Below are 57,671 nucleotides of genomic sequence, written 5' to 3'. Positions count from 1 at the left end.
TGCGCTCTTGCCCTCAATGTTCAGCATGCTCTTTGGCACGCCTATCAGGCGAGAGATGTGGTTCATGCGGTCGACAACGCCCTTGAGTTCAAGGTTGTGTGCAATATGGTTGCGCAGGCTATTGAGCTTTCTTGCTGCCTCCCATACGTTTGGATGCAGACCTTCGCTGCAGAGGGCTTCTGCAAGACAGATGGCTTGATGGCACTCAAGTTTTGCCAAACCAAGAGCTTCCTTGTTCTGAAGTCGCTCATCCACAAAGGCACGGACTTGCTCCTCGACTAGCAAATGAAGCTTGAGGATCAACAAAGACAGATCATTCCCTCTTGGAAGCAGCGTATAAAACTTCCGAAAGGAAGCTATCGCATGCGCGTCTGGATCTGGAATGGTCATGAAAAGCCTAACAAGTAATTAAGTAGTTTCCGTATATCATCCAGAAAACGAGGATATACGTTCGTGCCTTAGTCTAACAATAATTTTCCTGCACCAAAGCAACTTTCCCGTCTCCGACAGACGGATCACTGTCAAACAGAATAAATCGACAACAATCTGGCCCTTCACCCGTAGTGGCTTTAACTCTATCTCCTTGCTCATTTACGGTTAAAATAACATCCTAGTTTTCAACCCAAGCCCATCCAACACAGAACATGGAAAAAACCTATTCCCCGCACGCTATCGAACAACGCTGGTATCAACTTTGGGAAGAGAGCGGTTATTTCGCCACCAAAAGCGAGGGCGACTTGGCTAAAGCGCGAAGCGAATCGTATTGCATCATGATTCCGCCACCGAATGTCACCGGCAGTTTGCATATGGGGCATGCGTTTCAGGACACTATCATGGATGCGCTGACGCGGTATCACCGCATGAAGGGCTACAACACCTTGTGGCAACCGGGCACAGATCATGCCGGTATCGCCACGCAAATGGTAGTGGAGCGCATCATCAACGCCGACGGCAAAACTCGCCATGACTTGGGCCGTGAGGCGTTCATCGAGAAAGTCTGGGAATGGAAGGAAGAGTCCGGCGGCACCATCACCCGGCAATTGCGACGCATGGGTTCGTCGCTGGATTGGGAAAAAGAACGCTTCACCATGGACGACGGCATGTCGGACGCGGTACAGGAAGTATTCATCAAACTCTATGAAGAAGGCCTGATCTATCGCGGCAAACGTCTGGTGAACTGGGACCCTGTTTTACACACCGCCGTTTCAGACCTGGAAGTGCTATCGGAGGAAGAAAACGGTTCGATGTGGTACATGCGTTATCCGTTGACCAACGGCACCGGCCATTTGTTAGTGGCAACCACCCGCCCGGAAACCTTGCTCGGCGACGCGGCGGTGGCGATCCATCCCGACGATGAACGCTATAAACATCTGCTCGGCGAATTCGTCGAATTGCCGCTAACTGGCCGCCGTATTCCTATCATCGCCGACGAATACGTCGATCCTGAGTTCGGTACTGGTTGTGTGAAAATCACCCCTGCACACGACTTCAACGACTACGAAGTCTGGTCGCGGCATAAACATGTTTCGGCTATCGCCGATCTCCCGCATGGCGGTTTGATCAATATCTTTACCGTCGATGCAGCGATACGTAGCAACAACGACGAATATACTCTAATCCCGGAAGCCTATATCGGTCTGGACCGCTTCGAAGCGCGCAAACATATCGTCGCCGATCTGGACGCGCAAGGCCTGCTGGAAAAAATAGCCTACCATAAATTGATGGTACCGCGCGGCGACCGCACCGGCGCGGTGATCGAGCCTTTCTTGACCAATCAGTGGTACGTCAAAATCGCGCCGCTGGCTAAACCCGCCATCGAAGCGGTGGAAACCGGAGCGATCAAATTCGTGCCCGACAACTGGAAAAACACCTATTTCGAGTGGATGCGCAACATCCAGGATTGGTGTATCTCCCGGCAAATCTGGTGGGGTCACCGCATCCCGGCGTGGTACGACGATCAAGGCAATACCTATGTCGGCCATTCCGAAGCGAAAATCCGCACCACGCATGGCCTGGCCGCCGATTACCCGCTGAAACAGGACGAAGACGTACTGGACACCTGGTTCTCGTCGGCTTTATGGCCGTTCTCGACTTTAGGCTGGCCGGAACAGACTCCGGAATTGGCCGCACATTACCCGACCAGCGTATTGGTCACAGGCTTCGACATCATTTTCTTCTGGGTGGCGCGGATGATCATGATGGGCTTGAAATTCCAGGGCGAGGTGCCGTTCAAGGAAGTGTATATTCACGGCCTGGTCCGCGACGCGGAAGGCCAAAAAATGTCCAAGTCCAAGGGTAACGTGCTCGATCCAATCGACATCATCGACGGCATAGCTCTGGAAGACTTGGTAGCCAAACGCGTGTCCGGCATGATGCAGCCGCATCTGGCCAAGAAAATCGAACAAGCCACCCGCAAGCAATTCCCGGACGGTATTCAATCCTTCGGCACCGACGCCTTGCGCTTTACCTTTGCTTCGCTGGCATCGACCGGCCGCGACATTCGCTTTGACTTGCAGCGTACCGAAGGCTACCGCAATTTCTGCAACAAATTGTGGAACGCGGCGCGTTACGTGCTGATGAACACCGAGGATCAGGATAACGGCATCGATTGCGCCGAGTGCACTTACAGCCAGGCCGACTTGTGGATCTTGTCGCGATTAAACCAAACCATTGCATCAACCAACGACGCGATCAAAAGCTACCGCTTCGACTTGGCCGCGCAAGCGATCTACGAATTTACCTGGAACGAATACTGCGACTGGTATCTGGAACTGGCGAAAATATCGCTGCAAAGCGACGACGAAACCCTGCAACGCGGCACCCGCCAAACTCTGTTACGCGCGCTGGAAACCGTGCTGCGTTTGGCGCATCCGATAATGCCCTTCATTACCGAAGAAATCTGGCAGCGGGTTAGTCCGCTGGCCGGCGTAACTGCTGCGACCATCATGTTGCAGCCTTATCCGGAAAGCGACAGCGCGGCGATCAACCCCGATGCCGAAACTCAAGTCCAATGGGCGATGGACTTTATCCTCGGCATCCGCAGAATACGCGGCGAGATGAATATAGCCCCCGGCAAGCCGTTGAACGTACTATTACAAAACGGCAGTGCCGCGGACCAGGCTTACCTGAAAGAAGGCGAAAGTTATCTACTGAAACTAGGCAGACTGGAAAGCATCACCTGGCTGGCGGCGGACGACAACACGCCGGAATCGGCAATAGCGCTGGTCGGCAATATGAAAATCCTGATTCCGATGGCCGGCCTGATCGACAAAGATGCCGAATTGGCTAGACTGGAAAAAGAAATCCAGCGCATCGAAAAAGAACTGCCGCGCATCGAAGGTAAGCTCGGCAATGCCGCGTTTGTGGATAAAGCACCACCGGAAGTCATCGAGAAAGAGCGCGAGAAACTGGCGGGCTTGCAATCGTCCTTAAAAAACCTGAACGAGCAATTCGCCAAAATCAAAGCCTTATAATTCAATGACCCCAACCGCTGCCGCGCAGAAGCCACCGCAAACTCTGGACGAATGGACGGAGCTGCTGCGCGTACAGGAAATGCCGATTTTCTCCAACACCGCGCACAACATTTACGCGGCGTTGGATGACAGGCACAAAGGGGCAATTGAGCTGGCAACGGTGATTTTGCAAGACCCCAATCTCACCGCCAAACTGCTTAAGGTGGGCAGCAGCCCTTACTACAATCCGTCCAAACAGAAAATGAGCACCGTGTCGCGGGCCATTGTCGTGCTGGGCGCGGAAGTGATTCGGGAACTGACCTTAACTTGTTCGTTTTTCGAAGCGATTCTGTCTTCAACCAATAAGGACAGAGCCAATCGGGAAATAGCCCTGGCTTTGCATGCCGCCGTGCAGGCCAAGGATTTGGCATTAACCATGGGCGACAGTTCGCCGGAGGAAGTGTTTGTAGCCGCATTACTGCACAACATCGGCCATATTGCTTTCTGGTGTTCCGGCAATCCGCAATCCCTCAAGGTCCATGAACAAATCGAAAAAAGCGGCCTGAACAATCGCGAAGCCGAGAAAAAAATACTCGGTTTTACCTTGCAGGAACTCGGCAAAAAGCTCAGCAAATCCTGGTGTCTGAGCGGCTTGATAGAAGACGCCATCGCCAAGCCGGATTCGGCCGAGAAGCGGATACAAATGGTGCAATTGGGCCATCAAATCTGCGCCGCGCTCAAAGCCGGCCGGGACTCCGACGCGATGCGGGCTTGCCTGCAAAAAATCGCCGCCTTCTCCGGATTGTCCCCGGAAACGCTGAAGGCTAAGATCGACAAAAACACTGCCGAAGCAGTGCATATCGCCCGCCAGTTCGGCGCCAACGACGCCTCAAAATTTATCAGCACCGAAGCCATCATCGCCAAGTTCGAAGACGCCGAGGACGAAAAAACCGACAAAAAGCAGCTGCAATTTCAAATTCTGCAAGACATCAGCAGCCACATCAGCGGCCATATCGATCTGAACGGCCTGTTTGAGATGGTACTGGAAGGCATACATCGCGGCGTGGAAATGGACAGAACGCTGTTCATGTTGCTGAGCCCGGACAAACAGACGCTGAACGAAAAGTTTTCCTTGGGCTGGCAGAAAGCGGCGCTCGAGCAAAAAATCCGGATTCACAACTCCGAACCCTCCGCGAATTTGCTGTTTCACGCCTTACAACAGCTGGACGGCGTCTGGCTGTTTCCGGAACAACATCACGGCCTATACTCCCCGCAAATCCGCCAATATATAGGCGAATACGAGTGCTTCGTTTTCCCGGTATATGCGGAGAATAAGACGATAGGCCTTATTTATTGCGACCATTCCGTTCATGGACTACCCTTAACTCGCGAGGACTTCATTGCCGCGAAACACTTTGCCAAACAAGCGCATATCGGTTTAACCCTATACTGCATGAAAAAACATTAGCCCATGACTGATCATCAGCTTGCCAACCTTCAGGTTGTTCTTGTCGAGCCGTCGCACACTCAACAGCAAATTATTTCGCATTTTTTGCATGACTGTGAAATCACCGATATTACCTGCGTGAATACTGGCGCCGAGTTGTTCGAGCGCTTACAGCATTCCCGTCCGGACTTAATTGTCAGCGCGATGTATTTGCCGGACATGACCGGCGTCGAGCTGGTGCATGCCTTGCGTAGGGACGAGGCTTCGTATGAAATGGCGTTTTTGTTGATTTCCAGCGAAACCAATATCAAATATCTGGAGCCTATCCGCCAGGCCGGCGCTATCGCGATCTTGCCCAAACCGTTTACCGGTCAGGCCTTACGCACGGCTTTACACTCCACACTGGAATATGTCAGGCCGGAGAAGCTCAACCTGACGCACCTGGACATAGAAGACCTGCGGGTACTATTGGTGGACGACAGCGAATTTTCGCTGAAATATCTGACCAAGGTTTTCGAGAACATCGGTATCGATCAAATCGTCACCGCCCGCGACGGCAAACAGGGCTTGCATATATTCAATCAGCAGTATTTCGACCTGGTCGTTACCGACTACAACATGCCGGAGATGGACGGCCTGCAATTGATCGACCATATCCGTAATCATCCTGAGCGCGGCTCGGTTCCCATTCTGATGGTCACCAGCGAACAAAACCAGAGCCGGCTGGCCGCAATCGAAAAATCCGAAGTTTCCGCAATACTCGACAAACCATTCGAAGCCACATCCATCAAACGTCTCCTGATTAATCTGCTCAATTGAGCTAATCTTGTTATCAGGAAATATTCCTAACCCAGGACTGCAACGACAGCCTTCTTTTGCCTTACGCTGTGACCAAGCTCACGAAACCCCATGTAGCTTTCGCAGAAAAGAACATAGAATAGCAAACCAATACCCCTACTAAAGGTGCGGATTATGAAGCCGACTATCACGCCGAATAATAATGAAAAGAAACTTGCGGACGACGACTTTATCGTTTCAAAAACGGACACGTCAGGACGAATCACTTATGCCAACCGGATCTTCATGGAAATTGCCGGTTACCCGGAACATCAACTGCTGGGCGTACAGCACAATATCATCAGACACCCGGAAATGCCGCGCGGCGTATTTAGATTTATGTGGAACACCCTAAAAGCCGGCGACGAATTTTTCGGCTTTGCCAAAAACCTCTGCGCGGATGGCGGCTTTTATTGGGTGTTTGCCAACATCACGCCAGACTACGATAAAAACGGCAAACTGCAGGGTTACTATTCGGTGCGCCGCAATCCTCCCCGCACCGCACTGGAAGTGATAACGCCGATTTATCGGGAAATGCTGGCCATAGAAAAACGCCACTCGATTAAGGATGCGCCAGATAAATCGCTGGAGTATTTATTCGACGTGGTCAAGCAGACCGGCGCCAAAAGCTACAATAGTCTGGTTTTGAGTCTCTATAAACCCAACGGAGTATAAGCCATGAACTCGAACGCCAATATTCCGTTCCTAAAAACCAAACTGAATTACGCGGTTGCTGCGATTCTGATTTCATCGTGCGCAATTTTTACTTACATCTTGCTGCAAAAAGACCTGCATTGGTTGGCATTGGTCCTTCTAATCCCCTTGCCGATTGTCGCATTCTATATCCGGCAAACCGGCAAACAAGCCCTAGACGTATTGGAACGCGTGGAATGCGTGTTAAAGAATACTAACCGCGGCGAGCTCTATCACCGCATCACCCAAACTCGAGGAATGGGTGAAATTGGCAAGGTAGCCTGGGAGTTAAATGAAATGCTGGACATCATGGAGTCTTACTTCAAGGAAATTAACACCTGCTTTCAACACGCCTCCGAGGGCAATCACGAACGTTATGCGTTAGTGGACGGCTTTCCCGGTTTGTTAAAACAATCGGCCAAAAACATGAACGCGTCCATTAGGCACATGGATGAAAACGACAAATTGATGATTAGGCGGCGTTTATCGGCGGGCCTGCACGCGCTCAACACTACCAACCTGCTTAATAACCTGAAAGGCAATCAGGCCGACTTGCTGAACATTACCGAGCAAATGCAGAAAGTCGAGGATATCGCGACTGAAACCGGGCAGAATGCCGAAGCCAGCCTGTCGACAGTAGAAATCATCAGCAACTCCCTCTCCGACATTAACGCCAATGTGCATTCCGTGTCTGAAGTAATCGCCGCCTTAATCAACGACAGCAAAAAAATCACCGAATCCTTGTCGATGATTACCGGCATTGCCGATCAAACCAATCTGCTGGCACTGAACGCCTCGATCGAAGCCGCCAGAGCCGGCGAACATGGGCGCGGCTTCGCGGTCGTGGCTGACGAGGTGAAAAATCTCTCCGAACACACTAAGGATGCGGCGCTGGAAGTATCGAAAACGCTGAAAGCGTTCAATAGGCGCGTCGAGCAAATGCATACCGAAGCGGATAACTCGGCTACACTGTCCGAAGAAATCCTGGAGCAAGTTAACTCGTTTCGCCAGCAGTTTTCCAATTTATCCCAATCCGCGAAAATCTCGGTCGATTACATCACCTACGCTAAAGACAAATCATTCGGGGTTCTCGCCAAACTCGATCATATTGTTTACAAACAAAACGGCTATGTCGCGATCGAAACCACCAGCGACTGCCCGCAACACAACGCCATCATGGTGGACAACCACAGTTGCCGCTTGGGCAAGTGGTATTACGAAGGTCTGGGTTACGAAAAATTCAGGACCACCACCGCCTACGCCAAGTTGAACCATCCTCATGCGGAAGTCCACAAAACCACTCAATATGCCTACGAAATTTCTCGCCGGCAATGGACGGAAAACCCGACCTTGCTCGACGAAATAATCCGGCAGATGCAACTGGCGGAAGAAGCCAGCGCCGATGTCATGCAACACATCGACGAAATGGTTGAGGAGAAACACAAGGGCTGAGCGCAATAACAAATTATTCGGCATCACGCATAACGATTCCTCCGCAACGCGGGGAGCAGTTGCCGAGAGGGTTGGGGGTGAGGAGAATCCGAAAAGAAAATACCCTTTCATCCTAACCTTCTCCGTTATGCCCTGAGCGTAATTAAAAGGAAGGGACTATCTATCTCAGCTTAAGCCCATTACCCCCCGCCTATTCCGGCTTGACCGGTGCAACCGCCGCCGTTTTCCATACCCCGTTTCGGGAGAAGCAGTCCCATCCCCAGCGCAGCCAGCTCAAAAGCGCGGCCGCCATCCATAAAGACCAGGCCAGCATCGAAATCCGGTATGCCGGCAAAGGCAAGCTCAGCACCGTGGCGGTAGCCAGTTGCGGGCCGTTGCGGTCCTGATACCAATTCAACATCGTGGCCGTGGATTGATTGCCTGTAATCTGCATATCCGGCTCACCCAGCAAACCTTGCTCCACCGCTATGCCGATTAGCAGTAAGGACAGCAGCGTCAAACCCGCCAAGCCGATTTGCGCCAGATTAAACCAGCGCCGCCGTGCCGGCGCATGGCCGGCATGCCAGCCCAGTGCCAATAACCAACCGACTACCAAAAACGCGGCGGCGATATGCAACTGGCTCAAACCGATCAACAATAAGAACCATTGCCACTGCCGTAACGGCGTGATGTCGATTCGGCCCAAGCCGAAAGCCAATAGCGCCAGCACGATCAGCAAACCCCAAATCAGCGTGGCCGGTCCGAATTTTGGCCCCAAGGTCCACAGCAGCCAGCGCTCTTGCGGCATCAGCAATTGAATTCGGCTATTAACGCTGACCACGCCCAAATCGACAGCCGGCGTCCTCAACAGAAATCCCGGCTCTTTGGCTGTTTGCCAATTCAACACGATTTGCTGGGCACCGGGGTGTATCGGCAAGCTTACCGTTGCGCCTTGTTGGCGAATCGGCTGGCTGATGCCGTCTATCGTCACGCTTTGCAATTCGGCCTGCTCCGGCAGTTTTACGCCATGTTGTCCGCCTTTGGAACTGCGGATACTCAAGCTCAACTCTACCGTTTCGCTACGCTGTCCGGGTTTCACCATCATTTCGCTGCTATCGATGGTCAGGGTGGCGCCGACCACTGCTTGCGGACGACTGATAGCGAGATTAACCCGCTCGCCCGGCCAGGGCCGCCACTCCGGCAGCCATTGTCCCTGCCCATCCTGATGCTGCACCACCGCAATGCCGTCGGCTTGCAAATGCCAAATCGGACTGACATCGGCCCGCCAAACTTCGTGCCATTGCGGCGTATCGGCAGCCTGCAATACCAATTGCTCGGTTTTCGCCAGCGCCGACTCCCATTCCAGAGTCGGTTGGCCGGCCGCCATGTTCACTAATACTTTGCCGTCCTTGACCCGCACTTGCGGGCTGGTCACGGCTTCACCCGGCAACAAAGGCAATTCCAGCAACACCGGGCTAAGCGCGCCGGCCAATTGCTCGACTCGGGTGGTCACCCGCCAGTCCAGGCCCAAATGCAGGGTTCTTTCCACCCGCACAAAGGCCGGCAAAGCGGTTTGCTGCAACTTGTTTTTCGGTCCGGTATCGAGTTGCAAACGGCTGAACTCCAGCTGCGGACCGACCTTGCCGTCTTCGTACCAGCCATCCACCCGCCAGCCGTCGGCATTGACACTGGCGTGTTGCGGCGGCAACGGCAACGGTAAACTGAATTTATCCGACGCAGCATAGCGGCCTTGCATCACTACCTTATGTACGCCTTGCGTCACCACCAACCACAAGCTGCCGTCATCCTGCCGGATCAAGGCTTGCGCCTCGCCGCCATCGACGCTGACCAGCTCCGGAAACCATTGCTCAAGCTGAGCCGGCAGCGGTACCGCCAAATCCTGCTGCGCATGCAATTGCAGTTCGATCCGCAGCGACTCCGGCTTAACCGATAATTGCATGTCGGCGATCTGCGCGCAGTTGGGGAGACACTGTGGCGCTTGCAGCAAGCGGGTTTTCAGTTGCTCCAGCATTTGCGCATCGGGCAAATCGGCGTAGGCCTTATTGCTCGGCGCAATCAACAGCGGTAGCAGCAACAGACAGCTTAAACCCGGCAAGGACAAGCGCCAGTTGGCGGCGATGGCGCCAAGCATTTTCAAAACCAATACCGCCACCAGTAGGGCCTGGAGAAAATGCAGCAACATCATGACGCCCGGCGATAAATACCACAAACCAATTTGCTGAGCGCTATCGACCGCGCCATTCCAGCTCAAATGCACGCTATGCCACTCCCAATGGGGCAGGCCGGGGCCGGTTTGCAGATTGGCGTCCGGATCGATACGTTGCAGGCTGCCGGCAGCGCTGCCACCGTATAGCGAAGACATCTTGGGCTTGGCCAAATACTCGCGTTTTGTTTCGGCCCGCTCGCTCTGCTCGGGCTCCGCTGCCATATCCGTCATCGGCTCCGCTTGCATCGCCATCGGCGCTGCCGCACTCATTACCGAATGCAGGCGTTGAATAGGTTGCGCCGGCAATTCCAATTGCGGATAAATACCGACACGGATCTGATCTATCATGAACGGGATCGTCAACATCAATAACACCAGCCAACTGCCGTTGCGATACCATTTCAGCCAGTGCCGAAATCGATTGTCCGGCAATACTTGCAGTAAAGCCAATACCGCCAGGACATTCAACCAAATCAAACGCGGCGCCTCGGCTTCATGCCAAATCAGCGTCAAGCTGAGCAGGGCAAACACCCCCCACTGCGGCGACCACAAGCGCCCCACAGCCAGCGCCGCGATCAGTACCAAAAACAAGTCCAGCAAGGTCCAATTGCTTAACCAGCTATCCGGCACATTATCCACTCCGCTGACCGCCAGCAAACGCCAACCGGGCGGAATATTGAGTTCGGCCTGCACCTGTTGAAAACGCTGTTGCCAACCGCTGGCGCTGAGTCTGCCCAAATCGGCTTCGATACGGCTATCCGCATTCAGCTGAATCGCGCCGCGCCGCACTTCGACACCCTGGCTGCGATCCGGCAATTGCGTGATCAACTGGCTCTGGCCGTCCAGCTGAACCTGCCCCAAACTCAATTGGGGCAATGCATTCAAACGCCAATCCCGGCTCATGCTGCCGGTAATGTTGTCGCTGACGGTATAACCGCCGCCCTCGAAATCCAGCCACAGCGTACGCGTCAGTTTAAGCTGATTCGGCTGCGGCTCCGGATCGCCGCGGCGTATTACCTTAAACGCCATACTCTCACCCTGTTTTAATTGGTATGTCGGCAAATGCTGCCATTCCGCGGGCAGATTGGTTTGACTGCCGTCTATTGCGGTCAGATTGGCGATTTCCACCAGGCGTAAGGCCGGCACCGCTTGAAATGCCCACAGCTCTTCCGCCGGCCAATTTCCGTCCTTGACGGCCAAATCCAGTTGCGTTAAAGCTTGCGGATGGCGGCCGTGAATATCGATACTCCAGCGCCCCGGCCGCACCTGCACCAATAAGCGGCCGTTGCCGTCCAGGCGGGCCGGCAAAGGACTGTTGAGGGTCACCGGGATAAAGTCAGGCAACAAGGCATACGGCAACTCTATCTCCCGCGTCTTGCCGGATACTTCCAAATCCAGACGCGTGATGACTTGCAGCGGCACCTCGTCCAACACTTGCCGGAACACCTGCAACTCCAGCCTATCTTGTTGCTTATCCGCCGTCTCATCGTTATCGGCGTGCAACCAAAGTGCGCCCTGCTTGATTTGCGGATAAGTGACCGGCTTATCGTCAACGCTAAGTTGAATCAGGCCGCTAGCCTCGGGCAAGGCCAATTGTTCCGGCAAGCGCTCCCAGAGAAATTCGCCGCTAATTTGATAATGCCCGGCGGGCAGTTGCAGTGCCGGTCTGCCGTCTTTTTCCACCACCGGCATTGCTTGCTTGTTGACCGTGACGGTTTGCGGCCAATGCTGGTTGTCGCCCGGCAACATAATCCAATCCTTGCGGTATACGGTCCAGTCGGCGACAAAGCTTCCGCGTTTAGCTTGTAAATTCAAGCGCAGTACGCCCGGCCAGGCACAGCGTTTTAGTTGAAAGTCGTCGAAGACAAACGGACAGCGGTACTGGCTTTCATCCGCCAACACCCAGTTAACCCAAGGCTTGAGCGGCTCAGGGAGTTCTTGAACATCCAACGCCCTTGCCGTCTGCAACGACGCCTGCCCCAGCAATAGCACCAGCCATAAAACAAACCGTCCCATAATATCCTCCAGTTGTAGGGTGTTCTTTTTCCCACCCCCTTGAGCCGCTTGGCAACGAGGGCGAAAAGCGCCCTCTCCTCGCGGAAGAGGGCTAGGTGAATTGATTATCATACCCTCATCCTAACCTTCTCCTTTATGCCCTGGGAGGGAGACGGAATAATTTTTCTCGTTCCCACACGGCGCGTCACTGCCATTAAGTTAAGTGCGGATACTCCTCCTTAGGGGAGGGTGATAAACAAGCAAAAATCTCATTTTGATCCCCTCATCCCAACCTTCTCCCAAAGGGAGAAGGGGCTTTTTCCTTAACATAATGGCAGTGACATGCACACAGGAACAAGGGCAAGGCCCTTACTATTCCTTCTTCCTCTAGAGACCGTCATAAAGCCCCCTCTCCTCGCGGGAGAGGGGATCGTGTTTCGACTTTTACGACAATCCCCGGCGGGAAATGGAATTATTAGAGCGTCCTATCACTGTAATCCCCTGTATCGAAACCAAATTGTAAACAATCCCTATCTTAAGCTGTGTTTATTCGCTATTTGCAATAGAATAGGGGCCATCCCCTTCTCAACAGCTAGCTCTCCGGAGAATTTGACATGACTGATAAAAAAGTGACGTTAAAACAGGATGACCCAGACCGCACTATCGAATTACCGGTCACGCCCGGCACCATGGGGCCGTCCGTCATCGACATTCGGTCTTTGTATGCGCAGACCGGTCATTTTACTTACGACCCCGGCTTTACCTCCACCGCCAGCTGTACTTCAAAAATCACGTTTATCGACGGCGATGCCGGCATCCTGTTGTATCGGGGCTATCCCATCGAACAACTGGCGGAAAAATGCGATTTTCTGGAAGTCTGTTATTTGTTGCTGAACGGCGATCTGCCGAACGGCTCGGAGATGAAAGGCTTCGTCACCACTATCAGCCAGCATGTCATGGTACACGAACAGCTGATTAAATTTTACAGCGGATTCCGCCGCGACGCGCATCCGATGGCGGTTCTGGTCGGGGTCGTCGGCGCCCTGTCGGCGTTCTACCACGAAGTCATGGACATCACCTGTAAGGAGGACCGTTACATCTCGGCCATCCGCCTGATCGCAAAAATGCCGACCATGGTGGCGATGTGCTACAAATACAGCATCGGCATGCCTTTTATCTATCCCAAGCGTAAACTGGGCTATGCGGAAAACTTCATGCGCATGATGCACGGCGACCCCGGAGAAGATTATCTGGCCAACCCGGTTTTGGTCAGAGCGCTGGATAGAATCCTGATCCTGCACGCCGACCACGAACAAAATGCTTCCACTTCTACCGTAAGACTGGCCGGCTCCAGCGGCGCCAACCCCTATGCCTGCGTAGCGGCCGGCATCGCCTGCCTGTGGGGCGCAGCGCATGGCGGCGCCAACGAAGCAGTACTGAACATGCTGGAAGAAATCGGCGACGTGTCGAAAATCGGCGAATACGTTGCCAGAGCCAAAGACAAAAACGATCCGTTCCGCTTGATGGGCTTTGGTCACCGCGTCTACAAAAATTACGATCCGCGCGCCAAACTGATGCGGCAAACCTGCCACGAAGTGTTGGACGAATTGAATCTGAACAACGACCGCCTGTTTAAACTGGCGATGGAACTGGAGCGGATTGCGCTGGAAGACCCGTACTTCGTCGAGAAAAAGCTCTACCCCAACGTCGATTTTTATTCCGGCATCGTGTTGCGGGCGCTCGGCATCCCGACCGAAATGTTCACCGCCATTTTTGCCTTGGCCCGTTCGGTGGGTTGGATCGCTCAATGGGACGAAATGATTTCCGATCCCGAGCTGAAAATAGGCCGCCCGCGCCAGTTGTATAAGGGCGTAACGACAAGAGACGTGAAATCCATTTCCAATCGTTCATAACGCAAATAAATTAAGCCCCCTCTCCTGATGGAGAGGGCCGGGGTGAGGAGAATCCAATAAGGAAACACCTTTTTGATTGCCCTCCTCCTAACCCTCTCCTTTAAACCCTTTGTGTACGCATAGAGAAGGAATCAACAGCATTCCCCCCAATCCTCCCTGTAGCTTCGCAGGAAAGGAAAACTATATACTGGGCTTTTACGCCCCACCGATACAAAAAAACATTTTCAAGAAACGGCTGCCGAGCGCTTCAACAATCTAACCAGCAAAAAATCCCTGGCAAAGCGCAGCAGAAAAATCGGGTTGGTGGAAAAATATCGCTTAATCAGGCGCCGATCTTTCAACATCCGATAACACCATTCCAATCCGCTTTTTTGCATCCATAACGGTGCGCGCTTGATATGGCCTGAGTGAAAATCAAACGCCGCGCCAACGCCCAATTGCACTGGCACATGCACCCTCTCAAGATGAGAGGCTATCCATTTTTCCTGCTTAGGCGCACCCAATCCCACCCACAAAAAATCCGGCTGGGCATCATTGATTAAATCCACCAGCTGCTAATCTTCTTGCTCGGACAGGGGCCGAAACGGCGGCGAATGCCAACCGACCAAATTCGCTTGCGGATAACGGTTGCGGGTGTTGGCAACCAAATCCGTCAACACATCGTCTTTTCCTCCCAAGAAAAAATGCCGCCAGCCCTGCTGCTGCCCATAATCCAAGCATTTCAGCATCAAATCCGGACCGCACACACGGGTTTTAATCTCGGCCTGATGCACCAGCTTGGCGTACCAAACCAAGGGCAAGCCATCCATGGTAAATAAAGACCTGTTGGAAATGTCGCGCAATTCGTGATCCGTGAGACAGGCCACTGTCGTATGCACGTTGGCAATCCAAACTTGATGGGCTTGCCTGCCATCGATCCAGCTTTGAAATAAATTTAAAGTGTCTTCGTAATTGAGGATAGGGAACTGTATCCCGAAAATATTCACTGTTTTAAATGGTTATATTCCCTGCTCCGGAAGACTTTGAGGATATCGATATAAGCAAGGATATTTGAATGTGTCATGGCTGTAGCATCTCTATATTTTTGCCGAGTGTCAATTGACACTTACCCCATTTAACAGATTACCGGCAAATATTTCTCATATTCCAAACCAAAAAATATAATTAGACACCTTACTATACGTCTTGGAATCAAGGCGCGCAATTAACCACCAATTCGTCGCTATACAAACCCGTTTCAATGTCTTTGACCACATAAACGGCCGTATAGCGCCGCAACTCCGGTTTACCCGGCACCAACAACGGGCGATTGTCGACATAACGTGGTGCCGTGTCGCGGGCCAGAAAGACAAAGTCCGGCTCACCCTCGCGCTGGCAATAGATGTTGATACCGTCGCTCTTGGATTTAATAAAGGACAGCACGACCACCCCACCGGTATGATCCACGCCATTAAGCACCGGCTTGGCCGATGAGAGATCGGTTGTATTTTCCGCACCCACTATACCGAGCAAATTACCCAAGGCCTCTGAATAAGTGGGATGCGCCTTTATGCGCCGCACTAAAGCCCGCACCTTATTTTCGATACTGGCTCGACTGGCGGCTTTATCCGCCGTGGCATGTTTAGCCGCAGCAGCCGCTGCATTCGCTTCGGTGATCTTGGCATGCAGCTCCAGATTGTCGTGATCGACGGTGGCAATATCTTCGGCCGTTAAATTAAGCTCCGCTTGCCGAGCAGCTAAATTGACTTTGAAACGATCATGCCAGACCAATAACTCGCTATCGGGACGAGGAAAATAGTCGGATTTAGCCATGTTTAACACTCCTATGGGAATTAATCGCAACGCCCAACCGCTTGCCGGCCGGACAAATAGATACTGCAGTGCCGCCAGAGCCATCCAAATCAGCACTAACGGATTAAATGATTCTACTGAAATAATTTAGCCCATCACAAGCCTTATGTTGTGCGGCTAATTGTCGCGCACGCCTTTCCGAAAGTCTTGGGGGCACTACCCGAGACCGCGAGCGCATACTCAAAACCCTGGAAGGCATATCCGGACACCCGGAACGCATACCCCAGGGCCGCGGACACGCATCCCACAACCACGAACGCGTACCCGAAACCCAAGAAGGCACATACAGATGCCTTTAACGCGCGTTCGAAACTCAGAGCTATGCAGCACTAAGTTTTCTATATGCATTCCCAAGGTTCTTTGGCACCAACATAGGCACCGGAAAAGCCAATAATTTCATCAGCGACGCAGCTTATGGGCAATCCGGGTTAGCCCCGGCAACCCTGCAAACCAGCGATAGGTGAGTTGGTGAGCATAAAACGACCTCTAACAATTCTCCCCACCTCAAAGACAGAGCAAGCACGAGAATGTAAGCAACCGATTTAATCTCCAAATTCCAACATTGTCCTTTATGCCCTTAGGCACGGAGCGAGCAGGAAATTCCATTAATTTTGCGCGGTTGCCATAAGCTAACCGGAATGAGCCATAACCAACCATTTCGATAACACCCAAGCTGTGCGCATATCATCAACCGCTTTCATTAATTACAAATTTTTGCAAGTGATTATTCTAGAGTCATGCTAACATCATGATGTAGTTGGCTACGGGATTACCAAGGATGACTCGTAGCAGACTTATTTTTGTCACAATTTCGCTATATCGTCACAGCCATGGACAGGTAGTCTTACTCCCCAAGATATTTGTCCCTACGAATTGGCTCTGGTAGATGATGCCTAGACCTTATGGGCAATAGGTCAATTTAGAGGTTTGCTTTAGCATCCTGAGACGATTTTTTAACTGGTGGTACTCATGGCACACAAATTAACTTTATTCCTCGCGTCATTCTTTTTTTGCTCCACGGCAATGGCGCTAGACATTTACGTTTCCCCTACTGGTAGTGATACCAAATTGGATGGCTCATCCGCCACCATTAATGCTGCCGCCAAAACCGGGCCGTTTAAAAGCCTAGCCAAAGCGCAGCAATTCATCCGGGATTTAAAAACCGCTGGTAAATTCACCCAGCCGATTACCGTACACGTCGGGAAAGGAACTTATCAATTAAAAGCGGCTTTAGAATTTAACGACAGCGATTCCGGCGAATCTGGTAAAGAAATTCTCTGGCAAGGCGAGAAAGGTACAACTTTAATTACCGGCGGTGTGCAACTAGCGGGTTGCCAAGCCTATGACGCAGCTAATCCAGAACAAATTTTAAGTTGCCCACTTGACCCAACATTGGCGACGGCCATTAAAGGCGAAACGGATGAACGCGTAAAAGGCAACGCACCAGCATTTGAAGTATTTCTAAATGATTATCGCCTACACCCCGCCAGATGGCCAGACTACGATTGGGCTCATATAAGGACTGAACTTACGCCCAAAATAAAATTCAGTGTATATGAAAAAATGCCTACACTCACCGGCGACTTGAGTGATGCACAAGTGCATATATTTCCAGGAAATGATTACTTAGACCAATATATTGGTATATCGTTACTGGATCAAACCAACAATCAAATCAGTTTAGCTAATCCAACGGCTACCGCCATAGCAGACGGCAGACGTTTTTACCTGCAAAATATCCAATCTGCACTCAACAGTCAAGGAGAATGGTTTTATGACCAAACAAATAGTCAACTCTTATTTATCCCACCCTACGACACTATTCCTAAGAGCATTGTCATATCGACGGTCCAAAACTTAATTAAGTTAGACTCAGCCAGCCACATAGAAATTAGTAATCTAACTTTCCGGCACAGCTCCGGCCACGCAATTACTATATCTAAATCCGACGCAATCTCATTGGATAACTTAGAGATTAACAATGTTGGTGGACAAGCGATATACGCAAGAAATAACACAAACACTAGTATTTCAAACAGCAAACTTCATGATAGCGGACAAGGAGGAATCTATTTATCCGGTGGTAATAGACCAACCTTACAAGCATCTGGAAATTCTATATACAACAATACTATTTACGACTATGACACCAATTTATTAATGGCACCAGCTGTCGATTTAGATGGTGTCGCTATCAATGTCCTCCATAATTTAATTGCCTTAGGACAAGGCGGAGGCATTAGGTTTAACGGTAACGACCATATATTTGAAAAAAATGAAATATATTCTGTTTGCCAAAACAGTAATGATTGTGGAGCGATCTATTCCGGCCGGGATTGGACGTATCGCGGCAATGTTATTCAATATAACTATATACATGATATGTATGGTTACGGATTAGCTCAAGTCGACATATCTAAAAACCTTATTCAGTATACATATGAAGGCGCACGTGGAATTTATTTAGATGATGGAATCAGCGGCACTAACGTTATTGGGAATATATTAGTAAATGCAGGAACCAATTCCATTCAATTGGGCAATGGCCGAGATACCCGGATTGAAAACAACATCATTAAAACCAATAAAAAAGCATTGTGGGTAGCGATGTATAGCCCATATTACAATTGGGACTGGAATCGAGCATCACTAACGACCATGCCGATTACCAACTCGTTGTGGCAATCAAAGTACCCGGCACTTGCAAAACCGATGAGTCATGATACTTGGCCGGAAGGGAACACCATTCAAAGGAACGTGATTATCTCTACAGCATATTTGGGTTACTCCCTACGTTATCAATTACCTAAGGAAAGTAACCTTGTCGGCAATAACATAGTCTGGCATGCAAGTAGTGCCATAAGGACCGACTATAGAATCCCGGACACAACAGCTACAAAAGGCGGCGCTCTTTGGAGCGACTGGGTTAACCAGGGAATCGAGACCACCAGCATCAATGCCGACCCTTGCATTAGTATCACCGGCAGTAAAGTCAAATTGACTTGCGCTAACTCCCCAATAAATCAATTAGGCATTAAGGGTATTCCTGCAGATATCGGGCTTATTAAATAGCCATCACCCACCAATCGTCCGTGAATGTAATCATTTAATTCGCGGACGTGTGAGTATTTCTGGCTCACACAGACTGAGTTATATCAATAACCACACATAACAGGAACACTTCCTTAGAACTTATATATCTTATAAATAATGTCATCAAGCACATTAAATAGCAGACTTTTTTACCCGCCATTCAGTACAGGAATTCTATAAGGCCAGACATTCCAAAAAGGCTAAAAATCTATTAATAGGCGAAACCTTATGAACCATTTGATTAAAATTTTTCTAGCCGTATTACTCTGTTGTACGACTGAGACCATGGCCCAGAATTATTACGTCAACCCCGATGGAAATGATTTATGGTCGGGCACTGCCAAAACCCCCAACCCGCAACTCAATACAGGCCCATTTAAAACAATCGAAAGGGCTAAACAAGCAATTCGGCAACTAAAGCAAGAACATGCTTTCAACGAAAAAGTTACAGTAAATATTGCAGGCGGAATTTATTATTTAAATCATCCCTTAAACTTCAATCTAATTGATTCCGGCTTTGCAGACCGCGAAATAATCTGGCAAGGGGAACCGGGTTCAAACGTGACGATTAGTGGCGGCATTCCAATTAATTGTGAACATCAAGACACCCAGCTCTGGCGTTGCCCAATTACCACCCCCCCTATTAACACAGAATTTTTTGATACCGGTCGGATAAAAGGTAATGCGCCAAAATTTCAGCTGTATGTAAACAATCAAAAAATGGTGTTAGCCCGTTGGCCTGACCGTGACTGGGCCCATATCAAAGCCCCTTTCGATGAAAAAAGCCACTTTTCAAGTATGGAGGAAATTCCACCATTTACCGGAGAAGCTGATAATGGGCAAGTACATATATTTCCGGGAAATGACTGGTTCGATCAAATTATAGGGATTGACTCAATCACCGCACAAGAGAGCGCGATTAAATTGGCTACTCCGGCACTTTATAAACTTGAAAGCGGACGACGATTTTACATCCAGAACTTACCATCTTTCTTGGATACACCAAGCGAATGGTATTACGATAACTCAACTAAGCTAATTAACTTTATACCCACTGATTCAAGCGCTCCCGAAACGATTATTCTTTCGTCACTACCGAGTATTTTGAGCTTAGACGGCACTAGCTATTTAAGTTTCAGGAATATCAAGTTTCAGCATAGCACAGCCACCGCCGTAACCTCGAAAAACTCCGAAAATGTCACGCTGGACAACTTAGAAATCAGCAATATAGACGGCAAAGGAATAGAAATAAAAGGAGGTCATTACGTAAAGTTAATTAACAGCAGCATACATCATACAGGCGCACACGGGGTAGTAGTTTCCGGAGGCGACAGAAATAGTTTAAACAGTGCCGAGCATTTAATTCATAACAATCATATCCACCATATGGGCACTACTATTCTTACCTACTCTTCCGGCATAGAAGCAAACGGTGTAGGTATTCGAATTACTCATAACTTGCTTGAACAAGGTGCTGGTAGTGCAATTTTAATAACAGGCAACGACCACTTAATTGAGAAAAACGAAATCCATCACTTTTGTTTACAAGCTGCGGACTGTGGCGCCATATACACAGGTTGAGACTGGTCCGCTCGGGGCAATATCATTAGAAATAACTATATTCATGACATTATCGGCTATGGCATGAAGAGTGTCGATTTAGCCAGGAATCAAGCCATTTATCAATCACCGAATTACGCGATGGGGGTTTATCTGGATGATGGCGCGAGCGGATTTACTGTTAACGACAATATTTTTGAAAATGCCGGCGCAGTATCTCTACACATTCATGGTGGCCGAGATAATAAAATTTACAACAATTACTTCAAAACTAATGGCGCTGCAATATGGGTTTCTCAGTTTGCTCCCACATACGACTTGAACCAAAATCAAACTAAACTTGAATCCTCTGCTTACAAAACACCGTTATGGAAACAAAAATATCCAGAGCTCGCCATCCCGATGCAGAACAAGGCTTGGCCGGAAGGTAATCTGATAGAACGTAATATTATTGTCACAGGTAAATCAGACGGTCCTTCATTTCGCTATTTTTTACCTAAAACATCGTCAATTATTAGAAAAAATCTAATCTGGTCAACTAACGGTCCATTGGCCGTTGACTACAACATCAGCGAACAAAACCAAAAAACGCCCGGAGCAACTTGGCCTGACTGGGTAGCGCAAGGTATAGACAAAGACAGTATCATTGCCGATCCATGCTTAGCCATCGTTAACAAGAGATTAGTAGCCTGCGCCGGATCGCCGATCAAAGACATTGGCTTTGAAACTATACCGTCGGATATAGGCATCGTTCAATAGCAAGGGTTTGCTGATAGGACGCTAGAGAGGGAAAAGCGGTGAAAAATAGAATTAGAGAAAGGACGAAGGGGATAAAAGGCATTTTCCTCGTTAGATTCTCCTCGCACCAGCCCTCTCCGGATGAAGAGGGCGCCTTGGCTTGGCATTCGTATCGCAGAAGACGAACCTCTTCACCTCACTTAAAGACTATCGGGATAACTACCATTATTTACGCAGTTTCCTTTTGCCAATACCGATCAACCAATTCCCGAGTCGACCGGATATTGCCGCGACTGGAGGCTCCGAAAACAATCGACTCGATATTCGGCTGATCGCAAACCCATTCGATGGCTTCCTGGGGAGCAATTGCGCCGGAGGCAAACACGGACATGGCTATCGCCCGAAATTTTTTCGCTTTCAGCGCTTGCTCATAAGCCTCGAAACCGCCGCACATTCTAAAGCCGACTTTATTGATATTTGCGCAAACAATCGGATTTTCTATGCCTAACTCTTCCAGAACATCCAGCAACTTAGGCATGTTCATTGTAATAAATCCGGGTTCGGCGCCGTAACGCGCTTTAACGTGATTGGCAAATATCCGAAAAGCCTCGTTAAACCCCAGCCCCAATAAAAAGTCCACAACCACATTTTGTAGAAAAATCACCGGTGTTTTCAGTCCGGCAAACATCTTCATTTCGGCATCTATCAACAAAGTAGTAATACCTTCAATGTCCTTTTTCGCTAAAGACATGCCGCCGCGCATTGCAGAATCGATGAAACCTTCTTCCGGCAGAAAGTTTTTGATTGCACCCAATAAGCCGTAGTCGGTCATCGCATTTGCATATTTGTGTGCATAAGGCATACAGGGGAAAAATTGATAGTCCGCGTAACGCCCGGGATTGGCGCGCATGTGATCGCAAACCAAGGCAATTCGTTCGTGAGTGGTGCACATAAAGGTCTTAATACCTTCATCGTAAGCGTTATCCAATACTTCTATAACGGTATTGATATCCTGAAACCGCATTGCTTGAGCGCGCGCCTTTTCTTCGGACATATGATTAACACCGAAGAATTGATTATCGCCAAAAAGTAATTTATCCATTAAAAAATCTCCAAACCTCTAAGGGTCGCCAATTGTTTGTTAACGTTGCATGCGGAGCCTATTTTTTCCGCTGAACTTGATAGATCAAGATTGCAGAAACGAAAAAATACCGCGCTTCTTGGCAGGTGCAACTGGCAACACTTGATCGTTACTGACAGACGCGCCTTTTTGAGCATCGGCAATCATCATCGCGATGACCTTGTCGGTCTCAGCCGCACTGGTAAATGAATTAACGTTTTCCGTCCGCTTATCCGCAATACACTTAACGAAATAATCGAGCTGCGCCGAATATTCCTCACCTCTGACATAAAACCAAACTTCATCGGTCAATTCAGTCGTATTACGAACATTCCACCCTAGCTGATAACCATCGGGCACCTTTGCCGTATCTCTCAGATATACCTGGATTTCCTGGCGATCAGCGACAATTCGTCCCGCAGCACCCCAGATACTTATCTTGGTGCTCATTTTCCGATAAGACTCGTCGCTCCAATTTACTGAGATTTGCGCACTTTTGCCTTCATCGAAATACAAGGTGCCGAACACCTCGTCGTCGGTTTCTTTGGAAAACACGCTGTTTAAAACGCTGCCGCCCACCCCGTGAGGCATACCTAAATACCAGTTCAGTAAATTAAGTGGATGTGCGGCGTAATCGTAAAGGCAACCGCCACCGGCCGTCCGCTGAGTGCGCCATGAACTGCCCTTTGGCCGCATCACGACAGGGCCGTAAGCTTCTGCGAGTACGTGCGATATGTTACCGATGACAGCCAAGTCGAGAAGACGTTTAACTTCCTGAAAGGCACCGACAAAACGGTAGTGATAGCCCACCTGATTGACTACGCCTTTTGCAACAGCCTCCTCGGCCAACACCTTAGCTTCATCGCTATCGACGCTGAATGGCTTTTCACAAAAAACATGCAAGCCCTTATCGAGAGCCTTGCGCACCATAGGCCCATGCATGCTAGATGGAGTAGCAATAACTACTGCATCCAACTCCGCATCGCGCAGCATCTCGTCGTAATCGGTAAACGTTCGCACTCCGGTATATTTATTAAGTACATCCAGAACATATCCGGTTGCATCGCAAACTGCCGCGACTTCTACATCGGGATGCGCCCTGATAATTGCAAGATGCGATAACCCCATTTTTCCTAAACCAACAACAGCTACACGAACCACAGCACTACTCCTTAAGAATTAACTTTTACGCCCTGAAACCGTCGCATCATTCCGGCTACCGCCGCCTCAGCAACAAACACAAACGACCACCAATAACGTTTAGCGCGTAGTTTGGGCTGAATGATCAATCGAAAAACCCACTCCAGCCCAAGCGCGCGAATCCAGAGCGGGGCCCAAGGAACCGCCCCGGAGTGATAGTCGAAAGACGCTCCGACACCAACCATCCAAGAAGCCTTTATGCGATGCAAGTGTCTTGCTATCCATGCCTCCTGTTTGACCAAGCCCAGCCCAACCCAAACGATATCCGGTTGACATTCGTTTATCATACGGACCACTTCTTCGTCCTCCTCCGCCGACAATTCGCGGAATGGTGGGCAATATGTACCCACCACTTTTAATTGTGGGAATTGGGCTTTAAGTTTCTCGGCCATCAAGTCCGCAACCCCTTCCTTACCGCCATAGAAAAAATGACGCCACCCCCTTGCTTGACCATATTCACTGCAATCCAGCTGCAGGATAGGGCCGTTGTAACGACTAATTTTTTGTTCCCAGAAATACCCGGCTGCAATCACGCCAACACCATCGCACAAGGAAAAGTTAGAACCTTGAATGAACTTTAAGTGGTCGGGCCGGCGCAATGCATGGTACATCGACTCGGTATTGGTAATGGAAATATAGCCGCCAACCTCACCGGCCGAGATAGCTCTTTCCATCTCCGCCAGTACCGCAGCAGGGGGACCTGAATAAACCGGTATATCCATAATCCGCTGAATTGAAGCTGTCACTTTTACTTCCTCATTAAGTTTAGATTTAATAATTACTTCGGCTTGAGCATCAATTTCAAACCGCTAACCTTTCCGCTTCATCGCCAGACACTGCACTATTCCATCGGTAAAGTGCTCCACCATGTTCTGCAAGGTATAGCGCCGGGCGTCGGCTAGGGCGTTCGTTTGCAATCGGGTATATAGCTCACGATGTTGCAATAAGCCAACGATAGCATCGGCATACACGTCGGCATCCCCTCGCACAATCAATCCGTTCTCGCCGTCTTTAAGATAAGCAATCTCCGGGCTATGCCGAGCGTCGGAAGTAGTGACCATCGGTACACCGGCGCAGAACGAATCCAAGACATGCAAACCGACTAAGCCCGGATTTAACACCACGTCAGCTAATCGAAAATACGCCGCTTTTTCTATGCCTTTCCTTACACCCAGCTGATGCAACCACGGCCGACTTGCGGCGGCAACCCGTATTTCGGCCGCGCTCGGCCCATCACCAATGATCAGCAAATGAAAATCGGGCAATGACGAACGTATTCTGTCAGCCGCCGCCACCATATAATCCAAACGCTTGTCCGGATATAGCGAACCGCAATACAAACCTATTTGAGCGTTTTCCGAAATACCAAGCTCACTACGCAAATCCGTAAGGTACGCAGCAGAAATTGCTGTCAAATCAGCCATAAAGCTTTCATTGTCAATAGCATTATCCAATACCGTGATGCGTTCAGCCGGATAGCCGTCCAATAATAGAATGTCTTTGGTCAAATCCGTGTAAGCAAACCACCAATCCACTCGGCCCACTAAAAATTGCTTCCATTTTTCGCGTAAACCGGCTGGACGAGTGGTTTGAAAATTACGTCCATGACCCCAGTACGCTGTTTTGACTTTATGAACGTCGCGAAAAAGCAGCCAGGGATAATTGGATAAAAGGCGATTTTCTTGCATAACAACCACCAGATCGGCGTCACGATGCCTTTCCGGAAAAGGTTGCCAAAGAATATCTTTTCCACCAATAGAGACATAGCGATTTACGACCACATCCGCCCAGGGTAGTGTCCCGACATCCCGTTTTTTTTCTTCGCGTAGCGTCGGTTGACCATGAACTAAATGCAGTGCGATTCCCTTTTCTTCACAGGCCTTATGTAATCCAGCAAAAAACCCCAATCGATAGTGCAACAAACGATGCTGCAAAATTACAACCTTTTTCATAGTGCCCCTATTAGTCGTTTAAAACACCACACTCTGCGCCCGGTTTAACAAGCCAATACTCGTAACCGCGTTCTGAGGAGACAAAATTTCCAGAGTTTATTGCTGCTTCGTGCTTTTGTATCGTCTCTACATCTTTGAATCGCATACTAATCTTCCGAGCCGGATTGCCTGCCACAATTTCATAAGCGCCAACGTCGCGAGTTACCACGGCACCGGCAGCAACAATTGCCCCACGACCAATTCTTACCCCTGACAGAACGATGGCGCCGTAACCAAGCCATACATCGGACTCAATAATTACTTTTTCTTCTCGAAATAGGCTTGGCGGGGAAAAGGCCCCTACCCACGGCGAGAAACGGACAGGAAAACCAATCTTACGGAAATCGTGGTCGTGCCGCCCAACCAAAGCAACCCGATTGGCAATCAGCACATAATCGCCAATTTCAGCATTGCACTCGACCAACACATCTTTACCAATATATACCCCGTTGCCGATAGATATCGATTCCGGCGCCCAAAAATGGCTACGCGCACCAATATGTAAATCTTTACCGACGCGACAAATTTTTTTTGACTTTATTACTTTCAGCCGAGTTTGTAGGCGTCGAGCAATGGCTAATAAGATATTCAACATTTGTTAATTTTTAAGGAAGGGCAAGTAAAGAAATATTATGAATTAACTTACAACCGTATTTTAAATACGGCGCTCAAGCAGGTGCCCATATTTATTCCTACGCATATGGTTCTTATGCATTTGCTATAACATTAACCTTTTTAGGCTTATATTGCTTCTGGCGACTGATAGCGCTCATCGAACAAAAGCCCTCAATAAAAAATGCCTGAAATACCCGCCAATAAGTCGTATTACATCCAGGACAATATAACTTGGGAAAAGCAACTTCGGACAATTATTCCAACCATACCACCATCGCGCTTTCAGATTGGCTGGCGATTTAATATTAGTTAAAAAGCCGATAAAACTTTTTAGGGAAAAACGATCACGAACTGTCGTCATCCCGGTGGCCGCGACGTAGGAAAATACCCGGCAAGTCTTGCACACATAAATTGAATAGCCGGCTCGCTGGGCTTTGTGACTATAGTCATAATCGGCGAAATAATGCGGCAAATGTCTTTCATCATATAAACCGACTTTACGAAATACCTCTATAGGAAATAGAGTACCTCGACCGGACACCAATGTAACCGCAATGACATTCTCGTCTCCAGGCAAATGGTGCTTTTCAAATGTTACAGCTCGATCCTTAGCGCCTAACCAGCTTTGGCGATAACCCTCTTTTACCCGCTCACCGGTTTCAATATCATGAATAACAGAGGTCAACACAGCGTGCGGGTATTTAATGCTTTGAGCAGTCAATTCGGCCAAATAATCCAGCGGCAATTCCGTATCGTTGTTGAGCGTCAGTAAAAAATCTTGTTCAGCAGCATGTTGCAAAACATATTCGACACAGCGATTCATCGCACCGGTCCACCACAAACTGCTATCAGCGTTTAGTACAACCACGTCAGGAAAAGCCTTGCGGATATGATCCGTGGAGCGATCGGTAGAGCCATGATCGCAAATAACAACAGTGAAATTTTGAAAGGTTTGTGCATTGAGGGTTGCCAAACACTTCAAGGTGTATTCGATGCGATTAAATACAGGAATACAAATCCATATTTTCATAAACTAACAGTTGTTGTTAAGGTTTGATTTAATTAATTTCAATCCAGATGTCTAGAGCATACACTTTACTATGAAAACATTAGACTTCTGAATAAACTACTTCTAAGGTAGAGTTTTTTGGAAAACCATTACTCAATCGGATTTTTATCTGCTTTTCACTATGAATGGTAACCTTCATTTTGCTTCCGCTCCAATGCCAATCTATTGAGGCATCATTGGTTTTCAGGTTGCGAACATCGATCTCCTTTGAGAGCCACTCTACGGGTATTCCCGCACCTATGACGAGTGTTGGTTCGTCGCCACCCTCGTCAATATAACCAAGCATATCGAACTGTAGTAAGGCCATTTCTGCGGCCGTCCAGTAATGGGGAGTTACATTAGGTGGGTTGACCCAGCCGCGCACGCTTTCCCATTTCCTGAAGGAGTTTTCTTCGCCTTGACCTTCCCACCACGAATACAGCCCTGGCGAACTTTGGTTATTCCAAAACCAGCGAACTGTTGACCAAGTTCGTTCGGGATGCCCAAGAAAAAGCCATTGATGTGCCTCAGCCACGTCAAAATATGTCCACAATGGCGAAGTCTTAAAAGTGTTTGAAGCGTCGTGCTGGACTAACCATCTCTGTTCCAGATAGTTTTGCAGGCTTTCGCGTTTATCGCTTGCTATCCAGCTAGGCCATAACGCGCTGATATAAGTGCGAGCATTATCGGATAACGGCGGTTTAAACCCTGCCCCCCATGCTTCTTTGATTTTTTCGGCCGTCGCCTTCCAGCGTTTTGCTTCGTCAAACTTTTTAAGGCGCTCGGCTAGCCGGGACGCCTCCATCATCCCGCGATAACTAACGGCGTTAATGAAAAGGACCGGGCGTGTGTAATCCATTTTGCCGACGATTAAACCGTCTTGAGCGGGTTCAGCCAGCAAAGTGTTCTGCGCATCGATGGTGTGCTTAGGCACAATAGGGCCGGTAATTTTTTGAGTAATTTTCGAGCGCGTCGTTAGCATCTTTTCGATGAACGCCACCTTGCGATTTGCATGCGGCCATAGCCACCAATCGTAGCTTTCGCTTTTTAGTTGCGATGCAAGTGTTCCTAGCGCCCATAAGGATAATCCGGGGGCATCGGCCTCCGGTCCAAAACCGCCAAAAAAGTCGCGCTTTGCGAACTCTTTTGAAAGCAATTTTGCCGTGTCGAGCTTGCCTGCTCTCGCCAGGGCAACCAATATATAGGCGCCATCGCGTTGCCACTCCAACGGATAGTTCATCGGATCGCCTGGGCGAGTCTCCCCGTCGACAGTACTCATCATTAAATGGCCAATTTGAGCATTCAGGCAGTTGGAAAAGCCCTCATCCGGCACATTAAGAACTAGATCATGCAATGCCGATTCGTTGCTCGATACCGGTTCTACCAGCGGATGTTCGTCTTGTATGTTGGCTAACCATTCCTTGGTACTGCCGCCGTCAAGCTCTATGCGGGCAAAGCCCCAGCCGGTTTCACTAGTGATAGTCGTTTGTTGGTTTTTTAGGGTTTTCCAGTCCGATGAGTTTTCATCTCCCAAATAAACGGCTTTTGGAGCCGGATGAATGGACATCGACCACAATTTATTAATATGTAAAGACTCGCCGTCCCAACTAAGTTCGTGAATTGGCCCTCCTGATGGCCCTACTCCACGAATAAGCAAAGAAGGAATTGAATTTGTGGTTTCGGGAGTCGCCAGCTTAAGCTGCCATGCCCCCCAGCCATTACTCGTCCAGGCCGTACGGTAGTATTCGGTTTCCGTTCGGATGCCAGGTAACTTATGTCCGATATCGCTCCAATCAAAAGACTGCGTTATCTGCTTTTGACCGATGGTGTCGCTTGTAGTCAATAACTTCCCGTCCGGGGCGTTCACCCAGACCGATACCCCGAATGAACCGGCTCCGGGACTAAAACCGCCACCCGGCTCGTGATAGGCTTTTTTCCTTTCTTGACTGCCCGGCATAGCCAACAGCACGTGTCCCTGGCTTCGCGGCCAAGGGTCTTGCGGGCGCAGTTGCATTTGATTTATGACTTGGTTGCGCGGTGAGGTGGCAATGACATCCGCCGCCTTAAGCTGGGACCAATTGTTTATTACAACGATCGGAATCAATGCAATAAGTAAGCAAATGGCTGGCAATCGCAAAGCACCGAGTGTTATTAAGGCAACCAAGGTTAATAAGAGGGGGGCAAAATGCAGCGAATATAAAAATGTTTCTTCGCCATACAAAATATGAAGAGCAAACTGTCCAATAAATGAAAACCCAAGAACGATGCGCAAAGCAAGATGCTTTTTTAATGTAAATAAAGACCATAGCCCCAAGCCAAACAGAACTAACCAGATGATGGTTCCGATGAAATTTAGAACTCCATTGGAGCCGGGCAATGAATTTTGGATACTCAGCATGGGCCAACCAAAATCGTTATCATTAATCACATTCAAACTAGGCGAAAGTATCGAATGAAAAACAAATACGCCCCCAACAGAAAGAATGCGCTTTAAACCCGGACTAAACATATATGATGCTTCTTCTTTATCGCCGATAAAAAAAACAGCGTGAGGAAATAAATATTTTTCAACCCCCCATATCATAGCGACAATCGAAAAAGCAATAATCGATATTAAAATCGCTCTCCTCCAAGTTTTTTCCACTATTACGCTCAGAGTACCTATCATCCAATTCGTGGTAGTTACGCTTAAACTGAAAGAACTAACTGCCACATAAATCCAATCAGGTAACCTTTTCTGGTTTGCTATAGCAACCAGCGCTAAACACGAAATAATGCTTATTGAACCAATGGCATAGGACTCTGGAACAGATAGCCAGAACAAAGCAGCGGCACTAGATGCTCCTAATATCGAAATGACCAATGCGTCAAATAATCGACATCCTAAAAACCTAAACAATACATATAAAGAAAGTGTCCAAAAAGATGCTACAAATGTAGTGAAAATTTGAACCGCCACATACTGTCCCAACCCTGCCCTAACAAGTAACGTCACTGGCGGATATGTCAGAATAGAGAAAAGAGGATGCACCTTAAGTCGGTAGTGCCCCTCAGAAAGCTGATTTGTCATATTCTCAAAAACACGTGACAGATCGGCTTGAAACCAAACGTTATCTACCGTAACAAGACTCCTATCATGAAACCCATATAACTTATAAAATACATAAACAGAAATTAGCGTTAATAAAACGACTATAACTATTTCTTTTGCATCGCATAAATTCGGTAATTTTTTCAAGAGGCGCGTCATTAGCAAATACCTTTTTAAGTTTTTTACTCTTTCTATTAAAATAAAAAATCCGTCATTTTTAACGCAGATAGCTCAGAAAATAACCTTCCCAAACCACACCCAGACAAACACAATTAATTACCATCAAAAAATTCGATTAATTGTATACCTTCTAACAAGTAGGAGAAAACGAATGCGCAGTCTTCAACTTCTTGGGGAGCCGTTATTACTGAGCACCATAGACTAATTTTTTTAACTAAAATAAAGGTAAATCCAGGACCAATAAAGAGCATCCGCTAACTTACCAACCTTCCCATAAATAAATTATCAACATATATACCCGAAAGAGGAAGGCGCACTCAAAACCATATCAATTTCGCACCTTATCGCCGATAGACCTTCTGAACACAATAGCAGATAGATAACGCCGCACAGGGCGGTCGTAAAACCGATCAAGGAACAAACATACTACAAACAATATAACGATAAGGATGAATCCACCATAAGGCGCAAACTGTTTAACATTCATTCCAACAAGCATCAGCATTTTAGCAATCCCGGCGCCTACAGAATCATGCAAAAGATATAGTGGATAGCTAACAATGCCAAGAACCTCAAAAACATATAACAACTTATTTTTTGGGATGAAAATAGCCCCTAAAAACACAAATACCGGAAAAGCAAAAAGAATACTAAAACAATCGACAAACCCATTCAATGCATTTATATTTTGGAAACCAAGAAAAAAACTCGCCAACAATACTATCAAAAAGCTTTTTATTGTTGATGTTTTTGCCATTCCATATTTCAAAAAAAGCCTATGCAATAGTAATCCGAAGAAAAAACCATATATCGTTCTTGCACTTCCTATAAGTATCGACTGCAAATCCCAAAGATAGCCAAAATCTAAGCCTCCCACATAAATAGCGACCCCCCCCAGATATAACCCAGTCACAATTACAACAAACACTAAAATTTTTATTGAAAGAAAAGGTCGAAATAATACATAAAAAAAATTAATTAATAGCTCAAAAAATAAAGACCATGACACCCCATTAATATAAAAAAGCGACCCACTACCATCGACTTTATATGGAAAATAAAACAAAGAAAAAAATAATGACACTAAGAAATCATACCCAATGCCTGTATCACCAGAAAAAAAATTTTTTTTTGGAAAAAAAACTAACGCACTAGTAATGAGCGCCAACAAATATAACGGATAAAGCCGTATCAGCCGAGTAAGAACAAACCCACTCAATTTCATATCATAGGCGATTAGTCTCTTATCATATGCATGACTAATCACAAAACCACTTAACATGAAAAACAAATCTACAGCTAAATACGCATGATGAAAACTCATCTCCCCCCAATATAAAGACGTGTGCCTTGTTAAGACCAGAATTGCCGCAACCCCTCTTAACGCATCTAATGTTACAAATTTATGCTGATTTGGCATCATGTCTTTTGTTTGAAGTTGCATTTAAAAAATACTTGGCATTTCTCTCTTTATTTCCACCCCCCTCAGCAATGCCCCTAATTACAAGGCTTGCTGCAATTCCAAGAAGAATGCCATGTTGGGGCTGCGGTGAATACGGTATGTAAAAAGCTATTTGCGCCACAATCAACATAAAGAACTGCGAAGGATAAAGTCGATCATTTTTATTCATTAAAATATACAAAAATAACTTAACCAATAAAATTGAATAAAAAAGAAGATATATAAATGTTCCAAACGCCCCCGCACGCAAAAGCGAATGAAAAAACATATTATGTGGAGCAGTTACATTTCCCGCATAGCCTGAGCCAAATGGCTCTCCCAAAAACTGCTCCCAAAAAGCTAACTTGTTCCAATAAATAATTATACGTTCCCAATATTGCACACGACTACCAAAAGTTCCTGCTCCCAAATTAGTTGCACGCTCTGCGGAACCCGTTATTGAATCGATAAAACTATCAGCATACCCATAAAATACCAATGGAATCATTAAAATCATGCCAATAACACCAAGAGCTGCTAGTTTGCCTATTATTTTATGCATTTTAATACCGGGCAACAAAAACATAGTAGCTATTGCAAGTATTGTTGCCCCCCAAACGGAGCGATGCTGTAACACAATAACAGCCAACAGAAATGCTACAGTCAAAACTCGGGAAGGCGGTTCTATAGTTGGAATAACAAAACGCAAAAAAAACATAATCACTACCGCGCTTAATAAATATGCCTGCCCAGAGTCGGTAACACGAAACCTTACACCTGTGGAATCTGCAGCTTTCCATGTTGCAGATATGGGCAAATGCAGAAAATCAGCAACAAATCGAAAATAAACAATCAACAACAGTAATGAGCAAATCAGCACCCAATGCCTATAGAACCTATCTAACATCTCTTTCGAATAGGCAAAACTCATGAAGTATAAAGTACCAACCCAATAACAAAAGAAATTGCGAAAATCTACCCCCGCATAAGTTCCGTAAATTTTTAATCCGGCAAATAAGCCGTAAAATATAATGAGCCCATACAAGGCCCAAAGTATGGAAATGAAACGCCACTCTCCTAGAAAAATAATTCGAAATAGTGCGCTAAGAAAAAGCGGAACGAAAACTAGGTCATAGAGGTAAACATGTATCCCTAACATAGCGGATGGAGGCTCAATAAACCAAGTATTTATAACACTGACTAATAAAATAATGATTACAGCCAAATGAGGATTCTTCACAAAACTAAACACTGCGTAAAGGAAGAAAATAAAAATTGGTAAGAGCAAAAATTCCATAGCTTGCCCTATTCAGTTTTTATAAAAATCAATATATTTTGATAACCCACGTTCGATACCATAGAGTTTCTCAGCAATATTTGAATTTTCTATCGCTCGCTGGTTTATAGCCTCGCGACTGGAAATAATAATGTCAGGTAATACTTTAGCAATAGCTTCCTCATTTGGTTCACAGTAAAACAAATCACTAAAGATTGGTTTAAAATCAATAAGACCAGAAACTTCCGCAAGTAATGCCGGCAGACCAGTCGCAATGGCCTCAATCGCAGCTATGCCGAAACCCTCGTAGATAGAAGGCATCACAAAAAGGTCTGCCGCTTGTAAAAAAGGCAGGATATCGGATTGCAATCCATAAAAACGGATTTTCTCGGCAATACCCAACTGCTCTGCCAAATAACGCTCACTGCAATCTTTTTCTATTCCAACATGAAGATAGACCCAAGAGAGTTGCTCCAAACTAGCTAATGCCTTAATAAGAGCAATATGATTTTTTACTGATGAGCAATTACCTATTGTTAAAAAAACAAAATCATCCCCAGTTAAATTTAAATCGGCCCTAGCTTTAATACGCTGATGTTGAGTTGTAAGCTTGAAACGTTCGCTGTTGTACCAATTCTGAATTATCGGAGTCTGCAACTTATAATGCTTAGATTCTGTATCATGCACAGACTGAGAGATTGAAATATGTGTCAGCCCTAGCCTATCCAGCAATTGCCTTTGCCATTTTCGAGTCCAACCTAAAAAACCGGTAAAAGGAAATGTATTGTGAATAGTTCTTACGCAACGACTGCCACTTAACAACGCTAATATACCCAACCAAAAATTAGCTCGCTCAGTATGAAGATGAATAGTGTCGTAGGAATTTATTCTAAGGTGCTTAAAATACTTCCAAAAAAACAATGGGCTTTTTCTGAAGGCAATATGATGAATGCTGTAACCGGCATTTACCAATTCATCTGAGTAAGGCCCGAGCTGTATCCCTGTAGACAATATTTCACAGTCTATATTAAACTTTTTCAAGGAAGTTCCTGCCGCACATAGCATTGTTTCCGCACCGGAAGGATTTAACTCCCCTAATACGTGTAATACCTTCATTTCCATAACCCTGTCAAAATATCGTTATAGGCCTGTAAATAGGCGTCGGTAACGACACCGATATGAAAGCGCTGTTTGGCCAAAGCTAATCCAGCGAGTCCAACTCGTAAGCGCTCAGCATTATTATTTGCCAAACTCAACATAGCATCAGCTATTTGCTGTGGTTGAGTAATATCTACTAATACGCCAGCATCACCATTACCTAAAGTCCAAGGAACTCCACCACTACTTTGCCCAGCAATCACAGGAATACCCATCGCCATTGGCTCAATAAGGGCCATCGGCTGCGCCTCTTCCAAAGCGGGATGCACCAGAATATCAACCTCGTCACGTATCCGTTGAATTAATTTCTCGTAAGGATGTTGACCGACAAACTCTATTCCCTCTTGAAACCCCCTACTTTTTGCCCACAACTCGGCCTCTTCGTTAATTCCGTGTCCTGAACCAAACATAATTAAGCGACAATTTGGCAAATGTTTACGCGTTAAGGCAAAGGCTTCAATAGCGGCTTCGCCATTTTTTCTACCGGACCACCCAACTAGGATAGTAGCAAAGGTAAGAGGAGCATCGGTCGATTTGACGGATTTTGGCCTATTGAAAATGCCATCGGGCATCCCATTGGGGATGACTCTTATCGTTCTTCGATAAAACAATTGGCGCTTTAGATTCTCTGCAACATAAGGAGCGACGGCCGATAAATATCGAGTTTTCCAGATTGCCTTACAACCCATCAGTGTTCGAATAATACGATACGGGCTATGATCAAGTTTTAAGATATTAAACGGCACATCGTGCGAGGTAACCAAATGTGGCAACTTAGTGGCTTGTGCGGCCAGCGCAAATTCATAAGTCCAATGGGCATGAAGAAAATCCGGTGGATTTTTTAATATAGCTTGTGCCAAATATTTAATTTCCGCCGCAAAAAAGTCTAAAGCCCTTCTTCTTCTGTATGGCCCAAAATGAATAGTTAGACGCTCTCCTTTGATCGTTACCTCGGTTTTTACCTCTCGGTCTAACGAGTACAGAATTAAGTTATAACCGCGACTATAAAGCTCTCGGGCCATCAGATTAACCGGACTTCCACCCAAACCTTTTGGGTAAGGCTGTCCACCCGGCGAGGATAAAATATCCTGGAATGATGCTGTTTCAATAGGGCCCACTAGGCCGATAGTTTTAATGTCCATGCTTTCCTTTGGCACCTTGGGTATTGAAAAATTAAGTACTGCTTATTTCTGTCAGCCAAGTATTAGCGAGTACATGTTCCGAAAAATGTGTTTCAAACTGAACTCTGGCTCCTTCCGACAGTTTTTCGCATAGATCGTTATTCTCAAGAATCATGCAAAGTTTATCGACTGCTAAATCCACGTTATCTAAGGACCAAAAATAGCCTTGCTCTCCATCGGTAAAAACCTCGGGAATACCTCCGACAGGGGGCGCTAATATCGGTAATCCGTAAGATAAGGCCTCTAGGAGCGTAATCGGCAAATTCTCCATTAGTGCTGCATGAACATATACTCTGTGACCCGCCATATATCCTGAGGCATTCGCTTGGAATCCTAAGAATGTAATACTGTCTGTAAGCTTAAGCTCGTTGGCTAAACTTTCCAGCCGCAATCGGTCCGGGCCATTTCCTATTATTGTTAATTTATACCTGTGACCACGAGCATGGGCTTCGGCTAATACTCTCAATATGAAAGCCTGATTTTTCCGCTTTTCGAGTGAGCCGATGGTTATTAAATCATTCCGCAATTGCGGGACTCCCTGTCGGTCAGGATCGTGAATGAAGTTGGAGATAACTGCCTGAGGCACTAGATGAATCGATGGTAACCTTTCATTGACCAGTTTCTGCATAAAAGCCGATACGAAAATAATCTTATCAACACGGGGCAGGGTGTACGCTTCATTTTCCTGAAAATGTTTGTATAAACACCCACCTTCAACAGTTAATCCCTTTGTCAAAACCTCATAAGATTCCGAAATATTAAAATGCGCAACAGTTACCACTCGATTACCAGGCTTTCTCTCCATTAGTGCCGCTCGTGCGCTCAACGGATCCTGTGCATAGATAGCGACAGACTCAGCTATTACTCGAAGGCTTTGCCTGAGTAAATAACGGATCAAATAATAGTGCGTCCAACGAGTCCATAAAACGGCCCATTCCTTGTTGATAGTTCTGAGCAATCTGGCCATCAAGGTAACAAATTTTCTTGGCACTCTAACTCTAGGGTCATACGGATAAATTAGCTGGCATTCAAGGTCTAGTTTTTTGGCTGCATCAAGGATTGTATTAAAATGCGTTTGAACTCCGGTTTCACCTTGAGACGCCATTAAAGTTATTACTATAAGGTTTTGACTATGGCTCATACGGCTAACCCGACCAATTTAAAAAGCCTTACAGGTAATTTATTTTGAAGAGAAACTAGAAACTCCTTCATATTGCCACAAATAATTAGCCTTCTAAAAAGCAATAACCAAAACGGATAGCTTAAAGCACAACTAAAAACAATCATACTAAGCCGAATTGCCGTAGAGTAAGCTTGCAGACAAGGCAATTGCCCGAGATACCAGCATTGCCCGTATAGCAAAATGGCTATAACCAATGGCATGATAATAATGGTAAATAATCTATACGGTTTATCTCCAACCGCCTTAAGCGTGGCAATTACCAAAAGCAGTAACCGAAAAACATAGGTGCCTAATAATGTCCAAGCTACGGCTAACACAGAGTATTGTGCTGCTAGAATAAGACTTGGGATGCTAAAGGACAACGCCGCCAACTGCGCTTTTAATTCAATTTGCGGCAAACCGATAGAGCTTAGTAAAGGACCAGACATAGCCAACATGGCATTAATAGCCATGGCAAAGCATAATGGAGTCATTAGAGGAATTGCTGCCACCCACTTACTACCATAAAGTGAATTGATAATTAAATCTGGAACTGCAGCCATCGCGCCAAAGAACGGTAAGAAGAGTAACGCCATGATAGTCGTGGAGGCGACAAATGTGCATCGCAAGATCTGCCTGTTACTTTGAGACTTTGAATATGCGCTGAATAATACCGATTGCATACTGGACACCACAGCGTACATTGGCATATTAACCAGATTAAACACCCTGTTATATACACCAAGAGTCGCTGTTTCGAAACTTCGACCAATGATTGCAGTGTCAAGATTGCTAATACCCCAGCTGGTAATATTATTTAGGGTTATTGCTGCGCCAAACCGTAAAAACCGGCATTTCTTAGGATTTACAAAAGGCCGTATAGGATGTATTTGACTGAAATAGGTAATAAAAGCGTTTAGACTGACTTGGGATAATTGCGCAGCGACCAAACTCCAAACACCGTAATCAAGATAAGCAAGTGATAAGCCTAAACCCAGATAGCCCACACAATATGAGAACAGACTGATAATTTGTATCTTTTTAAATGCCAAATTTTTTTTAATTAACGCAGAAGAAGTTTGCCCCAAAGCCTGAATGGTAAATGAAAATGACATAGCGATAATTACCGGCGTTGCGTTCGGCTCGTTAAAAAACACCGCAAGCAATGGCGCCAAACTTATAACCAAACAAGTAATTAAAACACCAATCACAAGCTGAGTTGAAAAAACGCTACGAATATCGAATTCTGATATATTTTGGCTTTGTATTAGCGCCGAACTCAGCCCACCTTCTGCAAATAGATTACCCAATCCTTGTACAAATAAAGCAATTGCAACCAACCCGAAAGGTTCTGGCCCCAAAAGTCTCGCTAGTACTATTCCGACTATAAATTGTAACGACAATGAAATCAGACGGCCGATATAATTCCATTTCAACGCAGAGATACTTTTACTGGCAAGACTTTGCCTTTGTTCTACCGGCTTTATATCCATATTATTGTATACACCCCGATAATATTGAAGCCGTAACATCATTTCTAGCATATTTATTTAACAAGCAACCCCCTGAAACATATTATCCTAATGTTTATCCATTTTTATTATTTCGACGCGTAATAACTTCTATATTGAATAAGAAAACCTTTGACGTTACGCCTTTAATATATCAGTCCGAACCATTTCCTTTGTACTCCCTTATTAATGGAACGACTCGATTGACTAATAAAATTGCAAAAATAGCCCCACAAAAATCGGCAAACAAATCAGGGAAACTTGCAGCGCGACCCGGCACTGTCATTTGATACCCTTCCTCCACAAAGCCGGATAAAACCGTTATTAGTAAAGGCATGGATAGCAACGGCATTGTTGGCGTACCTTTTAAATAGAAACAAGCAATGCACAGCATCAACGCCAATATACCAAACGCCACAAAGTGAGCCACTTTATCCAAGCCGTTAACTTCGCTCATTATCTTAGCTGGCGGCTGTGACGATTCGGCGAATAAGACAGCTATCCAGGCAATGCTTAACAGAATGAATAGAAATGCCAGTTTACGATTCCTTTTGAATTTAGCCATGGGTTGTTCTGGTTAGATTAATGAGCCTGTGGATGACTTCGGCCAAATTCAGCTGGTAATTTCGGGACACAAATCAAACATCATCGTGCACGAAGATAAGATATCAATGCAAATACAGCCATTACTTAGACGGCGAAACAATTGCAAAACAGTCGCCACCCAAGCAAGCGAACAGCGAAGCGTTGTTGTGAATCTGTATGTTGTTGAGTAATACTCACGCGGCCATCCTTGTTTATTTTAGCGTCCTGCTTATTACTGTAATTTTTACCTATTTCCTGGGCAATTAATCCCCTCAGGATAAAACGGGTAAAGGAATTCAATAGGCCTGTTGCCCGACAAATCCTTTAAAGACCGTTAGCATCACGATTTTCAAATCCAAAGCCACCGACCAATGTCGAATGTATTCCAAGTCGTGGTGTATTCGTCTTTCCATTTTGTCGATGGTATCTGTTTCGCCGCGGCAACCGCTGATTTGCGCCAATCCTGTAATGCCCGGCTTCATTTTATGCCTGAGCATGTAGCCCTGGATTTGCTTGCGATAATATTCGTTATGCGCCACGGCATGCGGCCGGGGACCAACCACCGACATGGTACCGCTTAATACGTTAAGAAATTGTGGCAACTCGTCAAGCGATGTGCGCCGCAAAAATCCGCCCAACGGTGTCACCCGACTGTCGTTGGCTGTGGCTTGTTTAATGGTGTCGCCGTTTTCGCACACCGACATCGACCGAAATTTCCACACTTCAATCGGTTCGCCTTTAACGCCGTACCGCATTTGTTTGAATATGACCGGCCCCGGCGACGTCAGCTTGATGGCGATGGCGATGATCAGCATCGGAATCGCAATAATCGGCAAAATAATCGCACACAGCACCAAATCCTCCAGTCGCTTGGAAAAGCCATCCATCGAGGAGTTTAACGGGGTATCGAACACGCTGACTACCGGGATGCCTTTTACGCTGCTTAATTTGGATTGCATCAGGTTAAACGTAAAAAAATCAGGAACGATATTGACCGAAACGGTACTGTCGGCCAGCTCGCGAATCAGTTGGTTAATCCGTTTTTCCGCCCGCAACGGCAGGGTAATATAGATATGATCGATTTCGCCGCGCTGCGCTCTTTCCAATAACTCTTTAAAGTTGCCGACGATGCTCTCCACCATGTCTTCACTTTGTCGGCGTTGCGTGTTCTCGATGCGGTCGTCAAAAAAACCGATAAACCGGTAGCCCAGCCAAGGCATTTCAGCTAAGGCAGTGTTTAAGCGCTTACCCAGCGCATTGCCGCCCAAAATGGCATAGTTGCGGGTATTAAGGCCATGCCGCCGCAAATAAGACAAAACCGAGCGCCGCAGAGAATGCAGCATGATGATGCTGAGCGGCGCCAACGGCAGCCAAAGCTCCAATACTTCTCTGGAATATTCAAACCCAAAATCGAAGACAAAAAAACTACTGGCAATCAGCGCAAAAGCCACCACCCACGACAGCAGGATGCGCACGGCGTCGTCGAATAATGGATCGCCGCGCCAGCCTTGATAAATCTCCTGGTGCTCGGCAAAAATACCGAACAATACGGTGCAGACAATGAACAGGCCAAAGTATTCGCGAACAAATGGCTCACCATAAATGCTGAGCGAGACGTATAGTGTGACAAAAATTAAAGCGGTATCCATAGCCCGCTTAACGCTTTGCATTTCAGGCTGTAGCGGCCGAATAAATCCTTTTGGGCGAAATTGATTCATATCAAATATACTGGTTAGCTTAATGAGAACATCATTTGCTTGCCTGATTATAGAACTTTAGGCCTTGTTTATTTCAGCTTAATGAAAGTTTAATGAAAACCCAACGGCGCGGTAGATTACGGCGCAATGACGTATTCAATGTCATATTACGGCTCCTTCGTTCGCCACATCACGCTTCCGTTTGCATGAATGTGCTGGAAAAACAACAATTGGCCATTCCACTCTAGCAGGTCTTGTCCAACTCACCAATAAAAATGCCACCCAAAATCCAGTAAACAATCTATTTCACAATCCTTATGTCGACTTCATTCTTATCAAACAAAGCCATTCCCGTCCGCGAACGCCTGATCATGGCTTTGGACGTTTCCAGCATCGCCGAAGCGCAAGCCTTGGTCGAAGAGTTGGGTAATGCGGTGATTTTTTATAAGGTGGGCATGGAGCTGTTCATGTCCGGGGACTATTTCGGTTTCATCGAATGGCTTAAGGCTCGCGACAAAAAGGTGTTTGTCGATCTTAAATTCTTCGACATCCCCGCCACGGTAGGCCGCGCGATTAAAGCCTTGAGCAATAAAGGCGTCGATCTGGCCACTATCCACGGCAACGATTCCATCATGGAAGCCGCTGCAGCCGCCAAGGGCGATTTAAAAGTGTTGGCGGTCACCGCATTAACCAGCTTGGATCGCGGCGATCTGGACGATTTGGGCTTTCAATGCGACGTGCGCGAACTGGTGCTGTCGCGCGCCAAGCGTGCGTTGCAGATTGGCTGCGACGGCATTGTTTCGTCCGGGCTGGAGGTGGCTATGATCCGCGAACATTTGGGCGAAAAGCTGTTGGTGATTACTCCCGGCATCCGGCCGGTGGATAACCGCGAAGACGACGATCAAAAACGCGCGGTCAGCGTCGAACAAGCCATTCAAAATGGCGCTGACTATATAGTGGTGGGTAGACCCATTCGAGATGCAGCTGACCGTAAAGCCATGGCGGAAAAAATTCAGGGGCAGATTGCGGCGCAGTTTGGATAGGCTATTTGCGCAAAAGCTATCGGGAGTATTGTTAGCTTGCAAGGCAGAGAATGTTGCTGGAATTTTTATCTCCCCTCACCCCAACCCTCTCCCAAAGGGAGAGGGAGCTAACTTTCCTAGCTATATGACGCAAGCCAAGCGTAGTCTGGCGAATTCCCCCTCTCCCTCCGGGAGAGGGCTGGGGTGAGGGAATCCAAAAAAGGCTTTTGCAATGAAAGAATTGGCCCGTTCATTACGCAAAAATCAAACCGATGCCGAACGCACGATTTGGCAACAGCTCAGGAATCGGCAGTTGTTGGACTGCAAATTTCGCAGACAGCAGGTTATCGGCCCATTTATTGTTGATTTTGTCTGCCTGGAACCCAAGTTGGTTATAGAAATTGACGGCGGACAGCATGCCGATCGACAGGAGTACGACCAAAGTAGAAGCCATTATTTGGAACAGTCGGGATATAGAGTGCTGAGATTTTGGAATAATGAGGTTTTACAAGACACGCCGGCGGTGATGGAAGCCATTCGGCTGACTTTAATTGAGCTAAGAGACCCTGTAAAACAGAGGCAATTAAGAAGTTGATTACCCCTCACCCTAGCCCTCTCCCTGAGGGAGAGGGGATGTTCCAACTTAATAGCATTAGCCTGTGAAAGTAAATTGACTCCCTCTCCTGATGGAGAGGGTTGGGGTGAGGAGAATTAAATAAGGTGAATTTCCTATTTTTATCACCCTAATCTCAACCTTCTCCAGATGACAGAAGGAGATTCCTTTAATTTTTAGTAGCCCTCAAAAGCTAACGCCCGGCATCATAAAATTTAACTCCCTGCAAAAAGTGGGCATAATGCTCGGGTTTTTTTTGAGCGCCAATAGCCAATGCAATGAAATCAGCGGCAAACATTTATCTGATAGGCCTGATGGGCGTGGGTAAAACCACGATAGGCAAACAGCTTGCCAAAGCTTTGCAATGGCCGTTCTATGACAGCGATAGAGTCATCGAGGAATGCACGGGCGTCGATATTCCGACTATATTCTCCTACGAGGGCGAGGAAGGTTTCCGAATGCGGGAACAAACGGTGATTCATCACTTATCGGCATTGCAAGGGATAGTAATGGCTACCGGCGGCGGCGCGGTATTAATGCCGGAGAATCGGACAGCATTAAAGAATAACGGTTTCGTGGTGTATCTGCATTGCTCCATCGACAAAATTCTGCATCGCACCAAACACGATACGCAACGCCCGCTATTACGCACCGATAATCCCAGACAACGTCTGCAAACCCTGCTGGCGCAACGCGACCCGCTATATACGGAATGCGCCGATTTTAAAATCGATTCCGGCGTATTGCCCACTAAAACCGTGGTTAAAACCATTTTGCAGCAATACCAGGCTGCTTTAGAAGATCATGAAAGAATTGCAAGTTGCACTAAATAACGACAGAAGTTACCCGATTTACATAGGCTCCGGCTTGCTGGCCCAAGCGGAGCTGTTGACCAAACACATTCGCGCCAAACAGGTCTTGATCGTTACCAACGAGACTATTGCACCGCTTTATCTGGCAAAACTACAGGCGGCTTTAACCGATTACCAAGTCGAAACGGCCATCCTACCGGACGGCGAGCAATACAAGACCCTGCAGTATCTGGAAAAAATTTTCGATCAATTACTTGCCAAAAAATTTAGCCGCAACGCCACATTGATTGCGCTGGGCGGCGGTGTGATCGGCGACATGGGCGGCTTTGCGGCGTCTTGTTATCAACGTGGCATTGCGTTTATCCAAATCCCTACTACTTTACTGGCCCAGGTCGATTCCTCGGTCGGCGGCAAAACCGGCGTGAATCATCCGCTGGGTAAAAACATGATAGGCGCGTTTTATCAGCCGCAATGCGTCATCGCCGACGCCGATGTGCTGGATACTTTGGACGACAGGCAGTTGTCGGCAGGTTTGGCGGAAGTAATCAAATATGGTCTGATCCGCGACCCTGGCTTTTTAGAATGGCTGGAAGCGAATATGCCGCGTTTGCTGGCGCGCGATAAAGACGCTTTGGCTTATGCGATTGAGCGTTCCTGTGTCAATAAGGCCAAAGTGGTCGGCGAAGACGAGTTCGAATCGGGTGTACGCGCCACGCTAAATCTCGGCCACACCTTTGGCCACGCTATCGAAACCGGTAGCGGCTACGGCCATTATCTGCACGGCGAGGCGGTTGCCATTGGCACCTGCTTTGCCGCCGATTTGTCGCGCCGCCTGGGTTGGCTGAACGATGCCGACGTCAATCGGATTGTTGCCATCTTCAAGGCCGCCAACTTACCCGTCACGCCACCGACGGAAATGACGACCGATCAATATATCGATTTGATGGCTGTGGATAAGAAAAATGTCGACGGCAAAATCCGGGTGATTCTGTTGGAAGCGTTAGGTAAGGCGTCGTTGCCTGTCAATGTCGATCAGGTGCAATTGCAAGCAACCTTGAACAGCTATGCTGGATAACGACAATTTGACTTACAGCTACCAGCGCCGCACGGTGGGCAACAACGCCGAGCGCGCCTTGATCACGCTGGAACGCTCGCAAAAACTGGATTTGCTGTTGCATTTATTAGCTAATTTGCAGCAATCGCTGATTGTTTGCGGTCCGGAAGGCATCGGTAAAACCACCTTATTGGCCGCCGTCGGACAAAATCGCAAGGATATGTGGGAAGTCGTACTGTTGTCGGCCTCTGCCAATTCCAGCTTCGAAAGCCTGGTTAACGATTTATTACGCGGCCTGAATATCGCCAAAGCTTCGGCTTTCGATCTGAGCGCATTGCGCGACAAGTGCGCTAGACAAAAAGTGGTGCTGCTGATAGACGATGCCGGCAATCTGGTACCCGGCCTGATCACGATGTTGATGGAATTTGCCGATTCGCTGCCGGGCTTGCGGCTGGTGTTTGCGATGAATCACGATCAATTCCACATTAAAAGCGGTACCGACAAGCTGGTGGAGGAATGCCATTTCATCGAGTTACCGCCGCTCAGCAAAAAACAATGCGGCGAATATTTACAAAACCTATCGGCGCAACCCGGCGCCATCGTGTCCTATAACGCCATTACCGATAGTTTGATCGACGATTTGTACCGGAATACCAATGGCATTCCCGGCAAGATTCTCGGGCAATTGCCCAAACTGGCCAATTACCAAAGCCAAAAACGCAGCCGTATAGGCTTGTGGCTGGCAATTGCCGGTGTGTTGGCCGGTGCCGGCTATGCGGTGAAATCTTTATTACCGTTGCAGCCGAGCATTGAGCCAACTGCCGTCGATCAGCCGATTGCCAAGCAAACCGACAGCAAGCTTGTAACCGAAAGCATGCCGATACAGACGACGCAGGAAGCAACGGCGCCGTCTACAGCAACAACGAAAGAGATAGCAAGCGCGCAACCACCGTTACCAGCCCTACCCGAACCTAAAGCCGCAGAGCCGGAACCGGCGCCAATTAATGTTCCTGTCGCTGTTCCTCCCGTTCCGGAAAAACCAGCACCTGCCAACCCGGTTGCAAATGACACGGCAAAACAATCTGCCGGCCAACCTATTACAAGCGAAAAAGCCGGCACGCCAGTCGATGCCGGCTCGGCGCCAGCCAAACCCGAGCCGCCGCCTGAAAAACCGCTACCCGCCGCTGACTCGACACCCACAGTGGAACCGCCCGCGCAAACCGCCGCTAAACCCGTGGAACGCAAACCTGCCAAACCCGCATTCGAAGGCAGCGATCAGGACTGGATCATGGCGCAACCCCCAGGCAACTTCACTTTACAGGTTATGGTGCTTTCCAATAAAGATGCGGCGTTGCGTTTTCAGAAAAAATACGCCGATTACCGCGACGGCCTGAAGTTTTACCCTATCAATAAAGGCGAACAAGAAAAATACGTGGTAATTTACGGCTCCTTTCAATCTGCCGCGGAAGCGACGCAGCTTAAAGCCGTTATGCCAGGCGAATTTAAGCAGGCCATGGAAAAGCGCTTCCGGGCAGTGCAAAAAGAAAGCCGCCGCTGATTCTCACCCCCCAATCGAAACGAATGACCAATTTACAAAACGACTTATTCCTAAAAGCCCTGTTAAGACAGCCCGTCGAGCGCACTCCGGTATGGATGATGCGCCAAGCCGGACGTTATTTACCCGAGTACCGGGAAGTGCGCGCCAAGGCCGGCAGCTTCATGCAGCTCTGCACCAATCCGGAACTGGCTTGCGAAGTGACTTTGCAGCCACTGGAACGCTTTAATTTCGACGCAGCGATCTTGTTTTCCGACATTCTGACCATTCCCGATGCGATGGGCTTAGGTCTCTCGTTTGCCGAAGGCGAAGGCCCGCAATTCGCCAACCCGGTCAGAACCGCCGCCGACATCGCCAAACTGCCGATTCCCGATCCGGAAGCCGAATTGCGCTATGTAATCGACGCGGTCCGCTTGATCAAAACCAATCTGCAAGGCCGAGTACCCTTGATCGGATTCTCCGGCAGTCCGTGGACGCTGGCTACTTACATGGTGGAAGGCAAAAGCAGCAAAAGCTTTCAAAAGGTAAAAAGCCTGATGTTCGAACAGCCGCAACTAATGCATCAAATGCTGGACAAGCTGGCGCAATCGGTTGCCTCGTATCTGAATGCGCAAATCGCCGCCGGCGCCGATGCGGTGATGGTGTTCGATACCTGGGGCGGCATGCTCAGCCACGACGATTATCTGGAGTTTTCGCTACGCTATGCGCGGCAGGTGCGCGAGTTGTTAAATACCCGCCATGATGGCAAGCAAATCCCCACCATTTTGTTTACCAAGGGCGGCGGTCTGTGGCTGGAGGCGATGGCCGATACCGGTTACGATGCGCTCGGTCTGGACTGGCAAACCGACATCGGTCAGGCACGCGCCCGCGTTGGCGACCGGGTAGCTTTGCAGGGCAATATGGACCCGATTACCTTATACGCGCAACCCGAAGTGATCCGCGAGAAAGTGGGCAAAGTATTGCAAGGTTTCGGCAACGGCTCGGGGCATGTATTCAATCTGGGCCACGGCATTTTGCCGGACATTAATCCGGAACACGTCAAAGCCATGGTAGATGCGGTAAGGGAATTGAGTCCGCAATATCATCGATAAATAAGGGCGTTTATACTTGAAAGCTCCTGCCCCCCCGAGAGTAATCCGTTTAAGTTTAGGTGGATCGTTCCTTCTCCCTCCGTAGCCAAGGGGCATAAAGGAGAAGATTGGAGCGATGGCATAAAAACAAGTGATGTACTTTTTTGATTCTCCTTACCCCTCTCCGGCAGGAGAGGGGGCTGAAGTTAACGGCATTGCTCCAAGGTAGAGGACTAAGGTGAGGGCAGTTTAATCAAAAAGGGCGATTTGCAGATTACTGCGATTCGCTGAATAATTACCGCACCCCCGGATTTCCAGGATTTGTCAATTTTTAGCAGTCCCAATATGTGGATTCAAAAACGTATACAGCTTGCCCCCAAACCGCGCGGTTTCCATTTGATAACGCGGGAGATAGTGACCCAACTACCTGAACTGGACAACATTGAAATAGGCTTGGCACATGTGTTTCTGCAACACACCTCGGCATCGCTGGCGATAAACGAAAATGCCGACGCCGATGTGCGCCGGGACCTGGAAAGCTATTTTTCCCGAACGGCGGCGGAAAATGAACCATACTATCGGCACACGCTCGAAGGCCCGGACGATATGCCGGCCCATATTAAAAGCGTTATCCTGGGCAATTCGCTAAGCATTCCGATCAGCAACGGCCAATTGGCCTTGGGAATATGGCAAGGGATTTACCTGGGCGAGCATCGCAATCATGCCGGCAATCGCACTATCATCGTTACGCTACACGGCGAATAAAGAGGTATTTATGTACGCATTGAAATTAATCGTTTTGTTACTGGCGGCATTTAGCCAGAACTCGTCCGCAGAGGAAAAGGAAATGACGGTTTACCGCAGCCCCACCTGCGGCTGCTGCGGCAAATGGCTGGAACACGCCAAGCAAAGCGGCTTCAAAATCAATGATGTGATCAGCGAAGACATGGAAACCATCAAAGCCCGCTTCGGTGTCCCCGAAAAATTGGCTTCCTGCCATACTGCTGTCGTGGACGGCCGTGTCATCGAAGGTCACGTCCCGGCCGCCGACATCCAAAAATTACTGCAAGGCACCTCGAAAATCGCCGGCATCGCCGCTCCCGGCATGCCCATGGGTAGCCCCGGCATGGAAATGGGCGGCCAGCAAGACGCGTATAAAGTGGTTTCCTTCGACAAGGAAGGCAAGTTTGAAGTGTTTGCAGAGCATGGAATCAAGCAATAATTTGTTTATGACCATCCCGGTCCTTAGTTAACCAAGGTCACGCAACCACCCGACAGCCGCTGCATATGCCGCTAACTACTATGTACTTTTCGCAATCGCTATCATGAGCAATGCCCTCGTCACCGGCGCCAATGGTTTTATCGGCACTCAACTTTGCCACGCCTTACGAAACCGAGGTTATACGGTACGAACTTGCAGCCGCGCCGAACCGGGCCAGGATAGCGTCGCCTTTGATCTGGCGCAGCCGCAACCCTACCCGGCGGGATTGTGTACCGGCATAGACATTGTGTTTCATCTGGCGGGCAAAGCTCACGCCTTGGCAGAGCCTCGTCAAAATGAGGCGGAATATCGGCAAATCAACACCGAGGGGACGCGTAGGCTGCTGGAAACCGCTCAACTTTCCGGCGTAAAGGTTTTTGTATTCTTCAGCAGCGTGAAAGCGGTCGGCGACAGCCTACAGCAACCCATGGACGAAACGGTTACCGAACCGGCTGAAGATCCGTACGGCTTATCAAAATACAGCGCGGAGCAGTTGGTGCTGCACGGCGGCTATATCCCGCATCCGGTCGTATTGCGACCCAGCATGGTTTACGGCAATACCGAGAAAGGCAATCTGCCGCGCATGATCCGAGCGACTCGCCAAGGCATATTTCCACCACTACCGGACACGGCAAACCGGCGTTCGATGGTACATGTAGCGGACTTGGTCGAAGCCGCACTCTTGGCTGCCGAGAAGCCCGAAGCCGCCGGACAAATTTATATTGTTACCGATGATCAATGTTATTCCACCCGGCAAATTTACGATGCGATTAGAGCCGCGCTCGGCAAACCCCGGATTAACTGGTCGGTACCGATACCGGTCTTAAACGCCGTGGCGAAATTAGGCGACGGTTTGGGCCGCTTGGCTGGGCGGCGCTTTCCGATAGACAGCGATAGCCTGGAAAAATTAACCGGTTCGGCGTGGTATTCGTCTGCTAAAATCGGCCGGGAATTGGGCTTCCAACCTCGATATACGCTCTGGAAAGCTCTGCCGGACATTATTCGTTATCTAAGTTAATCTAGCGTGCTACTGCTTTTTACCGTTACTTTTCTGCTTGCCGTCACCTTGACCGGCCTGATCCGCCGCTACGCTATAAAAAACAAAGTACTGGATATTCCCAATCAACGCAGTTCGCACAGCATACCCACGCCGAGGGGCGGCGGACTGGCTATCGTACTGGCGTTCTGCATAGCCCTGCTATGGCTGTTTTTTACCGGGCAAGTTACGGCTGCGACGCTGGCATTATTCGCGTCCTCGTTGCTGGTCGCCGCCATCGGCTTTTGCGACGATCACGGCGAGGTTGCCGCCCGCTGGCGGTTTTTGACGCATTTACTGGCCGCAATCATTGCCCTGGAGCTGTTTAACGGCATGCCTATCCTGCTGGTACCGGCGCCGTTTGATCTGCTCCTCGGCAGATTCAGTTTGGATCCGGGCTGGCTGGCTTATCCGTTCGGCGTACTGTTTCTGGTGTGGTCTTTGAATCTGTTTAATTTTATGGACGGCACCGACGGCATTGCCGCGTCGGAAGCCATATTCGTATCCTCGGCTTTGGCCGGCTACTTGTTTTTTATCGATCAAAGTCTGTTCAATATCGCCTTAAGTTTGGCTGCTGCGTGCAGCGGCTTTTTAATCTGGAACCGGCCGAAAGCCAAAATTTTTATGGGCGATGTCGGCAGCGGCTTTATCGGTCTGCTGTTGGGTTTGTTGATTTTATTGGCCGCGCAACAGGCCGCCGTTCTGTTGTATTGCGGACTGATCCTGTTCGGCGCGTTTATTGTCGATGCCAGCTATACCTTGGCTGTTCGGCTGTTCAGCGGCCAAAAATGGTACGCCGCCCATTGCTCGCATACCTATCAACACGCCGCCAAGCGCCATGGCCATTTGCCGGTTTTATTGGCCGCCTGGGCCATCAACTGCGGCTGGCTGCTGCCAATTTCGCTGTGGATCTTTACGCGTCCCAGTCATGCGTTAGCCGGCATTGCTATGGCTTACCTGCCGTTAATCTATCTGGCTTACCGTTTTCAGGCCGGCCAAACCGAGTTCGTCGTTTCGTGACCCTAAAGTTCCGCTCCCGCACTACCATTTTTTTGCACGACTTGTGCTTAATTCCGCTGGCCTGGTTTGGCGCATACTGGCTGCGCTTTAATCTGCAGGACATCCCGGATGAATTTTTTTACTCGGCCTTGTTATTTTTACCATGGGTCATGGGTGTCCAGGTCAGTTTGTTCTGGGTATTCGGCTTATATCGTGGGGTCTGGCGCTTTTCCTCGCTTCCGGACCTGATCCGCATCGGCAAGGCAGTACTTACCGGCATCTTCATCATTGCCTCTACCTTGTTTTTATACGACCGCCTGCACGGCGTACCACGTTCGGTGGTACCGCTATATGTGCTGATACTGTTTTCCTTACTCAGCATTCCACGCCTGATTTACCGTTTCTGGAAGGAACAGACTTTTGCCGAACGCATCGGCCGCAGAGCCCTGATCGTCGGCGCCGGCTCCGCGGGCGAAATGCTGGTCAGAGACCTGCTGGCCAACGTCGATAGCGACTACATACCAGTCATATTCGCCGACGACGATCACGGCAAATACAAGCGCGAGATTCGCGGCATCCGTGTCGCCGGCGCGGTCGAACAAATCCCCGAATTAGTCAAACAATGGAATATCGAAACCGTATTGATCGCCGTACCCTCGGCCAGCGACAGCGAAATGCGCCGCATCGTGGAAATTTGCGAAAGCTGCAATGTGGACTTTCAAACCCTGCCTTCGGTTAAGGAACTACTGAGCGGCGCGATCACCAAGGCCAATCTCCGCAGCGTTTCCATTGAAGACATTTTGGGCAGAGCCCCGGTCAAGCTGGACTGGAAAGGTATCAAGGCCCAATTGCACGACAAGACCATTTTAATCACCGGCGGCGGCGGTTCGATAGGTTCAGAACTTTGCAAGCAACTGGCCAGGGCCCAACCGCGCAAGCTGATCGTATTCGATCAATGCGAATTTAATTTGTACAAAATCGACGCCGATTTAAGCCGGCTGTTTCCGGATTTATTGCACCAAGCGGTGCTGGGCGATGTTGCCGATCCGATTGCGGTACAACAAATAATCGGCGGACAGCGGCCGGAAATTGTATTTCATGCCGCCGCCTATAAGCATGTACCGTTACTGGAGAATCAAATTCGCGAAGCGGTGCGGAATAACTTGATAGGCACCAAGATAGTCGCGGAAGCCGCCATCGCCGCCGGCGTGGCCCGTTTTGTCCTTATTTCCACCGACAAGGCGGTCAATCCGAGCAACGTAATGGGCGCCACTAAACGCGCCGCGGAAATCCTTTGCCAAAATCTGAATCAAACCGGCAACACCCGCTTTACCACCGTGCGCTTCGGCAACGTCCTGGACTCTGCCGGCAGCGTGGTGCCCCTGTTCCGAGAACAAATCAAGGCTGGTGGCCCGATCACGGTCACGCATCCGGATATTACCCGCTATTTCATGACCATTCCTGAAGCCTGCCAGCTGATCATGCAAGCGGAAACCATAGGCCAGGGCGGAGAAGTATTCGTGCTGGATATGGGAGAACCGGTAAAAATTACTTATCTAGCCGAACAAATGATCCGGCTGAGCGGCAAAGTTCCGAATAAGGACATCGAAATTCGCATTGTCGGTTTACGGCCCGGTGAAAAGTTATACGAAGAACTGTTCCATGATCAGGAACAATTGCTGGCAACCGGTCACGAGAAATTACGCCTGGCCAAGGCCCGGCTTTACGACTCGGTGGAATGGGCCAGACAGATTGAAAACTTGCAGAGCGTCTGCCAACACTATGACAACGAGCAACTGCTGGCCGGCTTGAAACAATTGGTACCCGAGTTTAATAATACCTGTGGCTAGAGATGCTGTCTCCGTCCACGCAAACGGGTTGAGTTAAGTTCCCCCTCCTGTGCTGGACGATGGCGTGGATACAGGAGGTGAGGCACGCTAGGAGCAGTTGCGAAAGGGTTGGGAATGAGTTAACCAAGGTGTATTGCGTTGTTTATCCCCTCATCGACCTTCCCCTTTGCCCTTGGATCTCTGCAATTTAATTAAGGAAAAAAGCCCCTTCTCCCTTCGGGAGAAGGTTGGGATGAGGGGATCAAAATAAAGCTTTTTGCTTATTTATCTCCCTCACCCTAGCCCTCTCCCAGAGGGAGAGGGGAGCATCCTTAGTGGCTGTGATGCCATTGGATACGAAGGGAGAGGTAGATTTCTTAAATTTTCAGAGCTCCCCCTAAAACCGGCATATCCGATAGCAATATAGTTTGGTTTTCCGGCGATCATTCAATTCAAGCACCGACTCGGGTTTGCTATCCGGTATCGGAAAAGAGGACGAGACAAACAAGCATCCGGCACGCATCTCCCGCCGGATTTTCTCGCCGATTTCGGTCATCACCAGCGGCGACAGGAAAGCAAATACCAGATCGAACTGCGCCAAATCTTGTTGCCAGAAGCTAGTCCGCCCGACGCTAACATTCGCCAGCTTGCGGCAGCGCCAGGCCGCCATAAGCCACGGCAACGGCGCCCGTTCCAAGGCCAGTATCCGCATATTCGGCCCGGCTTTCGCCAGCGGCACGACCACCGTTCCCAGACCGGCGCCAATATCGACAAACGATTTTGCCCCTTCGCGCAGCACTATCTGAATCAGCGCATCGCTGACGGCGGACGAAGACAAGAATAACGGGACATCGCCTTTTACCGTGCCCCAGAATAATAAAACCAACAGCAGCAACAGCAGCAGATACAGCGGCGCCGGCAATTGCCAGGTCGATCCCAGCAAAACCGCTGGCATGAACAGCAAATGGATGGGTACCCACCAGACCGGCTGCCGGATGGCGCGCGAGAATAAGGCCGCCAACAAAGCTTGTAAGCAGACGGCCTGCCAGGGATTAATTGGGATTGAAAACCAAGCGGGCAAAACCAATACCGCGGCAACAGCCGGCAGCTGGCAAGCCAAACCCTTTGCTAACTGCATCGCCGGTTCACAAAAGGCGTTAACGGCCGCTTAGTGCGCGGCTTCCGCTCCGGTAATCTTGGTATTTTTCTGTATAGTCGGCGACATCGCCGGCAAGCCGGGAACCGTATCGTCGGCACCGGACTTATTGTCTTCGGCGCCGTCGTGCAGCACTTGATTCTCGGTTTTTTTGTTCATCACCACAATGGAAATCCGCCTGTTCATCGGATCGTTGGGAACATCGCCCTTGTAGGGAATACTGGATGCCAAACCGACCACCCGTAAGACTTTCTCTTCGCTGAGCCCGCCTTGGTTTAGCTCGCGGCGCGCCACATTGGCCCGGTCGCTGGACAGCTCCCAGTTAGAATAACCGGTGCGATTGCTGGGAAACGGCAACGCGTCGGTATGACCGTTGATGGTGACCTTGTTAGGCAATTCGTTAATCACCGGCGCCAGCTCCCGCAGGATGGCTTGGGCGTAAGTCTCGATACCGCTACTGGCCAGTTTGAACATAGGCCGGTTTTGCGCATCGATAATTTGAATTTTCAAGCCTTCCGGCGTGGTTTCCAGCTTAATTTGATCTTTATATTCCGCCAACTTGTCATTGGCTTTAAGCATATCCTCGATTTTTTCCTGCAGCTTTTCCAGCTTCAGTTTTTCCTGCTCTTCGGCCAGTTTTTCAATATCCTCCGGTGTCGGTTCGGCAGGCGTATTTTCGCCCTGATGCACCTGACCCTCTTCTTGGGATTTCAAGTCCTGGCCGCCGGCTTGAATGATACTCGTCCTGTCGCCGGTACCTTGGCCCGGATTGCTGACAATTGCCACCCCAAATGGGTTCTGGAAGTATTCCGAGATCCCCTTTTTTGTGATCTCGTCGGTTGTGCCGAGCAGCCACATCAATAAAAAAAATGCCATCATCGCCGTCACGAAGTCGGCATAGGCGATTTTCCAGGCGCCGCCGTGATGCCCGCCATGGCCGCCCTTCTTGATTTTTTTGATGATTATCGGTTGTTCGGCCATCGCTGTTTACCTTATTTACCAGCTTTTAATTGTTCTTCCAGTTCGGTAAAGGTCGGTCTGGCGTGATGCGGAATCGTGGTGCGCATGAACTCCACCGTCATTGCCGGCGAGGTGCCTTTCGCGCAATTCAGCAGGCCTTTCTGGGTGCATTTATAGGCATTGCCTTCTTCTTCCAATCTGGCTTCCATCACTGAGGCCACCGGGCCGATAAAGCCGTAAGACACCAGAATACCGAGAAAGGTACCGACCAGCGCCGCAGCGATCAGTTTGCCCAGTTCCGCCGGCGGAATCCCCACCGATTCCATGGTATGCACCACCCCCATGACCGCCGCAACGATACCGAAAGCAGGCATGCCGTCGCCAACTTTTTGCACGGCCTTGATCGGCTCGTTACCTTCGGCGTGGTGCACTTCAATTTCCGCATCCATGATGTCTTCAAGCTGATTGACGTCAACCCCGGTCAGAATCAGCCTGAGCTTGTCGCAAATGAATTCCATCAAATGATGATCGTGCACAATTTTCTCGCCGAAAATCGAGCTGCCTTCCGGATCGTCGACTACTTTTTCCAGTGATAACAAGCCTTCCTTACGCGCCTTTTGGCTCAGGGCATTGAAACTCATTAAGAGCTCCATATAGTAATCCTTGGTGTAGGTGCTGCCTTTTAGGGTCGAGGTACCGCCGGCCATCGCGGCTTTACTGACTGTGAGAGAGTTACTCGCCAAAAACGCACCAAATGCCGAACCGACGATAATCAATACTTCGACCGGCTGCCAAAGTACCCCAAGATGTCCGCCAGCCATCAAGAAACCGCCCAGTACGCAGCCCAAAATGATGACATAACCAATGATTACAAACATGGTTGCCTCTAAAAACTAAAAGTTAAATATAAAAATTCAAACTTACTCTGGATTCACTCGATTTACCGGCTGCCCTGTAAGTCGCCGGATAAGTCTAGGCTATGCTTTTCAATATCTCAGGCTAAATGCTCAGTTTTTTTCAAAACCAGCTTACTGATCGCCGGCAGCACCACAAAAGTACAGGTCATGATCCAGAAAATACCGATGGTGATCACGAGTCCCATACTGGATATGCCCTGGTGCGGCGAAAAAGCCAGACCGACAAAGCTGGAAATGGTGGTCAACGCGCCGTAAAACATACCGCGCGCGGTACTGGACTGGTAAATATTCTGCTCTTCCGACAGGGAATGATGCAGTTTTTCGACCATATGAATACCGTTATCGACCCCCAAGCCCATTAATAGAGGCAGAGCGATGATATTGGCGAAGTTGATCGGCGTACCGGTAAACACCGTACTTGCCATCGTAAATAAACCGGCCAGCACCAGCGGCGTCATCACCAGCAGGGTATCGACGATGCTGCGGCGAATAAATAACAACAGCAAGGCAATCGCCACCAACGCGATGATAATGGCTTCCTGGAAGGCGCCAATCACGGCTTTCATCGACTCCCAATACATCACCGGCAAATCGGTGGCGTCCGGTGCGACAGCCTGCACGTCGGTAATGAAGGTCTGCAAATTGCCGAGATCGTTCAAATCTTCCTTCGGGAAAATCTGGATGCGATACAAGCCATCCTTACTGAGCCAGCGCTCCTTGATTTCGGCGGGGATACTGTCAGGACCGATTTCTTCCGCATGAAAACCGATTAACAATTGATTCATCACGGTCGGCAGGGTACCGAGCAGCGAGGTTTGAATTTTCTCGATGAACACGCCGCGATCAGGTTGCAACCTGGCCTCCAATTCCACCATCACGTCCTGCAACTCCTGCTTAAAGGTTTGCAGCGATTTGATGTCGGCGGGATTGGTTTTTTTCGGCAGATTATTATCTATCGCCGCGATCATGCGTTTAATCGCCGGCAATGGATCGGTACCGGTTTTTAACTGCGGGAAAAACTGGCTTTGCGGTCCCAACGTCAACACCATGTCGTCGATGATCGCCAACTTACCTTCCTGATCGTCGGGCACAAAATCGAACAAGCTGACGGTTTTATCCACGGTTTTCAGGCTGGCCAGTTTTTTCTGCATAGCCCTGGCTTCGGCTTCGTTCTTAGCCAACACGGTTAAGGTCATCGGCGAGGTATCGCGCTCCTTCATCAAGTCCTTGAAGGCAATTACCGATTCGGTATGCGGGTCGCGCAGATTCAGCGGATTGAAATCGGTTTGCACCTGAAACACGAAATACACCGCCACCGCAGCGCCAACCAGAGTGAGCAGGGAAATCGCCTTGGCATAATGCAGCGTATAGTGTGCCAGCACTAAAGTGAACTTGGAGGCGCCGGGCTGTTCGCCATGCAATTGATGCACCGGCGGATTCGGCAATATCTTCAGCAACACCGGCAACACGGTCAAGGTCACGAACAAACAGATAAACAAACTGGTGCCGGCCAATAAACCCAACTCGGAAATACCTTGATAGTCGGTGGGAATAAAAGCGTATAAACCGATGGAGGTAGTACCAGCGCACAAGATCAAGGACGGGCTGGTTGCCAATAATGCCGAACGAATCGCCTTGCCCTTGTCACTGCCGTATAAGTCCAGATTGTCGCGGTAACGCAGGCAAAAATGGATCGCATACTCCACGCCCAAACCGATATTGGAAACCGCGAAAGCCACTGAAATTAAATTCAACTGCTTGACCGCCACCGAAGCGAACAAACCGCAGAACACCATGCCCAAGGCCAGCGTCAACAAGGTTGCCAGCATCAACAACCAGGAACGGTAAGCGATCAACAAAATACCGCAGACCAATACAATGGAAAAAATACTGGCGGTGAAGGTACCTTCGCTCATCCCCGCCATTTCGTCATGTTCCAAGCCGACTTCGCCGGTCACCCAGACTTTCACCGCCGGCAAATTAGGATCCTGGATTTTGTCGGCCGCCTTACGGATCACGTTAATGGCCGGCTCGACCGGCAGAATCTGGCTATAGTCGAATTTCGGTGTGACGAAAATGAAGGCTTTGTCCGATTGTTCTTCGCTGATCTTGTTTTCCGCAATCAGTTTTTGCCAGGACAATAAATCGGTCTCACCGTTCAGGGTTTTATGCAGAGAATTGCTGACCTTGTCGATTAAAGACATAAGATCTATCGGCACTTCCTCGGTTTTGGTTTCCGCGTTCAAAGCGTCTTCAAAAATCGAAAAAAAGCCGTTCAGGCTGGGGTCCTGGGAGATTCGGCCGATAAACGGCTGCGCTTGCGCCAGCGTCACCGAAAAATCCTGGAGCTTATCGGTATCGAGATACAGCAGGCCGTTACGCTGGAAAAACGCGTTTTCGTCCGGCCGATAAATTTTGGTGAAATGCTCCGTGTCGGCTCGCAGTTCGCGGCTCAGACGCTGCGCGGCTGCCTTGGTCAACTCCGGACTGGAGGATTCGATTACCAACAGCAGGGTGTGGACTTCCTGACCGAACTGCTGCTCGAACTTGCGCCGGTTTTTTTGAAACGGCGCCTCCGGGGCGATGAGTTCCGCCGTGTCGGTATTGACGGTAAGATGATTGCCGGTGTATTGCACGGCCAGATATGCCAATATAACCGAGGCTATCAACACCAGTGCCGGCGAATACAGCAACCAATTACCCCAACGAAAGGCGATGTTACCCAAACGTGTTTCCAAGGACATGCTCAAGCGCTCACAACTGTGTTAATCAAATACAAGGTATACCCGGCGTAGATGCTTAACAATATGCCGCCCTCGACCCGATTGATCCGGCCGTGCTCGCCTTTTCTGGAATACCCCAAGAAGAACAGCGATACGGTTAGTAGAGCCATC

General features: G+C 48.6%; 43 protein-coding genes and 1 pseudogene (2 of these 44 cut by a window edge). 20 read left to right on the top strand and 24 right to left on the bottom strand.

Annotation, left to right across the window (positions count from 1 at the left end):
* Nucleotides 1-390, bottom strand: partial view of a hypothetical protein gene (locus ACH50O_RS20605; protein ID WP_446809622.1) — the 5' portion only. 375 nt of this gene lie to the left of the window's left edge; 390 of the gene's 765 nt are visible here — the first part of the coding sequence; it begins with the start codon at nucleotides 388-390; its stop codon lies beyond the left edge, outside the window.
* A 254-nt stretch (nucleotides 391-644) separates the two neighbouring features.
* On the opposite strand from ACH50O_RS20605, the gene ACH50O_RS20600 reads away from it, so the two are divergent.
* The 5 genes from ACH50O_RS20600 (at nucleotide 645) to ACH50O_RS20580 (ending at nucleotide 7,881) form a co-directional block, all read left to right on the top strand.
* Complete coding sequence (locus tag ACH50O_RS20600) at nucleotides 645-3,473, top strand: valine--tRNA ligase (RefSeq protein ID WP_446809621.1); 2,829 nt, start codon at nucleotides 645-647, stop codon at nucleotides 3,471-3,473.
* Between the two features lie 4 nt (nucleotides 3,474-3,477).
* Entirely contained in the window at nucleotides 3,478-4,920 is a 1,443-nt protein-coding gene (locus ACH50O_RS20595; protein ID WP_446809620.1) for an HDOD domain-containing protein, read from the top strand.
* 3 nt (nucleotides 4,921-4,923) lie between these two features.
* On the top strand, nucleotides 4,924-5,718 hold the full coding sequence (locus ACH50O_RS20590; RefSeq protein ID WP_446809619.1) for a response regulator: 795 nt from the start codon (nucleotides 4,924-4,926) through the stop codon (nucleotides 5,716-5,718).
* 153 nt (nucleotides 5,719-5,871) lie between these two features.
* Nucleotides 5,872-6,411 (top strand): PAS domain-containing protein, encoded by a 540-nt coding sequence (locus ACH50O_RS20585; protein WP_446809618.1) that lies wholly within the window; start codon nucleotides 5,872-5,874, stop codon nucleotides 6,409-6,411.
* A gap of 3 nt (nucleotides 6,412-6,414) precedes the next feature.
* On the top strand, nucleotides 6,415-7,881 hold the full coding sequence (locus ACH50O_RS20580; RefSeq protein ID WP_446809617.1) for a methyl-accepting chemotaxis protein: 1,467 nt from the start codon (nucleotides 6,415-6,417) through the stop codon (nucleotides 7,879-7,881).
* A 190-nt stretch (nucleotides 7,882-8,071) separates the two neighbouring features.
* Here ACH50O_RS20580 and ACH50O_RS20575 read toward each other — a convergent pair whose 3' ends face one another.
* Nucleotides 8,072-12,103 carry a hypothetical protein gene (locus tag ACH50O_RS20575; RefSeq protein ID WP_446809616.1) on the bottom strand — a complete coding sequence of 1,344 codons (4,032 nt, stop codon included), beginning with the start codon at nucleotides 12,101-12,103 and terminating at the stop codon, nucleotides 8,072-8,074.
* 593 nt (nucleotides 12,104-12,696) lie between these two features.
* Between ACH50O_RS20575 and gltA the strand changes: the two genes are divergently transcribed.
* A complete protein-coding gene (gene gltA, locus ACH50O_RS20570) occupies nucleotides 12,697-13,995 on the top strand; it encodes a citrate synthase (RefSeq protein WP_446809615.1) in 1,299 nt (432 codons plus the stop codon).
* A gap of 224 nt (nucleotides 13,996-14,219) precedes the next feature.
* Here the strand turns inward: gltA and ACH50O_RS20565 are convergent.
* A pseudogene (locus ACH50O_RS20565) lies at nucleotides 14,220-14,804 on the bottom strand (WecB/TagA/CpsF family glycosyltransferase).
* Nucleotides 14,805-15,186: 382 nt separating this feature from the next.
* On the bottom strand, nucleotides 15,187-15,807 hold the full coding sequence (locus ACH50O_RS20560) for a hypothetical protein (RefSeq protein WP_446809614.1): 621 nt from the start codon (nucleotides 15,805-15,807) through the stop codon (nucleotides 15,187-15,189).
* A gap of 1,008 nt (nucleotides 15,808-16,815) precedes the next feature.
* Here ACH50O_RS20560 and ACH50O_RS20555 point away from each other — a divergent pair.
* The 3 genes from ACH50O_RS20555 to ACH50O_RS20545 all read left to right on the top strand — a co-directional run bounded on the left by ACH50O_RS20555 (nucleotide 16,816) and on the right by ACH50O_RS20545 (nucleotide 21,258).
* Nucleotides 16,816-18,918 carry a right-handed parallel beta-helix repeat-containing protein gene (locus ACH50O_RS20555; RefSeq protein WP_446809613.1) on the top strand — a complete coding sequence of 701 codons (2,103 nt, stop codon included), beginning with the start codon at nucleotides 16,816-16,818 and terminating at the stop codon, nucleotides 18,916-18,918.
* Nucleotides 18,919-19,167: 249 nt separating this feature from the next.
* Nucleotides 19,168-20,520: a right-handed parallel beta-helix repeat-containing protein gene (locus ACH50O_RS20550; RefSeq protein ID WP_446809612.1), complete on the top strand. Its 1,353-nt coding sequence runs from the start codon at nucleotides 19,168-19,170 to the stop codon at nucleotides 20,518-20,520.
* A gap of 63 nt (nucleotides 20,521-20,583) precedes the next feature.
* On the top strand, nucleotides 20,584-21,258 hold the full coding sequence (locus tag ACH50O_RS20545) for a right-handed parallel beta-helix repeat-containing protein (RefSeq protein WP_446809611.1): 675 nt from the start codon (nucleotides 20,584-20,586) through the stop codon (nucleotides 21,256-21,258).
* Nucleotides 21,259-21,466: 208 nt separating this feature from the next.
* On the opposite strand, the gene ACH50O_RS20540 is transcribed toward ACH50O_RS20545, so the two are convergent.
* From ACH50O_RS20540 to ACH50O_RS20470, 15 genes are all read right to left on the bottom strand, one after another.
* Complete coding sequence (locus ACH50O_RS20540; RefSeq protein WP_446809610.1) at nucleotides 21,467-22,339, bottom strand: hypothetical protein; 873 nt, start codon at nucleotides 22,337-22,339, stop codon at nucleotides 21,467-21,469.
* Nucleotides 22,340-22,423: 84 nt separating this feature from the next.
* On the bottom strand, nucleotides 22,424-23,518 hold the full coding sequence (locus ACH50O_RS20535; RefSeq protein ID WP_446809609.1) for a Gfo/Idh/MocA family protein: 1,095 nt from the start codon (nucleotides 23,516-23,518) through the stop codon (nucleotides 22,424-22,426).
* Between the two features lie 11 nt (nucleotides 23,519-23,529).
* The gene (locus tag ACH50O_RS20530; RefSeq protein ID WP_446809608.1) at nucleotides 23,530-24,303 is read right to left on the bottom strand and encodes a WecB/TagA/CpsF family glycosyltransferase; all 774 of its coding nucleotides are present in this window, start codon (nucleotides 24,301-24,303) and stop codon (nucleotides 23,530-23,532) included.
* Nucleotides 24,304-24,366: 63 nt separating this feature from the next.
* Nucleotides 24,367-25,509: a glycosyltransferase family 4 protein gene (locus ACH50O_RS20525; protein WP_446809607.1), complete on the bottom strand. Its 1,143-nt coding sequence runs from the start codon at nucleotides 25,507-25,509 to the stop codon at nucleotides 24,367-24,369.
* Between the two features lie 10 nt (nucleotides 25,510-25,519).
* Nucleotides 25,520-26,143, bottom strand: coding sequence for a CatB-related O-acetyltransferase (locus ACH50O_RS20520; RefSeq protein WP_446809606.1), 624 nt, complete (start codon nucleotides 26,141-26,143; stop codon nucleotides 25,520-25,522).
* A gap of 174 nt (nucleotides 26,144-26,317) precedes the next feature.
* The gene (locus tag ACH50O_RS20515; RefSeq protein ID WP_446809605.1) at nucleotides 26,318-27,193 is read right to left on the bottom strand and encodes a glycosyltransferase family 2 protein; all 876 of its coding nucleotides are present in this window, start codon (nucleotides 27,191-27,193) and stop codon (nucleotides 26,318-26,320) included.
* A 79-nt stretch (nucleotides 27,194-27,272) separates the two neighbouring features.
* Nucleotides 27,273-30,461, bottom strand: coding sequence for a hypothetical protein (locus tag ACH50O_RS20510; protein ID WP_446809604.1), 3,189 nt, complete (start codon nucleotides 30,459-30,461; stop codon nucleotides 27,273-27,275).
* A 349-nt stretch (nucleotides 30,462-30,810) separates the two neighbouring features.
* Nucleotides 30,811-31,926 (bottom strand): acyltransferase family protein, encoded by a 1,116-nt coding sequence (locus ACH50O_RS20505; protein WP_446809603.1) that lies wholly within the window; start codon nucleotides 31,924-31,926, stop codon nucleotides 30,811-30,813.
* Nucleotides 31,886-33,220: a hypothetical protein gene (locus tag ACH50O_RS20500; protein ID WP_446809602.1), complete on the bottom strand. Its 1,335-nt coding sequence runs from the start codon at nucleotides 33,218-33,220 to the stop codon at nucleotides 31,886-31,888. The genes ACH50O_RS20505 and ACH50O_RS20500 overlap by 41 nt, the downstream gene beginning before the upstream one ends.
* 12 nt (nucleotides 33,221-33,232) lie before the next feature.
* Nucleotides 33,233-34,321 carry a glycosyltransferase gene (locus ACH50O_RS20495; RefSeq protein WP_446809601.1) on the bottom strand — a complete coding sequence of 363 codons (1,089 nt, stop codon included), beginning with the start codon at nucleotides 34,319-34,321 and terminating at the stop codon, nucleotides 33,233-33,235.
* Nucleotides 34,312-35,499, bottom strand: a complete 1,188-nt coding sequence (locus ACH50O_RS20490; protein WP_446809600.1) for a glycosyltransferase family 4 protein — start codon at nucleotides 35,497-35,499, stop codon at nucleotides 34,312-34,314. Before ACH50O_RS20490 ends, ACH50O_RS20495 begins: the two co-directional genes overlap by 10 nt.
* Nucleotides 35,500-35,530: 31 nt before the next feature.
* On the bottom strand, nucleotides 35,531-36,679 hold the full coding sequence (locus ACH50O_RS20485) for a glycosyltransferase family 4 protein (RefSeq protein WP_446809599.1): 1,149 nt from the start codon (nucleotides 36,677-36,679) through the stop codon (nucleotides 35,531-35,533).
* The gene (locus ACH50O_RS20480; protein WP_446809598.1) at nucleotides 36,676-38,193 is read right to left on the bottom strand and encodes a lipopolysaccharide biosynthesis protein; all 1,518 of its coding nucleotides are present in this window, start codon (nucleotides 38,191-38,193) and stop codon (nucleotides 36,676-36,678) included. Before ACH50O_RS20480 ends, ACH50O_RS20485 begins: the two co-directional genes overlap by 4 nt.
* Nucleotides 38,194-38,365: 172 nt before the next feature.
* On the bottom strand, nucleotides 38,366-38,776 hold the full coding sequence (locus ACH50O_RS20475) for a VanZ family protein (protein ID WP_446809597.1): 411 nt from the start codon (nucleotides 38,774-38,776) through the stop codon (nucleotides 38,366-38,368).
* A 316-nt stretch (nucleotides 38,777-39,092) separates the two neighbouring features.
* Nucleotides 39,093-40,514: an undecaprenyl-phosphate glucose phosphotransferase gene (locus ACH50O_RS20470; RefSeq protein WP_446809596.1), complete on the bottom strand. Its 1,422-nt coding sequence runs from the start codon at nucleotides 40,512-40,514 to the stop codon at nucleotides 39,093-39,095.
* 296 nt (nucleotides 40,515-40,810) lie between these two features.
* On the opposite strand from ACH50O_RS20470, the gene pyrF reads away from it, so the two are divergent.
* From pyrF to ACH50O_RS20415, 11 genes are all read left to right on the top strand, one after another.
* Nucleotides 40,811-41,536, top strand: coding sequence for an orotidine-5'-phosphate decarboxylase (pyrF, locus tag ACH50O_RS20465; RefSeq protein WP_446809595.1), 726 nt, complete (start codon nucleotides 40,811-40,813; stop codon nucleotides 41,534-41,536).
* A 211-nt stretch (nucleotides 41,537-41,747) separates the two neighbouring features.
* Nucleotides 41,748-42,110 carry an endonuclease domain-containing protein gene (locus ACH50O_RS20460; protein ID WP_446809594.1) on the top strand — a complete coding sequence of 121 codons (363 nt, stop codon included), beginning with the start codon at nucleotides 41,748-41,750 and terminating at the stop codon, nucleotides 42,108-42,110.
* A gap of 296 nt (nucleotides 42,111-42,406) precedes the next feature.
* The gene (locus ACH50O_RS20455; protein ID WP_446809593.1) at nucleotides 42,407-42,961 is read left to right on the top strand and encodes a shikimate kinase; all 555 of its coding nucleotides are present in this window, start codon (nucleotides 42,407-42,409) and stop codon (nucleotides 42,959-42,961) included.
* Entirely contained in the window at nucleotides 42,933-44,015 is a 1,083-nt protein-coding gene (aroB, locus tag ACH50O_RS20450; RefSeq protein ID WP_446809592.1) for a 3-dehydroquinate synthase, read from the top strand. Before ACH50O_RS20455 ends, aroB begins: the two co-directional genes overlap by 29 nt.
* Nucleotides 44,005-45,552, top strand: a complete 1,548-nt coding sequence (locus ACH50O_RS20445) for an AAA family ATPase (RefSeq protein ID WP_446809591.1) — start codon at nucleotides 44,005-44,007, stop codon at nucleotides 45,550-45,552. The genes aroB and ACH50O_RS20445 overlap by 11 nt, the downstream gene beginning before the upstream one ends.
* A gap of 23 nt (nucleotides 45,553-45,575) precedes the next feature.
* Complete coding sequence (hemE, locus tag ACH50O_RS20440) at nucleotides 45,576-46,640, top strand: uroporphyrinogen decarboxylase (RefSeq protein WP_446809590.1); 1,065 nt, start codon at nucleotides 45,576-45,578, stop codon at nucleotides 46,638-46,640.
* A 324-nt stretch (nucleotides 46,641-46,964) separates the two neighbouring features.
* The gene (locus tag ACH50O_RS20435; protein ID WP_446809589.1) at nucleotides 46,965-47,384 is read left to right on the top strand and encodes a secondary thiamine-phosphate synthase enzyme YjbQ; all 420 of its coding nucleotides are present in this window, start codon (nucleotides 46,965-46,967) and stop codon (nucleotides 47,382-47,384) included.
* A gap of 10 nt (nucleotides 47,385-47,394) precedes the next feature.
* On the top strand, nucleotides 47,395-47,841 hold the full coding sequence (locus ACH50O_RS20430; RefSeq protein ID WP_446809588.1) for a DUF411 domain-containing protein: 447 nt from the start codon (nucleotides 47,395-47,397) through the stop codon (nucleotides 47,839-47,841).
* A gap of 103 nt (nucleotides 47,842-47,944) precedes the next feature.
* Nucleotides 47,945-48,898: an NAD-dependent epimerase/dehydratase family protein gene (locus ACH50O_RS20425; RefSeq protein ID WP_446809587.1), complete on the top strand. Its 954-nt coding sequence runs from the start codon at nucleotides 47,945-47,947 to the stop codon at nucleotides 48,896-48,898.
* Between the two features lie 6 nt (nucleotides 48,899-48,904).
* Nucleotides 48,905-49,936: an MraY family glycosyltransferase gene (locus tag ACH50O_RS20420; protein WP_446809586.1), complete on the top strand. Its 1,032-nt coding sequence runs from the start codon at nucleotides 48,905-48,907 to the stop codon at nucleotides 49,934-49,936.
* A complete protein-coding gene (locus ACH50O_RS20415; protein WP_446809585.1) occupies nucleotides 49,933-51,765 on the top strand; it encodes a polysaccharide biosynthesis protein in 1,833 nt (610 codons plus the stop codon). Before ACH50O_RS20420 ends, ACH50O_RS20415 begins: the two co-directional genes overlap by 4 nt.
* A 376-nt stretch (nucleotides 51,766-52,141) precedes the next feature.
* On the opposite strand, the gene ACH50O_RS20410 is transcribed toward ACH50O_RS20415, so the two are convergent.
* From ACH50O_RS20410 to ACH50O_RS20390, 5 genes are all read right to left on the bottom strand, one after another.
* A complete protein-coding gene (locus ACH50O_RS20410) occupies nucleotides 52,142-52,882 on the bottom strand; it encodes a hypothetical protein (RefSeq protein WP_446809584.1) in 741 nt (246 codons plus the stop codon).
* Between the two features lie 30 nt (nucleotides 52,883-52,912).
* Complete coding sequence (gene motB, locus ACH50O_RS20405) at nucleotides 52,913-53,881, bottom strand: flagellar motor protein MotB (RefSeq protein ID WP_446809583.1); 969 nt, start codon at nucleotides 53,879-53,881, stop codon at nucleotides 52,913-52,915.
* Between the two features lie 11 nt (nucleotides 53,882-53,892).
* Nucleotides 53,893-54,738, bottom strand: coding sequence for a flagellar motor stator protein MotA (motA, locus tag ACH50O_RS20400; protein ID WP_446809582.1), 846 nt, complete (start codon nucleotides 54,736-54,738; stop codon nucleotides 53,893-53,895).
* 116 nt (nucleotides 54,739-54,854) lie between these two features.
* Nucleotides 54,855-57,521 carry an MMPL family transporter gene (locus ACH50O_RS20395; protein ID WP_446809581.1) on the bottom strand — a complete coding sequence of 889 codons (2,667 nt, stop codon included), beginning with the start codon at nucleotides 57,519-57,521 and terminating at the stop codon, nucleotides 54,855-54,857.
* A 2-nt stretch (nucleotides 57,522-57,523) separates the two neighbouring features.
* Nucleotides 57,524-57,671, bottom strand: the 3' portion of a protein-coding gene (locus ACH50O_RS20390; protein WP_446809580.1) for a calcium/sodium antiporter. 836 nt of this gene lie beyond the right edge of the window; only the last 148 of its 984 coding nucleotides appear in the window; its start codon lies off the right edge, out of view; it ends in the stop codon at nucleotides 57,524-57,526.

It is taken from the genome of Methylomonas sp. 2BW1-5-20 (genome assembly GCF_052474515.1).
Note: the sequence above shows the minus strand (reverse complement) of the source record. Positions and strands in the feature narration are given on the sequence as shown.

Coding starts and splice junctions, on each gene's coding strand:
- ACH50O_RS20460 (WP_446809594.1), top strand. CDS start 41,748: ATGAAAGAATTGGCCCGTTCATTACGCAAAAATCAAACCGATGCCGAA.
- ACH50O_RS20520 (WP_446809606.1), bottom strand. CDS start 26,143: ATGTTGAATATCTTATTAGCCATTGCTCGACGCCTACAAACTCGGCTG.
- ACH50O_RS20540 (WP_446809610.1), bottom strand. CDS start 22,339: ATGGATAAATTACTTTTTGGCGATAATCAATTCTTCGGTGTTAATCAT.
- ACH50O_RS20590 (WP_446809619.1), top strand. CDS start 4,924: ATGACTGATCATCAGCTTGCCAACCTTCAGGTTGTTCTTGTCGAGCCG.
- ACH50O_RS20575 (WP_446809616.1), bottom strand. CDS start 12,103: ATGGGACGGTTTGTTTTATGGCTGGTGCTATTGCTGGGGCAGGCGTCG.
- ACH50O_RS20480 (WP_446809598.1), bottom strand. CDS start 38,193: ATGGATATAAAGCCGGTAGAACAAAGGCAAAGTCTTGCCAGTAAAAGT.
- ACH50O_RS20495 (WP_446809601.1), bottom strand. CDS start 34,321: ATGGAAATGAAGGTATTACACGTATTAGGGGAGTTAAATCCTTCCGGT.
- ACH50O_RS20485 (WP_446809599.1), bottom strand. CDS start 36,679: ATGAGCCATAGTCAAAACCTTATAGTAATAACTTTAATGGCGTCTCAA.
- aroB (WP_446809592.1), top strand. CDS start 42,933: ATGAAAGAATTGCAAGTTGCACTAAATAACGACAGAAGTTACCCGATT.
- ACH50O_RS20595 (WP_446809620.1), top strand. CDS start 3,478: ATGACCCCAACCGCTGCCGCGCAGAAGCCACCGCAAACTCTGGACGAA.
- ACH50O_RS20410 (WP_446809584.1), bottom strand. CDS start 52,882: ATGCAGTTAGCAAAGGGTTTGGCTTGCCAGCTGCCGGCTGTTGCCGCG.
- ACH50O_RS20445 (WP_446809591.1), top strand. CDS start 44,005: ATGCTGGATAACGACAATTTGACTTACAGCTACCAGCGCCGCACGGTG.
- ACH50O_RS20580 (WP_446809617.1), top strand. CDS start 6,415: ATGAACTCGAACGCCAATATTCCGTTCCTAAAAACCAAACTGAATTAC.
- ACH50O_RS20545 (WP_446809611.1), top strand. CDS start 20,584: ATGAAGAGTGTCGATTTAGCCAGGAATCAAGCCATTTATCAATCACCG.
- pyrF (WP_446809595.1), top strand. CDS start 40,811: ATGTCGACTTCATTCTTATCAAACAAAGCCATTCCCGTCCGCGAACGC.
- ACH50O_RS20525 (WP_446809607.1), bottom strand. CDS start 25,509: ATGAAAAAGGTTGTAATTTTGCAGCATCGTTTGTTGCACTATCGATTG.
- ACH50O_RS20560 (WP_446809614.1), bottom strand. CDS start 15,807: ATGGCTAAATCCGACTATTTTCCTCGTCCCGATAGCGAGTTATTGGTC.
- ACH50O_RS20505 (WP_446809603.1), bottom strand. CDS start 31,926: ATGCAACTTCAAACAAAAGACATGATGCCAAATCAGCATAAATTTGTA.
- ACH50O_RS20555 (WP_446809613.1), top strand. CDS start 16,816: ATGGCACACAAATTAACTTTATTCCTCGCGTCATTCTTTTTTTGCTCC.
- ACH50O_RS20395 (WP_446809581.1), bottom strand. CDS start 57,521: ATGTCCTTGGAAACACGTTTGGGTAACATCGCCTTTCGTTGGGGTAAT.
- ACH50O_RS20500 (WP_446809602.1), bottom strand. CDS start 33,220: ATGGAATTTTTGCTCTTACCAATTTTTATTTTCTTCCTTTACGCAGTG.
- motA (WP_446809582.1), bottom strand. CDS start 54,738: ATGTTTGTAATCATTGGTTATGTCATCATTTTGGGCTGCGTACTGGGC.
- ACH50O_RS20510 (WP_446809604.1), bottom strand. CDS start 30,461: ATGACGCGCCTCTTGAAAAAATTACCGAATTTATGCGATGCAAAAGAA.
- ACH50O_RS20515 (WP_446809605.1), bottom strand. CDS start 27,193: ATGAAAATATGGATTTGTATTCCTGTATTTAATCGCATCGAATACACC.
- hemE (WP_446809590.1), top strand. CDS start 45,576: ATGACCAATTTACAAAACGACTTATTCCTAAAAGCCCTGTTAAGACAG.
- ACH50O_RS20585 (WP_446809618.1), top strand. CDS start 5,872: ATGAAGCCGACTATCACGCCGAATAATAATGAAAAGAAACTTGCGGAC.
- ACH50O_RS20475 (WP_446809597.1), bottom strand. CDS start 38,776: ATGGCTAAATTCAAAAGGAATCGTAAACTGGCATTTCTATTCATTCTG.
- ACH50O_RS20435 (WP_446809589.1), top strand. CDS start 46,965: ATGTGGATTCAAAAACGTATACAGCTTGCCCCCAAACCGCGCGGTTTC.
- ACH50O_RS20430 (WP_446809588.1), top strand. CDS start 47,395: ATGTACGCATTGAAATTAATCGTTTTGTTACTGGCGGCATTTAGCCAG.
- ACH50O_RS20490 (WP_446809600.1), bottom strand. CDS start 35,499: ATGGACATTAAAACTATCGGCCTAGTGGGCCCTATTGAAACAGCATCA.
- ACH50O_RS20470 (WP_446809596.1), bottom strand. CDS start 40,514: ATGAATCAATTTCGCCCAAAAGGATTTATTCGGCCGCTACAGCCTGAA.
- ACH50O_RS20550 (WP_446809612.1), top strand. CDS start 19,168: ATGAACCATTTGATTAAAATTTTTCTAGCCGTATTACTCTGTTGTACG.
- gltA (WP_446809615.1), top strand. CDS start 12,697: ATGACTGATAAAAAAGTGACGTTAAAACAGGATGACCCAGACCGCACT.
- ACH50O_RS20455 (WP_446809593.1), top strand. CDS start 42,407: ATGAAATCAGCGGCAAACATTTATCTGATAGGCCTGATGGGCGTGGGT.
- ACH50O_RS20600 (WP_446809621.1), top strand. CDS start 645: ATGGAAAAAACCTATTCCCCGCACGCTATCGAACAACGCTGGTATCAA.
- motB (WP_446809583.1), bottom strand. CDS start 53,881: ATGGCCGAACAACCGATAATCATCAAAAAAATCAAGAAGGGCGGCCAT.
- ACH50O_RS20425 (WP_446809587.1), top strand. CDS start 47,945: ATGAGCAATGCCCTCGTCACCGGCGCCAATGGTTTTATCGGCACTCAA.